The sequence below is a fragment of the Pseudomonas sp. SORGH_AS_0211 genome (assembly GCF_031453455.1).
Taxonomy (GTDB): Bacteria; Pseudomonadota; Gammaproteobacteria; order Pseudomonadales; family Pseudomonadaceae; genus Chryseomonas; species Chryseomonas aestiva.
Genome location: NZ_JAVIZV010000001.1, coordinates 680,525 through 736,291, shown reverse-complemented (window position 1 = coordinate 736,291; position 55,767 = coordinate 680,525). Strand labels below are relative to the sequence as shown.

Genomic DNA, 55,767 nt, shown 5'->3' with positions numbered 1-55,767 from the left:
ATCCTGCCGACCCTGCAGCGCTGCCTGGCGCCGGACGGCTGGCTGTCCCTGGCCTTCTACAACCGTGACGCCCTGATCTATCGCAATCTGCTCAAGGGGCATTTTCGCAAACTCAGGCAGGGTGACTACGCGGGCGCGGGCCAACGCGGCCTGACGCCGCAACAGCCCCTCGATCCGCGCGAGGTCGAGGCCTGGCTAGCGCCGGACTGGCGGATCCGAGCGCGCAGTGGCGTCCGGGTCTTTCACGACTACATGCCGCCGGAATTCCAGACCCGTGCCGACGGCGAAGCGCTGGTGGCCATGGAACTGGCCCACCGGCGGCACCCGGCTTTCGCGGGCCTGGGGCGCTATCTGCATTGGCTCTGCCAACCTGAGGCAGGATGACCCCGGGCGCGGTATGCTCTGGCCAGCATTCCTTCGAGGAACCGGTCATGCGTCGCCCCCTGTTCTGCCTGTCGCTCGCGCTGCTCGCCCTGGCCGGTTGCCAGACGCCCAATCCCTATGTCGCCAGCAGCCTGCCCGAAGCCTCGGTGCCGGTGCTGCCGCAGCAGGATCCGGCGGCCTATCCGCCCACCCCGCGTGACTGGAGTCGCTATCGCACCTGGAGCTGGGCACCGGGCGCCGCGGTGGTCAGCGGCGGCCTGGATGGCCAGACGGTGCAGCAGGCAGTGGCCGATGGCCTCGACCAGCGCGGCTTGCGACCGGCCATCGGCGGTGCCCGCGCCGATCTGCAGGTGCGAGCCCGCCTCACCCAGCAACAGCGCAGCGAGCAATACACCGACTACTACGACACCGGCTATGGCTACGGCGGCTACGGACCCTATGGCTACGGCCCCGGCTATGGCGCCAGCGTCGGTCAGGCGCGGACCCGCACCCGGACCTTCCTGGTCGACGTGCTGGAGGTGGAACTGCTCGATCCCGCCACCGGCCGGGTGCTCTGGCACTCGGCCGCCGAGCAGGCCAGCGGCGGCAACAGCGGCGAACGCGCGCGTACCCTGAGAGACACCACCCGCCGCCTGCTGGCCAACTATCCGCCGAGCTGAAGGGATAAGTGGCCCTTAAGCCAGTCCAAGCAGACTAGCGCGCTCACCTCAGAGGATCGCCCATGAAACGTTGCCTCCTGCTGCTCGCGGTCCTCCTGCTGGCGGCCTGCGCCGAGCGTGGCCCGCGCAATCTGGACTATGACGCCAGCCGCGACTTCGCCGCCTATCGCAGCTGGGGCTGGGCGGATCCCGCCATCGAGTACCGCCCCAACGATCCGCGGGTGCGCAGCGATCTGACCGAGCAGCGCCTGCGCGATTCGGTCAGCAGCGGCCTCGACCAGCGCGGGCTGCGCCCGGCGGTGGCAGGCACGCGCCCGGATCTGAAGATCAAGCTCTATGTGATCCTCGATCAGCGCCAGCAGAGCTACAGCTACGCCGACCCCTACTGGGGCCCGGGCTGGGGCGGTCCCTGGGGCTCCGCCTGGGGTCCTGGCCCCTGGGGGCCTAGCTATGTGCGCACCCAGACCGTCACCTACCCGGTGATGACGGTCCAGCTCGACATGCTCGATGGCCGTGACGGCAAGCTGGTCTGGCGCGCCAGCGAAGAGCGCCTGCTGGACGACCAGAACGCCACACCCGCCCAACGCAGCGCCGCCTTCAGCCGCCTGATCAACGAGCTGCTCGTCAGCTATCCACCGCGGCCTTGAGCGGTCGACCGTCCGGGCAGCTCAGCGCTGCCCCTGGTCAGACCGCGAGCAGACGGCTGGGGGGCGGTGGCGGATAATGGCCGCTGGCCAGGCACCCCTCGCGCCCTTCTTGGCCACCGCGTGGGAATCCTGACTGTCGTCCAGCACCGCCCAGGTTCGCCATGCCGTCCACGCCCATCGCCACCCGCCGCAGCCACAATCTGCTGCTGCGCCTCTTTCCGGTCATCTGCGCCCTGCCGATCCTGCTCGGCCTCGGCTGCTACCTGCTGATCAGGACCGCCACCAGCCAGGACGCCGACGTCCAGCAACGCGCCCGGACCTATATCGACCGCACCCTGGTGCAGGTCGAAAACGAGATCGGCCACAACATCATCAACTACGCCAAGTGGGGCGAGGCCTACAAGCACCTGCACCTGACGGTCGACCTCTTCTGGGCCAACGACGAGCGCAACGTCGGCGACATCCCCTATGAGCTCTATGGCTACAACGGGGTCTTCGTGCTGGATCCGCAGGATCGTACCGTCTATGCGGTGATCGATGGCCGGCCGACGGAGCGCGCGGCGGCGCAGTGGCTCGAAGGCGACCTGGCCGGCCTGCTGGCGGCCACCCGCCAGCGCCCTGGCGAGACCGAGAGTCTGGTACGGGTGCTGAGCGTGGGCGGTGTCCCGGCGCTGGTCGCCGCGGCCACCATCACGCCCGGCGCGAGCTACAGCGTGGCCCCGGGTCCCGGCGCGCCCTCGGTGATGCTGTTCGTCAACGTGCTCGATCCGGACACCCTGGCCCATCTCAGCGATACCTATGGCTTGCCGCGACTCGCAGCGTCGCGGGTGCCCCTGGTCGATCACGAATATCTGCGCTTGCTGGATTCACCGCTGTTGCTCAACTGGCAACCGCCGCAACCCGGCGCCCAGCTCCTGCGCCGCACCCTGCCGGTCTTCCTGGCCGGGGTGCTGCTGCTCGGGCTGGTGCTGGCCCTGCTGATCCGCCATGCGCTGAATTCGGCGCGGCAGCTCGACCAGCAGTTCGATGCCGTGGTCGCCAGCCAGGCCGAACTGAGCCGCAGCGAAAGGCGCTTTCGCGAACTCGCCGAGGCCGCCTCCGACTGGCTGTGGGAAAGCGATGCCGCGGGCCGCATCACCTATCTCTCCGAACGCTTCGCCCGCATCACCGGGCATGCACCCGGCAGTTGGCTCGGGCGGCCGCTGGCGGAGCTGTTCAGCAGCGAGACGACCCCGCTGGCTGCCTGGCTGCAGGGCAATGCTCGACACCTCGACGAGCGCCAGGTGCTGCGCTGCCATTATCGCGACCGCCTGGGTCACTCCCGGGTCTGCGAGATCACCGCCCGGCCGCTGCCCAAGGACGCGGGCTTTCGCGGCACCGCCAGTGACATCACCGCCGCGGTCAATGCCCAGGCGGAAATCGAACACCTGTCGCAACACGACAGCCTGACCGGCCTGGCCAATCGCCTGCAACTGCAGCACTACCTGGCGCGCAAGCTGACGCAAGCCAGGACCCCGCTGACGCTGCTCAGCCTGGATCTGGATCGTTTCAAGCCGGTCAACGACAGTCTCGGCCACGCCGCCGGCGATCGGGTGCTGCAGGAAATCGCCCGGCGTCTGCAGGCCAGTCTGAGACCCGGCGGCCTGGTGGCGCGCCTGGGCGGTGACGAATTCATCGTGGTGCTGCTCGGTCACCTGGATGGGGCGACCGTCGACCAGATCTGTGCGCGCCTGGTGAACGCCATCGGCCGCCCCATCCTGCTGGAGGAACAGTCGGTCAGCGTCGGGACCAGCATCGGCATCGCCCAGGCGCCGGAGCAGGCCAGCCAGGTCGAGGACCTGCTGCGCCTGGCGGATATCGCGCTGTATCAGGCCAAGGCCGCGGGCCGCAACGGCTGGTGCTTTCATGCTCCGGCGATGGACGCCCAGCTCAGCCAGCGGCGTGACCTGGAACAGGAGCTGCGCCAGGCGCTGGCGCTCGACCAGCTGCGCCTGGGTTACCTGCCCCGTCGGAGCGCCGCCGAGGGCAGGCTGAGCGGCATCGAGGTGCGGCTGCACTGGGCCCATCCGCAGCGCGGCCTGCTGCCGCCGGAGGCTTTCCTGCCCCTGGCCGAAGAAACCGGACTCAGCGTTCCCCTGGAATTCTGGTTGCTGGACAACGCCTGTCACGCTGCCGCGGCCTGGCCCGCGCCGCTGCAGCTGGTCGTCGGCCTGTCCGCTCGCCCGCGCGCGGATGGCGAGGCCCTGGTCGCGACGGTCGCCCGCGCCTTGCAGACGAGCGGCCTGGCAGCGGAACGCCTGGAGCTGCAGCTGCCCGAGGCGCTGTTGCAGGCAGACAGCGCTCTGGCGCCGCCGCTGCAGGCGCTCAAGGCCCTGGGCGTGCGCCTGGGCCTGGCCGACCTTGGCACCGGCTCAGGCGCCCTCGACTCGCTGCGCCACCCCGTGCTGGATGGCATCAGCCTGGATAGCCGTCTGGTCGCGCGCCTGGAGGATCAGCAGGTCGATGCCGCCATTGCCCAGGCTCTGATTGGCCTGGGACGAACCCTGGGCCTCAGGGTGACGGCGACGGGCGTGGAGACGCCTGGCCAGTTGGCCTGGCTCCAGGCACGGCACTGCGACGAGGTCCTGGGGGCCCTGTTCGGTCCCTCCCTGACGGGTCGCGAGCTGGCAGCGCTGCTGGCAACCGACCTGCAGGCAGGTTGACGACCTAGAGGCGCTCCAGCCAGCCCAGATCGCCCCCTCGGGCCGGAACCGGATAGCAGCCATAGGGGGCATACCCATGGGTACAGACCGGATCGGCGCGCAGGGTGAGTTCGCCCACCGGTTGCGCGCGCCACCCCTCCAGCAGGGCGATAGCGGCCAGGGCCGAGAGCAGAGCAATAAACAGCGCGGAGCGAATTGTTCTTGTCAGGCGCATGGTGACCTCCCGCGGGACGATTGCCAGGATCGGCAGACAGCGTCCCCGCTCCTTGAGTATCGACCCGACCAAGGGTTTTCGCCTGCCTTGACCGGCACCTATCGCGCAACGCTGCACTGCGGTGGGTGCAACAGTGACGATGGGGCGAATGGCGGGAAACCTGGACAAGGCTGCGCCGTTGTCCAGGCTACGCACGAAGCCCCGCCCCACTCCGTACCGCCCCCTCCCCCCCGGGAGAGGGCTGGGGTGAGGGAAGGCCGGACGCAAAGGCCTCAGGCGATCTCCACCCGTTCTCCATTCAGCCGCACCGCCCAGGTGGGCAAGGCCTGCTCGGGATACTCCAGGCAGCCGCCGTCCGCCAGGCGGAAGTGCTGCTTGTACAGCGGCGAGGCGATCACCAGATCCGGGCCCAGCTGGCCGACGATGCCACGGCCGATGACGTTGGCGCCGGACTTGGGATCGCGGTTGCCCACGGCAAAGACCTTCTGCTCGGTCTCCGGCAGGTAGAACAGCGCCACCTGCTCACCCTCGTGTAGGGCCACCACGCCGGACTGGGGCACCAGGTCGGCCAGGCTGCACAGGGGTTGCCAGCGGGGCTCCAGGGCGCGGGCGGTATTGGTCTGGGTCATGGTCAAGCCTCCTCGGTAACGGCGATGAGCTGAAGTTCGTGAAGACGCGCCGGCCGGCGCTGGCCGCGCTCCTTGACGAAGTGGATGTCCGGGTCGTTGCCGCGCTGGTTGACGAAGGTACGGAAGCGCTTGAGCTTGTCGGGATCGTTCAGGGCGTTGGCCCATTCGCATTCGTAGCGATCCACCACCAGCTGCATCTGGGCTTCCAGTTCGGCGCCCAGGCCCAGGCTGTCCTCGATGATCACCTGCTTGAGGTAGTCCAGCCCGCCCTCCAGCGACTCGCGCCACACCGAGGTGCGCTGCAGACGGTCGGCGGTGCGGATGTAGAACATCAGCAGCCGGTCGATGTAGCGGATCAGGGTTTCGTCATCCAGGTCGGTGGCGAACAGCTCGGCGTGGCGCGGGCGCATGCCGCCGTTGCCGCAGACATAGAGATTCCAGCCGTTCTCGGTGGCGATCACGCCGATGTCCTTGCTCTGCGCCTCGGCGCATTCGCGGGTGCAGCCGCTGACCGCGAACTTGAGCTTGTGCGGGGCGCGCAGGCCCTTGTAGCGGTGTTCGATGTCCAGCGCCATCTTGACGCTGTCCTGTACCCCGTAGCGGCACCAGGTACTGCCCACGCAGCTCTTCACCGTGCGGGTGGACTTGCCGTAGGCATGACCGGTCTCGAAGCCGGCGGCGATCAGCTCGCCCCAGATGTCCGGCAGCTCGTGCAACTGGGCACCGAAGAGGTCGATGCGCTGGCCGCCGGTGATCTTGGTGTAGAGATCGTATTTCTTCGCGACCTGGCCGATGGCGATCAGGCCTTCCGGGCTGATCTCGCCGCCCGGGATGCGCGGCACCACGGAATAGGTACCGTTCTTCTGCATGTTGGCCATGAAGGTGTCGTTGGTGTCCTGCAGCGGCACCAGGTGCGGATCGGTAATGGGGGCGTTCCAACAGGAGGCCAGGACGTTGGCCACCGCCGGCTTGCAGATGTCGCAACCATGCTGGCCGCGGCCGTGGCGCGCCAGGAGCTCGTCGAAACTCTGGATGCCTGCCACCCGCACCAGGTGATAGAGCTCCTGGCGGGTATGGGCGAAGTGTTCGCAGAGACTCTTGTCGACCTCGACGCCGCGGGCGATCAGCTCGTGCTCGAACACCTGCTTGACCAGTGCCGCGCAGCCGCCGCAACCGGTGGCGGCCTTGGTGCAGCTCTTGATGCCGGCCAGATCGGTGCAGCCGGCATCGATGGCGGCGCAAACCGCGCCCTTGGTGACGTTGTGGCAAGAGCAGAGGGTGGCGGTGGCCGGCAGGGCATCGGCGCCCAGGGTCGGGGCGCCCTCGCCCACCGGCATGATCAGGCTGGCCGGATCCTGGGGCAGCGGGATGCCGTTCTGGGCGTATTGCAGCAGGGTGTCGTAGTAGCTGTTGTCGCCCACCAGCACGGCGCCGAGGACGTGCTTGCCGTCGGCGGAGACCACCAGGCGGCGGTAGCTGGCGCTGGCCTCGTCGATGTAGCGATAGCTGCGCGCGCCGGGGGTGGCGCCGTGGGCATCGCCAATGGAGCCCACGTCCACGCCCAGCAGCTTGAGCTTGGTGGACATGTCGGCGCCGGTGAAGGGCGTAGCCTGGCCATGGCAGAGGGTGGCGGCCACCAGGCGCGCCATCTGGTAGCCCGGGGCGACCAGGCCGAAGATGCTGCCGTTCCAGGCGGCGCATTCGCCGATGGCATGGATGAAGGGATCGCTGGTCAGGCAGCCGTTGTCCACCGCCACCCCGCCGCGGGCGCCGAGTTCCAGGCCGCAGCTGCGGGCCAGGGCGTCCTGGGGCCGGATGCCGGCGGAAAACAGGATCAGGTCGGTCTCGAGGAAATCCTCGCCGGCGAAGTTCATGCGGTAGCGATAGTCGCTGCCGGCGGTGATGTTCTGGGTGGCCTTGGAAAGATGCACGCCCACGCCCAGGTCCTCGATGCGCTGCCTGAGCGCGGCGCCACCCAGGTCGTCCAGCTGCACCGGCATCAAGCGCGGGGCGAATTCCACCACATGGGCCTCCAGGCCCAGGGATTTCAGCGCATTGGCCGCCTCCAGGCCGAGCAGGCCGCCGCCCACCACCACGCCGCGGCGCGCCCTGGCGGCGGCCAGGCGGATGGTGTCCAGGTCGTCCAGGGTGCGATAGACCAGGCGCGAGTCGCCTTCGACGCCCTCGATGGGCGGTACGAAGGGATAGGAGCCGGTGGCCAGTACCAGGCGGTCGTAGCCAAAGGCGCCCTCAGGGGTCAGCACCTCGCGTTGTTCGCGGTCGATGGCGGTCACTGCGCAGCCCAGGTGCAGCACCAGGCCGGGCACGGCATAGAGGCCGGCTTCGCTCATGGCCAGGGATTCGGCATCGCGACCGGCGAAGTACTCGGAGAGGTGGACCCGATCATAGGCGCGCTGACGCTCTTCGCCGAAGACATGGATCTCGTAGTGGTCCAGGGCGCCAGCGGCCAGCAGCTGCTCGACGAGGTGATGACCGACCATGCCGTTGCCGACGACGATCAGACGTTCTTTGCGGGTCACGATGCTGTTCATGGAGGCTATCCCCCGGCCGAGGCCAATCAGGTTGAGTCGCGGCAAATAAAAAGGCGCCTGAAACCTTGCGGTCTCAGGCGCCTTTGCCTGTTCTGGTAGGGAGGAGCCCTGGGCTCTGCTCCATGCCCGTCGCCTGCGGTGGCTGTCGATCGCCGTTGATCGACCGGGCGACCCGAATGTGCGGGTCTGTCAGGGCTTTTGCATCGGCTGTGCCAGGTCCGCCTGATCGCCCGAAGATCCGCCGCTGGCGCGGGCTGCGGCCTGCCGAGTGCCTTGCCGACGGCTGTCCGGACGCCCGCCGAGCAGAACTACAACGGTGCAAGACTGAGCCGGCCTGCCCCGTCAGGGCGCATCGCGACCGCCATCGCCGCGACCTCGGCCGGCGCCACCGGCACGCCGCCAGACCAGTAGGAATGCGCTCCCCGCGCGCGCCGGGCCAAGCTGGCGCGGGCCTTGCTAAATCCCTGGCCTGGAGCGGTCAACGCCGATCGCTTCCTTTCACGACAAAGGCGCCGTGTTCGCCTCCCTCCGGGGAGCGCGACCGGCGCCTTTTCGCTTTCTGGTTTTCGAAGGATCCTTGCCATGGCCACTACCCACATCAAGAGCGTCTGCCCCTACTGCGGCGTCGGCTGCGGGATCGTCATGCAGGTGGAAGACGGCCGGATCACCAAGGTCAGCGGCGATCGCGACCATCCCGCCAATCGCGGCCGGCTGTGCACCAAGGGCAGCACCAGCCACCAGGCGCTGGTGGACAGCGGGCGCATGGAGCAGGCCTATGTCCGCCATGACCGCTCCCACGAACCGGTGCAGACCGGGCTGGACCAGGCCATCGCCGCCACCGCCGAACGCCTGCGCGCCATCCTCGACCGCGACGGACCCGACGCCATCGCCTTCTATGTGTCCGGCCAGATGTCGCTGGAGGCCCAATACCTGGCGAGCAAGCTGGCGCGGGGCTTCATCGGCACCAACCAGCTCGAATCCAATTCCCGCCTGTGCATGGCCAGCGCCGGCACCGGTTACAAGCTGTCCCTCGGCGCCGACGGCCCGCCCGGTTCCTATGACGACCTCGACCGAGCCGACCTCTTCCTGGTCAGCGGCGCCAACATGGCCGACTGTCATCCCATCCTCTTTCTGCGGCTGCTGGATCGGGTCAAGCGCGGCGCCAAGCTGATCGTGATAGATCCGCGGCGCACCGCCACCGCCGAGAAGGCCGATCTCTTCCTGCAACTGCGTCCGGGCACCGATCTGCTGCTGCTCAACGGCCTGCTGCACCTGCTGCACGCCGAGGGCCATATAGACGAAGCCTTTATCGCCGCCCATACCGAAGGTTGGGCGGCCATGCCCGATTTTCTCGCCGACTACACCCCGGCACGGGTGGCCGCGGGGACCGGGCTGACCGAGGCGGACATCCGCACCGCGGCGCGCTGGATCGGCGAAGCCGGCGAATGGACCAGCCTCTGGACCATGGGCCTGAACCAGAGCACCCACGGCACCTGGAGCACCAATGCCCTGTGCAACCTGCACCTGGCCACCGGCAAGATCTGCCGCCCCGGCAGCGGTCCCTTTTCCCTGACCGGCCAGCCCAATGCCATGGGCGGGCGCGAGATGGGCTACATGGGGCCCGGCCTGCCCGGCCAGCGCAGCCTGCTGTCCGCCGCCGACCGCGCCTTCGTCGAGCGCGCCTGGCGGATTCCGGAGGGCACCCTGCACACCCGCCTGGGCCAGGGCACCGTCGCCTTGTTCGAGGACCTGGCCGCCGGCACCGTCAAGGCCTGCTGGATCATCTGCACCAACCCGGTGGCCAGCGTGGCCAATCGCGAGACGGTCATCCGCGGGTTGCAGGCCGCCGAACTGGTGATCACCCAGGACGCCTTTCTCGATACCGAGACCAACAGCTACGCCGACATCCTCCTGCCCGCCGCGCTCTGGGCCGAGGCCGACGGGGTCATGATCAATTCCGAGCGCAACCTGACCCTGGCGCCCCAGGCCGTCACCCCGCCCGGCGAGGCCCGCGCCGACTGGCGGATCATCGCCGACGTGGCCTGTGCCCTGGGCTATGGCGAACACTTCAGCTACGCCTCGGCCGCCGAGGTGTTCGACGAGATCAAGCAATTCCACAACCCCCAGACCGGCTACGACCTCCGCGGCGCCAGCCATGCCCGGCTGCGCGAGACGCCGCTGCAATGGCCCTGCTCCAGCGCGGAGAGCGATCCGCGCCAGCCGATCCGCTATCGCAACGACGGCCGCAGCCAGACCCTGCGCCTGGACGAAACCGGCGAACCGACCGCGCTCAACTTCGCCACCCCCAGCGGCAAGGCGCACTTCTTCGCCCGTCCGCACCTGGACCCGGCCGAGCTGCCCGATGCCGACTACCCCTTCGTGCTCAACACCGGGCGTCTGCAGCACCAGTGGCATACGCTCACCAAGACCGGCAAGATCGCCGCCCTGAACCGCCTCAATCCGGCGCCCTTCGTGGAAGTGCATCCCCGGGATGCCGAGGCCCTGGGCCTGGCGGAGGGCGACCGCCTGGAGATCACCTCCCGCCGCGGCCGCGCGGTGCTGCCGGTGACCGTCAGCGACCGGGTCCAGCCCGGCAACTGCTTCGCGCCCTTTCACTGGGCCGACGTGCAGGGCAGCGACCTGGCCATCAACGCCGTCACCAGCGACGCCGTCGATCCGCTCTCGCTGCAACCGGAACTCAAGGTCTGCGCCGTGCGCCTGACCCGGGTCGCCACCATTCCCCATCGCCAGCTGCCGGCCGACGAGCCTGTCGCGGAGAGCATCCAGCTGCCCGCCCTGGCGCGGCTGGCCGAGCTCACCGGGGTCGCGACCGCGGTACGGCCCCAGCTCAGCGCGGCCGAACGCACCTACCTGGCCGGCTTCATGGACGGTCTGCGCGACGGTGGTGCCCAGGGCGTGCCCTGCCTGCCGGCCCAGGCGCCGCTGGCCGCCAACACCCGCCTCTGGCTCGACGGCCTGCTCGCCGGGTTGTTCAGCCGCCTGCCGGAAAGCCGGGCCGCCGGCCTGGCCATGCCCCCCACCGCGCCGGCCGATCTGGTGGTGCTCTGGGCCTCCCAGACCGGCAACGCCGAAGCCCTGGCCGAGCGCTGCGTCGCCCGCCTGTGCCAGGCCGGTCTCAGCTTGGAGCTGCACGACATGGCCGCCTATGCCGTGGAACGCCTGACCGGAGCCCGTCGCGTCCTGCTGGTGAGCAGCACCTTTGGCGATGGCGAGGCGCCGGACAATGGCCAGGCCTTCTGGCAGGGCCTCAATCGGCTCGACGCCTCCCTGGCCGAACTGGACTACGCCGTGCTGGCCCTGGGCGATTCCACCTACGAGCAATTCTGCGGCCATGGCCAGCGCCTCGACGCCCGCCTGGCTCAGCTTGGCGCCCGGCGCCTCTGCCCGCGCCTGGACTGCGACGCCGATGACCTCGACGGCGCCGACGCCTGGCTGGGCGCCCTGCAAGGGCAGCTGGCGCCCCAGGCCGAGCACGTGCCCGTCACCCTCCCGACCGCAACCAGCCGCCCGACGGCGGTGCCTGCGCGACTGGTCATCAACCAAAGACTCAACAGTGCCGGGTCCAACAAGGAGGTCCGGCTGTTCGGTTTCGAATCCGATCGGCCCCTGGCCTACCAGGCCGGCGACGCCTTGAGCGTGAGAGCGCGCAACTGCCCGGAGCTGGTCGAGGAAGTCCTCGCCCTCGCCGGACTGGACGGCGAACAGTCGGTCGCCGTGGCCAAGGTCGGCGAGCTGTCGCTGCGCCAGGCGCTGAGCGAACACTATGAGATCGCCCGCCCCAACCCCGAGACCCTGGCGCTGATCGCCGAGCGCAGCGGCAGTGCCGATTGCCGCGCCCTGCTGGCCGCTCGCGACGAACTCAAGACCTGGCTCTGGGGCCGGCAACTGGCCGATGTACTGGCCCGCTTTCCCGCCCGCCACGACGCCGGCGAATTGCTCGGCAGCCTCAAGCGCCTGCAGCCACGCCTCTACTCCATCGCCTCCAGCCCCCTGGCCCATGCCGGCCAGGTGCACCTCACCGTCTCGGCGGTGCGCTACGGTAAGCGCAAGGGCGTGGCCTCCAGCTTTCTCGCCGACCGCCTGGGCGAGGCCACCACCGAAGTGCATATCCAGCCTTCGCGCCATTTCCGCCTGCCGGACCAGGGCGACGTCCCGCTGATCATGATCGGCCCCGGCACCGGCATCGCGCCCTTCCGCGGCTTTCTCCACGAGCGTCGCGCCCGGGGCGACGGGGGCCGCAACTGGCTGTTCTTTGGCGAGCAGCACGCCGCCCATGACTTCTACTACCGCGACGAACTGGAAGCCTTCCAGCGCGATGGCCTGTTGAACGAACTGAGCCTGGCCTTCTCCCGCGACCAGGCCGAGAAGATCTATGTGCAGGATCGGCTGCGCGAACGCGGTGCCGACGTCTGGCGCTGGCTGCAGGACGGCGCCCGCGTCTATGTCTGCGGCGACGCCAGCCGCATGGCCAAGGACGTCGACCAGGCCCTGCGCCAGGTGGTGGCGACCCATGGCCATCTCAGCGACGAGGCCGCCAGCGAGTACCTGCGCGGGATGAGTGAACAGAAGCGCTATCTGAAGGACGTCTACTAGCGCCGCCGGCTACAGCACCGCGCGCACCAGGCGGGTGAAGGCCTCGATGGCCTCGCGCTCGCCCAGTGCCCCACGCACCACGGCCGCGGCCAGGGCCTCGCCGGCGCCGACCAGACCGATGCAGGACACCTGCAACTCCGCGGCGGGTCTTTGGCTGTGCGGCGTGAGCACCGCCGCCACCATCTGGGTGCCATGTTCCAGCAGTTCCTGGTACACCGCCGTCTTTTCCTCACTTCCCGCCAGGGCCGCCGCCAGCACGCCAACCTCACCCTGCATGTCGGTCACGCAGCGGATGTAACCCTCGGCCAGCGCCGTGGTGGCTTCTTCGGCGCTCTGCTGCCGCGCGGTCATGGCCTGGCGAAAGGCATCCATCTGCGCCAGATCGAGCCAGCGATAGAGCTCGATGAGCAGTCCCGAGCGGGTACCGAAATGCTCGTAGACGACCGGCTTGGAAACGCCCGCCTGCACGGCCAGATAGCCCAGGGTCAGGCGATCCGCGCCTTCTTCCCGAACGATGACCCGCGCCGTTTCCAGCAGTTGCCGACGCCGGGCTGCCTTTGAGAGACGCCGCCCGGCGACTTCGGAGAGCGGTTTTTCAGGGGTGGATCGTGCTGCCATTGGTCAACTCTTCTTGCAAACCTACTAAAGGTAGGTTAATCCTGAACCAGAACCTACTCCTGGTAGGTTAATGCGGAGAACAGCCCGTGGCAATTGGCTGTGCGGTCTCCGGAACCTCAGCACTGCAACGAAGAGGACAGCATCATGCCACTGCAACCCATACTCTTTGCCGGCGGTTCGGGCACGGTAGGCCGCCAGGCCGTCCACTGGTTCCGCCAGCGCCAGCCTGACTGGCCCCTGCTGGTGGGTGGCCGCAACCTCGCCGCTGCCGAGGACGTCGCCCAGGCCACCGAGCAGGCCCGGGCGGTGCGCCTGGACCTCGACCGGCCGGGGCTGGGACTCGATCCCACCCTCGTCCCGGCAGCCATGATCATGCTGGCACCGGATCAGGCCCTGCACGGCCTGCGCCTCGCCCAGCGGCTGGGCATCCCCTATCTCAATGCCAACACCGGCGTCACCGAACTGGGGCCGGAGGTCGCCCAGTTCATGCAGCGCCCCGGCGCCCATGCCCTGGTGCTGTCCAGCCACTGGGCTTCGGGCGCCGCCCTGGCGCTGGCACTCGATCTCGCCCGCCGCTTCACCCGGGTCGCGGCCATCGGGGTGGAGGTCTTGCTGGATGAGGCGGACCCGGCCGGCCCGCTGGCCTGGGAAGATATGGAGCGAGTGCACAGCGCCGCTCCCGCGGCCCTGGCGTTCCGCCATGGACGCCGCGCCTGGCTGAGCGGGGGCGACCTGCAGGGCAGCGTCACGGCGCTGGACGGTCGCACGCTGGCCGCCACGGCCTTCGGCTCCATCGATCTGCTCAGCCTCTGGGCCACCACCGCCGCGCCGGAGCTGCGCTTCGACATCGCCCTGGGCGAGTCTTCCAGCCGGCGGCGGGGCGCGGAAACGGCGGCCGAGATCGCGGTCAGGGTGACCGGTGAAAGAGACGGCCAGACCACCACCGCACGGTCCGTGCTGGAATTCAGCCAGGGGCAGGCCTCGCTGACCGCCCTCGGGCTGGTGCTGTCGCTGGAGCGGGTGCTGGGCCTGGCGGGCGGTGAACCCTTGCCGGCGGGTCTCTATATGCCCGAACAGCTCTGGGCAGCCGACTGGTTTCTGCAGGAGTTGCAACGGGAGGGCGCGGTGCTGCATCACCCGGTGGACGGGCACTGAGCTCAGGAAATGGCGGAAGGCAGTGGGAGTCGAACCCACCCGGGAACGGCTGCCGTCCCCAACCGGGTTTGAAGCCCGGCCACGCCACCGGGCGTGATTGCCTTCCTCTGTTGCGCTAGCCCTCGGCCGCGCGGGCCCAGGCGCTGTCCGGGCGGACCCGGCGCTCGTCGCCGAAGCGACGGGTGAAACCGATGCGATCCAGGCATTCGAGGATCTGGATGCTGCGCTTGCGACCGATGCCAAGGGCATCGCGAAAGGCCGCGGCGCGAATGATCCCTGCTTCGCGCTCCAGGCGCAATGCCTCGCCGGCCGCGGCTTCCAGACTCGCCTGGGGATAGAAGAGATCCCTGACCACCTGGGTCAGTTCCCCCAGCCGGGCCAGCTTGCGCAGCAGCAGCCGCACCTCGGCCTCGGGCTGATCCAGACTCCTGGCCAGATCGCGGGTCCAGGGCGGATCGAAACGCTGTGCCTCCAGCAGCGGCCAGAGGCGGGTCTTGAGCCCCTCCTCCGCCTCGGTGAGGCGAACCCGGTGATCGGGCATGTGCAGCCAGGGACCGCTGCTCTGCAATCGCCCCTCGGCCAGGGCCGTCTCCAGCAGCGCCAGATAGACTGCCCGCTCCAGCTCCGGCGCGGCGATGCGGCGGAGGCGATCCCGATCGGGACCCAGTTCGTCGGGTTGTTCCTGGTGAAAGGTCGCCAGCGCCGCGCCCAGGCGCTCGAGCGCCGCCTGCCACAAGGAGGCTGCAAACAGCCGCGGGCCAACCCGCGTGTCCACCCTCAGGGTGTCGGCGGGCACGTGCCAGTCGCCTTCGGGGCGGTTGAACTGACGCGCCAGCAGCCGTGGATCGAGACCGCCGCCGGCCTGGGCCAGGAGTTCAGGCAGCGCCTCCTCCAGACCGCCCCGACGCAGTGCCTGGAGTTGTGCCAGGCGCTGCGGCGTGCGGCGATGGCGCGCCGGGGCAAAGGGATCGAGCAGCCGGGCCCCGCCCAGGGTGCGCTGGGCGGACTGGTCACGTAGCACCAGGCGATCGCCATGCACCCCGTGCAGCGGCGCATGGAGCACCAGCTGTGCCAGGGTCATGGCGCCAGGGGCGAGGTTGTCGCCTTCCAGCAGCGCGACGCGACCGGTGAGATCCTGGGCGCCCAAGTGCACGTGCACCGGCGTCCAGTGCGCCAGGTTGCGCGCCTCGCCGGGCAGCAGTCGTAGCTCCACGTCGATCCGGGTGGTGGGCGCATGCAGCGCCTCGGCCACCAGCCAGTCACCGCGGGCGAGGCTGTCGGTGCTCAGCCGCTCGCCCGCAAGATTGAGCGACACCCGCTGACCGGCCTGGGCGGTTTCCGCCGCGCGGTTCTGGGCGTGCAGCCCCCGCACCCGCAGGCGCTGTCCGCGTGGGGTGAGCAGCAGTTCGTCGCCGACGGCCACCTGGCCGGCAAAGGCGGTGCCGGTGACCACCACCCCGGCCCCGGCGACACTGAACACCCGGTCCACCGCCAGGCGAAAGCCGCCGCGGGCGTTGCGCTGGCGCACCTGGTCCAGGGTCGCGAGCAAGGCGGCGCGTAAGGCGGGGATGCCCACGCCGCCGGGACTGGCCACCGGATACAGCGGCGCCCCGGCGAAGGGGCCGGCGGCCAGCAGCGTACTGACGTCCTGGCGCACCTGGGCCAATCGCTCGGCATCCACCCGATCGGCCTTGGTCAGGGCCACCAGCAGCCGGGGAATGCCGAGCAATTCGAGGATCGCCAGGTGCTCACGGGTCTGCGGCATGACGCCGTCGTCGGCCGCCACCACCAGCAGGGCCAGGTCCAGGCCGCTGGCGCCGGCCAGCATGTTGTGCACGAAGCGCTCATGGCCGGGCACGTCGATGAAGCCGGTGAGGCCGCCGTCGCCCAGATCGGCATAGACATAGCCCAGGTCGATGGTGATGCCGCGCGCCTGCTCTTCGCGGCGGCGGTCACCGGCGACCCCGGTGAGGGCCTGGATCAGCGCGGTCTTGCCATGGTCGATGTGGCCGGCGGTGCCGATGATCATGGGGACGGTACCAGGCGGATGAACAGGGACGTCATGGCGGCTCCAGGCGGCGGACTGGCGCTCAGGGTAGCGGCGCCCCGCGCGCTCGCCTAGCCGTGACGCTCGCGCAAGAAGGCCACGAAGGCGCGCAGGGGCGCGGGTGGCTGGCGGCGATCCGCATAGTAGAGCCGCGGACCGGGAAAGGACGTGGACCAGTCCGCCAGCACTTCCACCAGGCGACCGTCGGCCAGGGGCTGGGCCAGATAGTCGGCGAAGGAATAGATCAGACCGACGCCGTCGAGGGCGGCCTGCAATTCCAGGTCGAGCGCCGAGGCCAGCAGGCGACTGCCCGGCGCGACATTGATGACCTCGCTGCCGCGCTCGAAGCTCCACTGCGCCACCAGACCGCTGGCGAAGCGATGCCCGATGCAGGAATGCCGGACCAGGTCGGCGGGGTGTGCCGGTACGCCGTGCTGTTCCAGGTAGGCAGGGGTTCCGGCCACGGCGAATCTCTGGGTGACCGGGCCCAGCCGCACGCTGATCATGTCCGCCTCCAGGTGCTCGTCGTAGCGCACCCCGGCATCGAAACCCGCGGCGAGCACGTCGATCAGCCGGTCCTCGGCCACCACCTCCAGGCGAATGCCCGGATGCCGGGCGAGGAAGGGGCCGATCAATGGCGGCAGCAGCACGCGGGCGACGATGGTGGGCACATTGAGTCTCAGGCTCCCCACCGGACTCTCGCCCTCGGCATTGATGGCGTCCAGCGCGCCGCGCACCTCGCGCAGCGCGGGGGTGAGGCGCTCCAGCAGACGCTGGCCGGCCGCGGTGGGCGTCACGCTGCGGGTGGTGCGGTGCAGCAGCCGGACATCCAGTTCCCGCTCCAGCCGCCGCACGGCATCGCTCAGGGAAGAGGCCGCCACGCCGCGCACATAGGCGGCGCCACGAAAGCTGCGGGCCTCGGCCACGGCGGCGAAGGCCGCCAGGTCATCCAGATTCAAGGCGCCTCCATTGTACGGCTGAGCGAACAGGTCGTTGTGTCGAGACCGGATTATCGCACAGCGTCATCCTGGTTAGAGTGAAGCCTCATCCACCTGAAGAGGAATCCCTCATGCAACAGCGTCGCTTGGGCCGCCAGGGCCCCTTGGTATCGAGCCTTGGTCTGGGCTGCATGGGCATGTCCGACCTCTATGGCGCCGCCGACCGGGGCGAGGCCATCGCCACCGTCCAGGCCGCCCTCGAACGCGGCGTCACCCTGTTCGACACCGGTGACTTCTATGGCATGGGCCACAACGAACTGCTCCTGGGCGAAGCCCTGCGCGGTCGGCGCGACCAGGCACTGATCAGCGTCAAGTTCGGCGCCCTGCGCGGTCCGGGCGGCGAGTGGCTGGGCTACGACACCCGGCCGGCGGCGATCAAGAATTTCGTCGCCTACAGCCTCAAGCGCCTGGGTGTGGACCACATCGACATCTATCGCCCGGCACGGCTGGATCGCCAGGTGCCCATCGAGGACACCATGGGCGCCCTCGCCGAGCTGGTGCAGGCCGGCTACATCCGCCATATCGGCCTTTCGGAGGTGGGCGCACAGACCCTGCGGCGGGCGGCCGCGGTGCCTCCGGTCTGCGACCTGCAGATCGAGTATTCGCTGGTCTCGCGCGGCATCGAGGCGGAGATCCTACCAACCTGCCGCGACCTGGGCATCGGCATCACCGCCTATGGCGTGCTCTCCCGTGGCCTGCTCAGCGGTCACTGGCGCCAACCCTCGGGCAGCGGCGACTTCCGCGCCCATAGTCCGCGCTTCCAGCCGGGCAACGTGGAGAAAAACCTGGCGCTGGTGGAAGGCCTGAAGCAGTTCGCCGAACACCGGGGCACCACCCCGGCCCGGCTGGCGGTGGCCTGGGTCGCCGCCCAGGGCGACGATATCGTGCCGCTGGTCGGTGCCCGCCGCCGCGGTCAGCTCGACGAATCCCTCGGTGCGCTGGAGGTGGCCCTGAGCGCTGCGGATCGCGCCGAACTGGAACGGCTGCTGCCGCCGGACGCCGTGGCCGGTGATCGCTACGGCGAACACCAGCTCCGCGATCTCGACAGCGAACGCTGAGCCACGCTCGCCAGCAGCGGCCCGCCTTGCGCGGGCCGTTGGTATTTCAGCGCTCGGCCGGACGCTCCTGCATCAGCACCCAGGGCGCCACCACCACCGCCCACAGGGCCACCTCGGGCGCCTCCAGCCGGCGCCGCGCGCGGTCTTCGTCGACCTTGGCCAGTTGGCCCTGCTGCAGCCACAGACCCACCCGGGCGGCATCGTCCTGGGTCACGGCGATGGCCGCCTCGATTAGGTCCAGCTCGGGTGCCACTTCCAGCAGCACGCCCCGCGCAAAATGCGGTTGCAATTCTTCCCAGCCGATGGCGGCGGTCTGCCCGAGCAGGGTGGCGTAGCGCGTTGCGTGATCGGTCATGGTGCGGGCCTCGCGAAAAGGGCGGATTCTACCGTTGCCCTCCCCAATTGCCGAGCGGCCGGACGCACGGGCCACAGATCCGACAAGTTGTCGTCGCCAGCTTTCCAAGACGAACAGACGGTGATTAAACTGCGCGGCGCGTCATAAAGAACAAAATCGGCACATTTTCGCTTCCAACTGCCTCATTAATAAAAGCATTCCGAGTGGAGCACTCATGAAAAAGGCAACTCTGCGTTTCTCCCGCTTGGTCGCGGCCCTGGCCCTGGCCGGCATGGCCAGCCACACCCTGGCAGCCGACACCCTGAAGATCGGTCTGGCCGGCCCCAAGACCGGCCCGGTCGCCCAGTACGGTGACATGGAGTTCATTGGTGCCCAGATGGCCATCGAGCAGATCAACAAGGCCGGCGGCGTCAAGGGCAAGCAGCTCGAAGGCGTGATCTACGACGACGCCTGCGATCCCAAGCAAGCCGTGGCGGTTGCCAACAAGATCGTCAACGATGGCGTCAAGTTCGTCGTCGGCCACCTCTGCTCCAGCTCCACCCAGCCCGCCTCCGACATCTATGAGGACGAAGGCATCCTAATGGTGACCCCGGCGGCCACCAGCCCCGACATCACCAACCGTGGCTACAAGCTGATCTTCCGCACCATCGGCCTGGACAACATGCAGGGCCCGACCGCCGGCAAGTTCATCGTCGAGCACGTCAAGCCGAAGATCGTCGCGGTCATCCACGACAAGCAGCAGTACGGCGAAGGCATCGCCACCGCGGTCAAGCAGACCCTGGACAAGGCCGGCGTCAAGGTTGCCGTGTTCGAGGGCATCAACTCCGGCGACAAGGATTTCTCCTCGCTGATCGCCAAGCTCAAGCAGGCCAACGTCGACTTCGTCTACTACGGCGGCTACCACCCCGAGCTGGGCCTGATCCTGCGTCAGGCGGCCGAGAAGGGCCTGACCGCCAAGTTCATGGGTCCGGAAGGCGTGGGCAACAGCTCCATCTCCGCCATTGCCGGCAAGGCCTCCGAAGGCCTGCTGGTCACCCTGCCGCGCTCCTTCGACCAGGATCCCAAGAACCAGGCCCTGGTGCAGGCGTTCAAGGACAAGAAGCAGGATGCGAGCGGTCCCTTCGTGTTCCCCTCCTACGCCGCCGTGCAGGTCATCGCCGAAGGCATCGAGAAGGCGGGCGACGAGAAGCCCGAGGACGTGGCCAAGGCACTGCGCAGCAACACCTTCAACACCCCCACCGGTGAGTTGGCGTTCGACGAGAAAGGCGACCTGAAGAACTTCGAGTTCGTGGTCTACGAATGGCACGCCGACGGCACCAAGACTGAAGCCAAGTAAGCCCTAGAAGCTGTTCAGGACCTCGCGAGCTAGAGACAAACAAGGCGAACACACCTGAGGAAGCGGATCGGACTCGCGACCGAGTTTACAAGAGGTAAATGAGCACTCCGACGGGGCTGGCCCTCCAGGGTGTGTTCAACGCAGTTTGGCCGACGCGCAGTAGGTTCTGAACAGCTTCGAAGTCCGTAACACCGAAGCCCACCGCCACCGGCGGTGGGCTTCGTTTATCCGCCTCCATCCGAGGCCTGGGACCCGCACCAGAAGTGCACCAAGGTCCCCTGGAGACACCCATGCCCGAGTTCTACCACTACCTGCAACAGCTGGTGAACGGCCTCACGGTCGGCAGCACCTATGCGTTGATCGCCATCGGCTACACCATGGTCTACGGCATCATCGGCATGATCAACTTCGCCCATGGCGAGGTGTACATGATCGGCTCCTATGTGGCCTTCATCGCCATTGCCGGCCTGGCCATGCTGGGTATCCACAGCCTGCCCATCGTCATGCTCGCCGCCTTTGGCGCCAGCATCATCATCGCCAGTGCCTACGGCTACAGCATCGAACGCATCGCCTATCGCCCCTTGCGTGGCGGTAACCGGCTGATCCCGCTGATCTCGGCGATCGGCATGTCGATCTTCCTGCAGAACTGGGTGCTGCTGGCCCAGGATTCCAAGGACAAGTCGATCCCCAACCTGCTGCCGGGCAACTTCATCATCGGCACCGACGCCATGAACGGCGTGGTGATCTCCTATGTGCAGGTGCTGATCTTCATCGTCACCCTGCTCACCATGTTCGGCCTCACCTGGTTCATCTCCCGCTCCCGCCTGGGCCGCGCCTGCCGCGCCTGCGCCGAGGACATCAAGATGGCCAACCTGCTGGGCATCAACACCAACGGCATCATCGCCCTGACCTTCGTCATCGGCGCCACCCTGGCCGCCGTGGCCGCGGTGCTGCTGGGCATCCAGTACGGCGTGATCAACCCGAGCCTGGGCTTCCTGGCCGGCATCAAGGCCTTCACCGCCGCCGTGCTCGGCGGCATCGGCAGCATCCCCGGCGCCATGCTCGGCGGCCTGGTGCTGGGCGTGGCCGAGGCCTTTGGCGCCGACGTCTTCGGCGACCAGTACAAGGACGTGGTGGCCTTCAGCCTGCTGGTGCTGGTGCTGCTGTTCCGCCCCACCGGCATCCTCGGTCGCCCGGAGGTGGAAAAGGTATGAGTGCCCGTCTGCGAACCGCCTTCTTCAGCGCCCTGCTGGTGCTGGCCGTCGCCTATCCCATCCTCGGCCTCAAGCTGGAGACGGTGGGCGTCAACCTCGAAGTGCACGGCGCCACGCCGCGCACCCTCTGGATCGTGGCCCTGGCCGCGGTGCTGATGTTCGTCTGGCAACTGGTGCGTGACCCGCTCACCGCCGGCTGGCGCCGCGGTGGCGGCCTGCACCTGCCGGCCACCGGCCTGGGCACCAAGCTCACCGAACCCAGGACCCAGCGCTGGGTGATCCTGGGCCTGGTGCTGGTCGCCCTGGTGTGGCCCTTCTACGGCTCGCGCGGCGCGGTGGACATCGCCACCCTGATCCTCATCTACGTGATGCTCGGCCTCGGCCTGAACATCGTGGTGGGTCTGGCCGGTCTGCTCGACCTGGGCTACGTCGGCTTCTATGCCGTCGGCGCCTACACCTACGCCATGCTCTCCCACTACTACGGCCTGGGCTTCTGGGTCTGCCTGCCGCTGGCGGGACTTATGGCGGCGCTGTTCGGCTTCCTGCTCGGTTTCCCGGTGCTGCGCCTGCGCGGCGACTACCTGGCCATCGTCACCCTGGGCTTCGGCGAGATCATCCGCATCCTCTTGCGCAACCTCACCCAGTGGACCGGCGGCCCCAACGGCATCAGCGGCATCGAAAAACCGACCCTGTTCGGCCTGACCTTCGAACGCCGGGCCCCCGAGGGCATGACGCCCTTCCACGAGTATTTCGGCATCCCCTACAACTCCGAATACAAGGTGATCTTCCTCTACCTGATCGCCCTGTTGCTGGTGCTGCTGACCCTGTTCGTGATCAACCGCCTCTTGCGCATGCCCATCGGCCGCGCCTGGGAAGCCCTGCGCGAAGACGAGATCGCCTGCCGCGCCCTGGGCCTGAATCCCACGCTGATCAAGCTCTCGGCCTTTACCCTGGGCGCCTGCTTCGCCGGTTTCGCCGGCAGCTTCTTCGCCGCTCGCCAGGGCCTGGTGTCGCCGGAATCCTTCACCTTCATCGAATCGGCCATCATCCTGGCCATCGTGGTGCTGGGCGGCATGGGCTCCCAGCTCGGCGTGATCCTCGCGGCCATCGTGATGATCCTGCTGCCGGAGCTGATGCGCGAATTCAGCGAATACCGCATGTTGATGTTCGGCCTGCTGATGGTCGTGATGATGATCTGGCGTCCGCAAGGCCTGCTCCCGATGCAACGCCCGCACCTGGAGTTGCGCAAATGAGCCAAGCCCTTCTCGATGTCTCCGGCCTGTCCATGAGGTTCGGCGGCCTGCTGGCCGTCAACGGCGTCAACATCCGCGTGGAACAGGGCCAGGTGGTCTCGCTGATCGGTCCCAACGGCGCCGGCAAGACCACGGTGTTCAACTGCCTGACCGGCTTCTACCGACCCAGCGGCGGCGAGATCCTGCTCAATGGCGAAGCCATCCAGGGGCTGCCCGGCCACAAGATCGCCCGCAAGGGCGTGGTGCGCACCTTCCAGAACGTTCGCCTGTTCAAGGAAATGACCGCGGTGGAGAACCTGCTGGTGGCCCAGCACCGCCACCTCAACACCGGCTTCCTGGCCGGGCTGTTCAAGACCCCGGCCTTTCGCAAGAGCGAGGCCGAGGCCATGGACTATGCGCGCTTCTGGCTGGAGCAGGTCAACCTCACCGAATTCGCCAACCGTAACGCCGGCAACCTCGCCTACGGCCAGCAGCGCCGCCTGGAAATCGCTCGCTGCATGATGACCCGCCCGCAGATCCTCATGCTCGACGAGCCGGCCGCCGGTCTCAACCCGCGCGAGACCGAGGACCTCAAGGCGCTCATCGCCCTGCTGCGCGCCGAGCACGGCGTAACCGTGCTCCTGATCGAGCACGACATGCACCTGGTGATGAGCATTTCCGACCACATCGTGGTGATCAACCAGGGCACCCCCCTGGCCGACGGGACGCCGGAGCAGATCCGCAACAACCCCGACGTGATCAAGGCCTACCTGGGCGAATCCTGATGGAGACCACCATGCTGCAGTTCGACAACGTCTCCACCTTCTACGGCAAGATCCAGGCACTGCATGGCGTCAGCGTGCAGGTGAACCGGGGCGAGATCGTCACCCTGATCGGTGCCAACGGCGCCGGCAAGTCCACCCTGCTGATGACCCTCTGCGGTACCCCGCGGGCCCACGGCGGCAGCATCCGCTATGAAGACGAGGAGCTGGTCGGCCAGGAAACCGCGCAGATCATGCGCAAGGGCATCGCCGTGGTGCCGGAAGGCCGCCGGGTGTTCGCCCGCCTGACCGTGGAAGAGAACCTGGCCATGGGCGGCTTCTTCACCGACAAGCAGGCCTACGACCGCCAGCTGGAGAAGGTCCTCGGCCTCTTTCCACGCCTCAAGGAGCGCTATGCCCAGCGCGCCGGCACCATGTCCGGTGGCGAACAGCAGATGCTCGCCATCGGCCGGGCGATGATGAGCGAGCCGCGCCTGCTGCTGCTCGACGAGCCGTCGCTGGGACTTGCGCCCATCATCATCCAGCAGATCTTCGAGATCATCGAACAGCTGCGCCAGGATGGGGTGACGGTGTTCCTGGTCGAGCAGAACGCCAACCAGGCGCTCAAGCTGGCCGACCGCGGCTACGTGCTGGAGAACGGCCGCATCGTCATGCAGGACAGTGGCGCCGAACTGCTGGCCAACCCGGACGTGCGCAAGGCCTATCTGGGCGGTTGAGTTGTGTGTTCGATCGCGGCCATGACCGCGATCGCGCGTAGGTTGGGTTGAGACGGCTCCATCGTCGAAGCCCAACGATACCTGCTCGAATTCCGGCGCTGTTGGGCTTCGTTGCGCTCAACCCACCCTACGACGAATCAACTGTAGGTTGGGTTGAGACGGCCCCATCGTCGAAGCCCAACGATACCTGCTCGAATTCCGGCGCTGTTGGGCTTCGCTGCGCTCAACCCAACCTACGGCGGATCGACCCTAGGTTGGGTCGAGACGGCTCCATCGTCGAGGCCCAACGGTACCTGCTCGAATTCCGGCGCTGTTGGGCTTCGCTGCGCTCAACCCAACCTACGGCGGATCGATCGCAGGTTGGGTTGAGACGGCCCCATCGTCAAAGCCCAACAGTGCCGTAGCGTGGAAAACGGCGCAGCCTTTTCCACTGGGGCTTCCCGGCGAAGGGTGCCCCCACCCCAGCCCTCTCCCGCAGCGAGAAGGGACTGTCCCCGCAGGCCTCCAGCTCCATCGGCCCCGCTACCCCAACGCCTCCAGGCGCTGCCGACTGCGCTCGAACCAGTCGCTCAGGGCTTCCGCCACCACCCTTGTCCGCTTCGGCAACCCACCCTGGTAGGGATGCACCAGAAACAGCGGCTGGCTGGGCGTGCGCCATTCCCGGAGCAGCCAGACCAGGGCACCACTGGCCAGCTCCTCGTGCACCATGAATGAGGGCAGCCGGGCGATGCCCTGCCCGGCCAGGGCGGCCTGCTTGAGCAGGCTGTAGTGATTGCAGGCCAGGCTGGGGGTTACCTGCACGCGGTCGAGTCGGTGCTCGCGGTGATAGAGCCAGACCTCGCCCTCGGCATAGTGGCTGTTGACCAGGCAGCGGTGGCTGAGCAGCGCCTCGGGTGCCTGCGGGACCTCGTGCCCGGCCAGATAGGCGGGTGCCGCGCAGGTCACCTCCTGCATGGCGAACAGCGGTCGCGCGACCAGGCGCTCGTCCGGCTCCAGTCGGGCGCGAATCGCCAGGTCGAACCCCTCGGCGACCAGGTCGCGATAGCCGTTGTCCAGCACCAGGTCCAGCTGGATGGCGGGGTGGGTGGCGCGACAGGCCAGCAGTACCTCGAAAAAGGTGTAGCCCAGGGATACCGGAACGGTCAGGCGCACCGGCCCGGCTGCCTCCTCCTGCAGGCGGGTCACGCTCTGCAGGGCCCGCTCACGCTGGCGCACCAGGGCCTGGGCCTCGGGCAGCAGGGTGCGCCCGGCGGCGGTGGGAGCGAGACGGCGGGTGGTGCGGTGCAGCAGGCGGGTCTCCAGTCGCACCTCCAGCGCCCGGATGCGCTTCGACAGTTGCCCCTTGCTGCAGCCCAGGCGCTCGGCTGCACGGGTGAAGCTGCCGCTTTCACAGAGGATGGCGAAGGCCGCAAGATCAGCGAAATCGTCCTGCATCGTTTCCTCCAAGAAACACTGGATTGCCATTCAGGTGATTTATCAGGGCAATGCGCCATTCTAGGCTGGAGACTCCCTTCCCTTCACGGAGTCGCATCATGAAAATCATCCTCGTCGGTGCCAGCGGTACCCTGGGCAGCGCCATCGCCGAACGCCTGGGCAGCCGCCACGAGCTGGTCCGCGTCGGCCGCCAATCCGGCGACCTGCAGGTCGACATCACCCAACCGGAGTCCATCCGTGCCCTGTTCGCCCAGGTGGGTCGTTTCGATGCCCTGGTCAGCGCGGTGGGTTCGGTGACCTTCGCCCCCTTCACCGAGATGACGCCCGAAGCCTACGGGAAAGGCCTGCAGGACAAGCTGATGGGCCAGGTCAACCTGGTGCTGCTGGGCCAGGCGCAGGCCGCCGAGGGCGCCTCCTTTACCCTCACCACCGGCATCCTCAGCGAACAGCCCATCGCGCAGGGCAGCTCGGCGGCCATGGTCAACGCGGCGCTGGAAGGCTTCGTCCGCGGCGCGGCCATCGAGTTGCCACGGGGTCAGCGGCTCAACGCGGTGAGTCCGACGGTGCTGGAGGAATCGCTGGGGCACTACGGCGATTTCTTCCGCGGCTTCAAGGCGGTATCGGGTGCCGAGGCGGCCCTGGCCTACGAACGCAGCGTGGAAGGGCGGGAAACCGGCAAGACTTATCGCGTCTGGTAAGTCCTTGAGCTCGCGGCGCTGTCTGAGTAACGTGTGCCCACCTCAGTCGGAGTCCTGCGATGCCAGCGCCGCGTGCCATCTTTCCCCTTGCCCTGCTCGGCCTCCTCGGCGGCTGCAGCCTGTTCCAGAGCGACGACACCCCGCGTGCACCGGGCGGCGAGCGCCTGCAGGGCGATCTGCGCTGGAGCGGTGACCAGCTGCTGTTCCGCCCCTGCCAGGAACAGCGTTTCTTCGACGTCACCGACGCCAACAACACCGCCATCCTGCGCGATGCCCACGAACTGGCCGCCGACAGCGGTGCCGCTTCGCTATTCGCCGATCTGCGCGGCAAGCTCAAGTCCGGTGGCCGCGATGGCGCCCAGGGCGTATTCGCCGTCACCGACGTCTACCGCGTGCAGTACAGCGGTCCGGGTTGCAGCGATCCGAACTTCAAGCGTACCGCCATGAATGCCGGTGGCCATGGACCGGACTGGAGCGTCCAGGTCAGCAACCAGGGCATGCTGGTCAGTACCGCCGGCCAACAGCGCCGCGCCCTGCCCTTCGTGCAGGAGGAATTGCCCGGCGGCATGCGCGCCCTGTCCACCGAGGCCAATGGCGAGAAGGTCGAGTTGTGGATCAATCCCCGGCGCTGCGTGGATGGCCGGACCGGTACCGTGCAGTCGCTGCAGGCCGAACTGCGCATCAATGGCCAGACCTGGCAGGGCTGCGCCTTCTACGGTGGTGCCGGCAACCCCACCTAACGCGGGCGTTCGCGCGATGCTTAGCGCGATCCCCTTGGCATCTTCCGCTTTACGTTTAGCGTCGCGCGCCCCCAGGGGCTAGTCTAGCGACGGCAAGGCTTCATCCGCTTCGCTTGGCCACCTCCGGGTCGCGCCGGGCGAAGCCACAGGAACGCTCATCCAGCCAGGGTCCAGGCATGCCAACATCTCCCGCGTCCCGCAGCGCCTTACCGCGTCGGCGGGGCCATACCGTCCTCCTGCGGCTGTTCCCGGCGCTCTGCGTGCTGCTCCTCGGCCTTATCGGCCTGGGTTGCTATCTGCTGGTCGACAATGCCGTGCGCCAGGATGCCACCGTCGCCCAGCACACCGAGCGCGCCATCGGTCGCACCTTTACCCGCCTCGACGAAGAGGTCGCCCGCAACCTGATCGACTACAGCAAATGGGACGAGGCCTATCGCCGCCTCCATCAGGAACTGGACTCCGACTGGGCCTACGACCAGGGCAACCTCGGCGAATCGCTGTACCGCGTCTATGGCTACGAAGGGGTGCTGGTATTCGACGGCCAGGACCGCCCCCGCTATCGCCTGCTCGATGGCCAGCGGGCCGATCCCGCTACGCCCTGGCTGCAGGGCGACATCGCCGGCCTGCTGGCCGCGGCACGCAGCGCCGACGCCCGCGCCGGCAGCGTGTCCGGTGTGCTGACCGTGGCCGGGATGCCGGCGCTGGTGGCCGCCGCCGCCATCACCCCGGGCGATCATGCCGGCGTCCGTCCCCAGGAGGCGCCTGCCTCGGTACTGGTCTTCGTCAATGTGCTGAGTCCCGCCCGACTGGCCGCCCTGAGCGAAGCCAACAACCTGCCGCCGCTGAGCATCACCACCGACCCGGCCGGCAGCCGCGCCAGCTGGCAACTGCCGGGCTCCGGCTATCAGCTGACCTGGCGCCCGCCGCGACCGGGATTGTGGCTGATGCAGCAGACCCTGCCGCTGTTCGGCGGTGGGGTGCTGATCCTGCTGCTGGGGCTGATCTGGCTGTTTCGCCAGGCGCTGCTGTCGATGCGCCAGCTGGATGCCCAGTACGATGACCTGCTGGCCAGTCGCAGCGAACTGGCCATCGGCGAGCGACGCTTCCGCGACATCGCCGAGGCCACCTCGGACTGGCTGTGGGAGGTCGACGCCACCCTGCGCCTGGTCTATGTCTCGGATCGCTTCGCCGAAGTCACCGGGGAAGCCACCAACCGCTGGCTGGGGCGGCCGCTCAACGAACTCCTGACGCCCCATGCCGACACCCTGGCGCACTGGCTCGCCGGCCAGGCGCACGACCACAAGCCGCGACCGCCGCTGGTCTGTCACTACCTGGACGGCAACGGCCGCGAACGCACCTGCCGGGTCGCCGCCCGGGCCATTCCCGAGGGTGGCTATCGCGGTACCGTCACCGATCTCACCGACGAGATCGAGGCCCTGGCCCAGGTCCAGCACCTGTCCTGGCACGACCCCCTGACCGGCCTGCCCAACCGCCATCGCCTGCACCAGTTCCTCGCCACCCACCTGGAAGGCCCGGAGCCGCGGCCCCTGGCGCTGATCAGCCTGGACCTGGATAGATTCAAGACGGTCAACGATGCCCTCGGCCATGCTGCCGGCGATCAGGTCCTGCAGGAAGCGGCGCAGCGTCTGCGGCAGAACGTGACCGCCACCGACCTGGTGGCGCGCCTGGGCGGCGATGAATTTTGCGTGGTGCTAAGTGGCGACCGCGACCCGGGCGCCATCGCCGACCTCTGCCGACGGCTGGTGGAGCAGCTGCGCCAACCCTTCCGCCTCGGCGAGCAGCGGGTCTTCATCGGCAGCAGCCTGGGCGTGGCCCTGGCACCGCGGGATACCGGCATCCCGGCGGAACTGCTGCGCCTGGCCGATATCGCCCTCTACCAGGCCAAGGCCGCTGGCCGCGGCACCTGGCGCTTTCACGAGCCGGCCATGAACGAACAGGTGCTGCTGCGCCGGCAGCTGGAGCAGGACCTGCGCCAGGCCCTGCGCGATGACCGTCTCAGCCTCTACTACCAGCCGCGCCGTTGCCTGGCCGATGGCAGCCTGCGTGGCTTCGAGGCGCTGGTGCGCTGGGAGCACCCGACCCAGGGGCTGCTGGAGCCGCTGGACTTCCTGACCCTGGCCGAGGACGCCGGCCTCGGCCAGCGCCTGGGGCGCTGGGTGCTGGAGACCGCCTGCCACGATGCCCAGGGCTGGCCGGAACGACTCTCGGTGTCGGTCAATCTGTCGCCGCAGCAATTCCACGCCAACGAAGACCCGGTGCAGACCGTGGCCGAGGCCCTCTACCAGAGCGGCCTGGCGGCGTCGCGGCTGGAGCTGGAGCTCACCGAACGCACCCTGCTGGACCCGGCCGCCGACGTGGCCAACACCCTGGGCGCGCTCAAGGGCCTGGGCGTACGCCTGTGCCTGGACGACTTCGGTTCCGGCCTCTGCTCCCTGGCCTATCTGCGCCGCTATCCGCTGGACGGCATCCGCCTGGATCGCAGCCTCATCGCCCGACACCATCAGGCGCCGGAAGACAGCGCCCTGGTGCGGGCCATGATCGATCTCGGCCGCTCGCTGGGGCTGACGGTAACCCTCAAGGGGGTGGAAGACGCCGAGCACCTGCGCCAGCTGCAGCACCTGCCGGCGGACGAGATCCAGGGCTTCCATTGCGGCGCGCCCCTGCCGGCCGACCAGCTGGGCGCCTGGCTGGACGAGCTGGCGACCGAGTCGCTGAGCTGAATCGGCAGGGCCTCGGCGCCTAGCGCTCGGCCACCATGCTGCCCTCGCCCGCCGCACCCCGCCGCTGGTTGCGGTCGTCGCGGGGGGTGACGCCGAAGAAGTTGCGATAGGCGCTGGAGAAGTGCGGCCCCGACGAGAAGCCGCAGGACAGGCCGATCTGGATGATGGACTTGCTGGTCTGGGTGAGCATCTTGCGCGCCCGGTTCAGCCGCAGTTCCAGGTAGTACTGGCTAGGCACCCGCGCCAGGTATTGCTTGAAGATCCGCTCCAGCTGCCGGCGGGAAACGCAGACGTGCTGGGCGATCTCGTCGGTGGTGAGGGGCTCTTCGATGTTGGCTTCCATCAGCATCACCGCCTGGGTCAACTTGGGATGACTCGACCCCAGCCGATTCTTCAGTGGAATGCGCTGCCGCTCGCTGCCTTCGCGCAGGCGCTCGACGATCAGCTCCTCGGCAATGGTGCCGGCCTGCTCGGCGTCGCGGTCGCGGCCGATCATGGCCAGCAGCAGATCGAGGATGGCCAGGCCGCCACAGGCGGTCAGGCGATCGCGGTCCCACTCGTAGAGGTGGTGGGTGGCGATGACCTTGGGGAATTGCTCGCTGAATTCCTCCAGCCAGCGCCAGTGCACGGCGGCGCGATGACCGTCGAGCAGACCGAGCTGGGCGAGGATGTGCACCCCGGCGGAAAAGCCTCCCATCACCACGCCGGCCCGGGCGGTCTGGCGCAGGGCCGCGACCAGCGGCGGCGGCAGCGTCGGCGAGGGTTCGTCGGCCAGCACGAAGAGCCGATCCAGGCGTTCCAGCTGCCCTTCCCAATGGCCACCCGGCAGTCGCGGCTGCAACTCGCTGCCGGCCTGCAGAAAGCGCACCTCGTAGGGCGTATCGCTCGAATGGCGAGAGGCGAGTTCCAGCGCTTCCTCGACCAGGCCCACGGTCAGCGGACGAACGTCGGGCCACAGCAGAAAGGCGATGCGGATGGTCATCTAACGTCTGGCTTCCTGTCGAGAGCGGCGGGGGCGACCGATCCGGGGCCCGCGCGCCATGAAACCCTTGTGGGGTGGCACGCATGGTACGCCGGAGCGCTGCCCCTGTCCCGGCCTTTGCCCGGGTAGCGGACCGGAGTGCCGTGCGGCCCGCCGGCTGGCGCGATTCTAGCGCCAGCGCAACGGCGGCGGCTTTTAGCCTGGCGACACGTCCTTACAGGACCGCCAAAAAGAAACCGCCCGCTACCTGGACGATAGCGGGCGGTCGATGAGGGCGCTGGATCAGGCGACGGCCTGGCTCATCTGCTGGTGGGTCCCGACCAGATGCTGCACCACGCCCGGATCGGCCAGGGTGGAGATGTCACCGAGCGAGTCGTATTCACCCACGGCGATCTTGCGCAGGATGCGCCGCATGATCTTGCCGGAGCGGGTCTTGGGCAGACCCGGCGCCCACTGGATGACGTCGGGGGTGGCGATGGGGCCGATCTCCTTGCGCACCCACTGCTTGAGCTCCTGGCGCAGGGCTTCGTTGCCCTCCTCGCCCTGGTTGAGGGTGACGTAGACATAGATGCCCTGGCCCTTGAGGTCGTGGGGCATGCCCACCACCGCGGCCTCGGCCACCTTGGGATGGGCCACCAGGGCGCTCTCGATCTCGGCGGTGCCCATGCGGTGGCCGGAGACGTTGAGCACGTCGTCGACGCGACCGGTGATCCAGTAGTAGCCATCCTCGTCGCGGCGGGCGCCGTCACCGGTGAAGTACATGCCCTTGAAGGTCTTGAAGTAGGTGTCGACGAAGCGATCGTGATCGCCATAGATGGAGCGCGACTGGCCCGGCCAGGAATCGAGGATCACCAGGTTGCCTTCCACGGCGCCGTCGAGCAGGTTGCCTTCGTTATCCACCAGCGCCGGCTGGATGCCGAAGAAGGGACGGGTCGCCGAACCGGGCTTCTGGCCGATGGCGCCCGGCAGCGGGCTGATGAGGATGCCGCCGGTCTCGGTCTGCCACCAGGTGTCGACGATGGGGCAGCGCTCCTGGCCCACAGTCTTGTAGTACCAGTGCCAGGCCTCGGGGTTGATCGGCTCGCCCACCGAACCGAGCAGGCGCAGGCTGCTGCCGTCGACACCGCGCATGGCCGCCTCGCCCTGGGCCATCATGGCGCGGATGGCGGTGGGGGCGGTGTAGAGGACGTTGACCTGGTGCTTGTCCACCACCTGGCCCATGCGGGTGACGTCCGGGTAGTTGGGCACGCCCTCGAACAGCAGGGTGGTGGCGCCATTGGCCAGGGGACCGTAGACGATGTAGCTGTGGCCGGTGATCCAGCCGACGTCGGCGGTGCACCAGTAGACCTCGCCGGGGCGATAGTCGAAGACCCGCTCGTGGGTCAGGGCGGCATAGGTCAGGTAGCCGCCGGTGGTGTGCAGGATGCCCTTGGGCTTGCCGGTGGAGCCGGAGGTATAGAGGATGAACAGCGGTGCCTCGGCGGACATCTCCTTGGGCTCGCAATGTTCCGGAGCCACCGAGGTGATGTCTTCGTACCAGACGTCGCGGTGGCGGTGCCAGGCGATGTCGGCGCCGGTGCGCTTGCAGACGATCACCTTGTGCACCGAATGGGTGGCCGGATTGGTCAGCGCTTCGTCGACGTTGGCCTTGAGCGGGATCTTGCGCCCGCCGCGCACGCCTTCGTCGGCGGTGATGACCAGCTTGGACTGGCAGTCGCTGATGCGGCCGGCCAGGGATTCGGGGGAGAAGCCGCCGAATACCACCGAGTGCACCGCGCCGATGCGGGCACAGGCCAGCATGGCCACCACGGCCTCGGGGATCATCGGCATGTAGATGGTCACCACGTCGCCGCGGTGGATGTCCTGGCCGCGCAGGGCGTTGGCCAGCTGGCAGACCTCGCGATGCAGTTCGCGGTAGGTGATGTGGCGGCTGTCGGCCGGATCGTCGCCTTCCCAGATGATGGCGGTCTGGTCGCCGCGGGTTTCCAGGTGGCGATCCAGGCAGTTGTAGGAGGCGTTCAGGGTGCCATCGGCGAACCACTGGATGTCGACGCGATGATCGTCGAAGGAGGTCTGCTTGACCCGGCTGAAGGGCTTGATCCAGTCCAGGCGCTGGGCCTGCTCGCGCCAGAAGCCATCGGGGTTGAGGATGGACTGCTGGTACAGCCGGCGATAGGTAACTTCATCGGTCAGGGTCCGGGAAGCGACTTCCGCGCGGACCGGGTAAAAGGCGGCACTCATGGGATGATCTCCTCGGCGGGAAACTGTTGTTCTTGTTGCCTTCCGTTGTACGGCGCGCACCGGTTTCGGACCATTCGACCATGGTCGGACGGGGCGCCGGGAGCTGACCGCGGGTCTGTTACCCTTGCCCTTTCGTGACTGTCTTTCCCCAAGGAGCGCCCCATGGCCGATCTCGCCCACTCCCATTGCGTCCCCTGCCGCTCCAGCGAGCCGGCCCTGAGCGCGGCCGCCAGCAGCGAATTGCTCAAGGCCGTCCCCGGCTGGACACTGGTGGAACGCGAGGGGATTGCGCGGCTGGAACGCCGCTATGCCTTCGGCAACTTCCTCGAGGCCCTGGACTTCACCAACCGCGTCGGCCGCGAGGCCCAGGACGAGGACCATCACCCGGCCCTGCTCACCGAATGGGGCGCGGTGACGGTGAGCTGGTGGACGCACAACATCGGCGGCCTGCACCGCAACGACTTCATCATGGCCGCCCGCACCGATGCGGTCGCCCTGGCGGCCAACGTCTGAGCGCCGGACCGCCGGACCGCCGGAACACGCGCTAGTCGCAGGCGGCGGCCAGGCCCTCGGCGTGGACGAAGCACAGCTTGTTGCCTTCCGGATCCCGGCAATAGGCGGCATAAAAGTCCGGTCCGTAGCCCGGTCGTATGCCCGGCGCACCCTCGTCGCTGCCGCCCAGTTGCAGGGCGCGATGCCAGGCCGCCTCCACGGCCGCGGGGCTAGGCGCGGCAAAGCTCACCTGGACGCCATTGCCCCAGGAGGCCGGCAGGCCGTTGAAGGGCAGCTGCACATAGAATTGCGGCCACGCCCGCCCCGGGCGCTGCCAGCCACAGCCGGGCGGGCCGCCGTCGTCTTCCGCCGGCATGCGCACCAGCCCGAGTTCGTGCAAGACGCTGTCGTAGAATTCGGTCAGGCGCTCCAGGTCGCGCGCGCCTAGCTGTACATGGCTGAACATGGATTCTCTCCCGCTGGCAGGGCCATCAGGCCACGTTAGACCAGTCCGCCACGCCTGCCTATCGGCTCGACAAGCCCGGCGCGGACGGTTAGCGTGGCGGCCTTCGCCTCTGACGACATGCCCATGAATCTGCGCAACCTCCCCCGCCTGACCAAGATCGGCCTGGTCTTCTTTATCCTTGGCCTGCTGGGCGTGGCCTTCGCCCTCTACGGCCTCTACCAGGGTCCGCGGCCCACCGAACCCGGTACCATGCGCAGCCTGCTGTTCGCGGCCGGATTGCAGCTGACCGGCTACGTGCTGCTCAACCGCAACCGCTTCCGCATGCTGTCCGGCCGGCGCAAGGACTGACCATGACCATCCAGTGGAGCTGCCGTGCCGCGCCAGCGCTGACCACCGCCGAGCTCTATGCCGCCCTGGTGCTGCGCGCCCGGGTGTTCGTGGTGGAGCAGCAGTGCATCTATCCCGACGCCGATGGCCTGGATCTGGCAGCGGATGTCTGGCACCTGTTCGGCTGGCGTGACGACCAGTTGCATGCCTACCTGCGCCTGCTCGGGGCGGTACGCGAGGACGTGGTGATCGGCCGGGTGATCGTCGCCCCCGAGGGCCGCGGCAGCGGCCTGGGGCATCTGCTGCTGGCGGAAGCCCTGCGCGTCTGCGCCGAGCGCTGGCCCGGGCGCCCGCTGTTCCTCTCCGCCCAGGCCCATCTGCAGGCCTACTATGGCCGCTATGGCTTCACGCCCTGCTCAGCGGTGTACGACGAGGACGGGATTCCCCATATCGACATGCGCCGCCTGGCGGACTAGCGCCGGCGGCGCAGCGGATCGAGCAGCGGCTTGAGGCCGTTGTGGTCGATCTCCTGCATCAGCGCCAGCAACCGGCCCAGCTCGCCAGGTGGAAAGCCGCTGCGGGCGAACCAGTTGAGGTAGTGGCCCGGCAGGTCGGCCAGCAGGCGGCCGGCGTACTTGCCATAGGGCATGGTCCAGGTCACCAGGGCGTCCAGATCCGCGGGTTGCATCGCTTGTCTCCTCTACACGGCCTGGCGATTATGCCATGCCGTCAGGGGTCAACCGTCGGCCGCGGGGAGCACCAGCCCTCCGCGACGATCCCAGCTACACCAGGTCTGCAGAGGATTTCAGCATGAGCAATGTTACCCGGCCACTGGCCGCCGTTACCGGTGCCTCCAGCGGCATCGGCTTCGAACTGGCCAAGCAGCTGGCCCGCCATGGCCATGATCTGCTGCTGGTTTCCCGCGGCGACGGCCTTGACGCCGCCGAGCGCGAATTGCGCGCCCTGGGGGTCAAGGTCTGGAGTCATGCCGCCGACCTGCGCACCGCCGTGGGCGTGGAAGAGACCTATAGATTCCTGCGCCGCCAAGGGCGGCCGCTGAACGTCGTGGTACTCAACGCCGGAGTCGGCCTGGGCGGCGCCTTTGTCGGCCAGACGCGGCTGGAAGACGAGATGGCGCTGATCCAGCTCAATGTCATGTCCACCGTGCACCTGGCCAAGCTGGTGTTGCCGGAGATGGTCGCCGCCGGCCGTGGCCGGGTGCTCTTCACGTCGTCCATCTCGGCCACGGCGCCGATTCCCTTCGAGGCCGTCTACGGTGCCTCCAAGGCCTTCATCAACTCCTTCGCCTTCGCCCTGCGCAATGAACTCAAGGACAGTGGCGTGACCTTCACGGTGCTCATGCCCGGCCAGACCGACACCAACTTCTTCCACCGCGCCGGCGAGGACGACACCAGCGTCGGCGCCGGGCCCAAGAACGATCCGGTGCAGGTGGCCGCGCAAGGCTACGCCGCGCTGATGGAGGGACTGGACCATGTCTATGGTGGCGGCCCGGAGGTTCAGCACGAGGGCGAGGTGCTCAATCGGGTGGAAAGCGAAGCCCAGAAGGCCGAGCGTCATCGCGCCTGGTCGGAGCCGGGGTCGGCGGAAAAGGACTAGCGGCCCTTGCGCCGGGGCGCTGGCAGGCGCAGGTGGCGACGTCAGGCGAGGCGTCTTGACCAGGACCCTGCCTGACGTCCGGCTGGCCGCCTCTAGTTGACCGGCGTGGCCCCGGGCGTACCGCACTTGGCGAACTTGCCCTTGGCATCCTTGCATTGCGCGGCCTTGGTCTTGGCCGTGTCGCATTTGACGAACTTGCCGTGGGCATCCCGGCAGGGTGCCGCCTGGACGCTGGCGGATGCGAAGAGGGTCAGGGCTACCGCGGCGAACAGAGCTTTGAGCATGGCGAGCACCTCCAAGGGCCGGGAGTGGCCTTTGGCAAGCATAGCGGAGGCCAGCGCAGCCGCCACCCGTTACGCCAGCGCCCTGATCGGCTCCACTGTATCCCTCGATCCGCTCGTGACTGCCTCTCTCCAGGCCAGCGCCGGCCAGGCAAGCTAGGCCTTTGCAATCAAGGGGGAGACACTCCATGCGCACCCTGGGCCTGCTGGGCGGCATGAGCTGGGAAAGCTCGGCTCACTACTATCGCATCCTCAACGAAGAGGTCCGGTGCCGGCTGGGCGGCAGTCATTCGGCAGCCTGCCTGCTGCTGTCGGTGGATTTCGCCGAGATCGCCGCGCTGCAGCATGCCGGCGACTGGACGGCGCTGGGTCGGCGTCTGCAAGACCATGCGCGGCAACTGGCCGCCGGTGGTGCCGAGGCGCTGGTCCTCTGTACCAACACCATGCACCGCCTGGCGGCGGAGATCGAGGCGGCCACGACCTTGCCGCTGCTGCACATCGCCGACCCCACGGGTGCGGCGATCCGCGCCCGGGGCCTGCGGACCGTCGGCCTGCTGGGCACCGCCTTCACCATGGAGCAGGCCTTCTATCGCGAGCGGCTGAACGACCGCTTCGGCCTGGAAGTGGTGGTGCCCGACGCAGCCGCGCGCCAGATCGTGCACCGCATCATCTATGACGAGCTGGTACGTGGCGAGGTGCGCCCCGAGTCGCGGGCAGCCTATCGCGCGATCATCGCCGAGCTGGTCGCCCAGGGCGCCGAGGGCATCGTGCTCGGCTGCACCGAGATCATGCTGCTGGTGGACCAGGGCGACAGCGCGGTGCCGCTGTTCGACACCACGCGACTGCATGCCCTGGCCGCCGTGGACTGGGCGCTGGACGAAGCTCAGGGCTAGCCCTGCAGCCGTTGCGCCACCTCGGCCAGCAGCGGGCGCGCATCGAGCGCGGGCTGCCGGCACTGCGCGGCCAGGGCCGCCAGGGCCGGATCCACGGGCTCGCTGCAACGCGTCAGCCATTCTTCCAGCAGGATGCCGAAGGCGCGACTTTCGAAGCGTTGCAGCCGCGCGGCCTGGGCCCGGTCCTCGGGCAGCAGCGAGGCGCCGCCGAAGTCGCCCAGCAGGCAGCGCGCGCCCCCGTCCCAGAGGATGTTGTGGGCATAGAAGTCGCCGTGGACCAGGCCATGCCCGTGCAGGTGCGCCAGGGCGCTGGCCATGCCGCCCGCCATGGTGCGCACGGCGCTGGCGGTGAAGCGGGTGTCCTCGGGATAGACGTCGCGACTGCAGGTGCTGAAGCTCGGCGGACCGGCCAGGTTGCCGAAGGCCGGCTCCACCAGCTCCAAGACCAGGCCACTGCGCTGCTCCGGATGCTCGGCCAGATCGCCGAGGGCGCCGATCAGCCAGGGATGGGTGCCGGCGCTGAGGCTGGCGGCGCTTTCGCTTTCCGGGGTGCCATCGCTGGTCATGCTGCCCTTGAACAGCTTGACGGCGACCTCGCGCGGCCCCGTGGGCGACTGCCAGCGCGCCTGGTGGATGATGCCGGAGGCGCCCTCCCCCAGCCGCTCGCCCAGCACCAGGTCGCTCCAGGCGATGCGTTGTTGCCGCGCCGCCTGGGTGCGCACCGCACGCTCGCGCTCGGCCCCCAGGGGATTGTCGCCATAGGCCAGCCAGGTCAGCCGCGGCAGCTCGAGGACGGCCGGGGGCAGCGCCGCGAAGCGATTCGCCGACAGCCGCAGCAGCTCCAGCTGGTGCAGGTCGGCCATGGACGCCGGCAGGCTCTGCAGATGGTTGCCGGCCAGCATCAGCTTTTGCAGGGCGGGCCGCTCGCCAAGGGCGGCAGGCAATTCGGCGATGCGGTTGTCGGTGAGGATCAGCCAGCGCAGGTGCGGCGGCAGGGCCGCAGCGCTCACCCGCTCCAGCTGGCAGGCCTTGAAGCCGATCATTTCCAGCCTGGGTAGCGTGCCGAGCACCTCGGGCAATTCGGTGAAGGGATTGCCCGAGCAGAAGAGGATGCGCAGCTGGTGCAAGCGGCCCAGGTCGGCGGGCAGGCGGGTCAGCCGATTGCCCGACAGGTCGAGGATTTCCAGGCTGTCGGCCAGGCCAAAGATCTCTTCGGGGAATTCGGTCAGGTCGGCACGCAGGGTCAGGCGCGTGGCCCCGGCCAGTTCGCCGGCGCGCAGCCGGGCAAGGGTATCCGTCATGGGAAAGCGACTCTCACTGTCTTGAAAACCCGGCACCCGCCGGTGATGGCGCGGACGTTAGCACGCCGGGCCGCTGGCTGCGGCCCTCGTGCGCCAGAATGCGCGCCACTGCCTCTTGCAGCGTGCCGGCGGTCACCGCGGGCGGCGCCAGGGGATTGGCCACCTGCTCGGCCTGCCGCTGCAGCAGGGCACCCTTGAAGCCGGCCGCCTGGGCGCCGGCGATGTCCCAGGCATGGACGGCGACCAGCCACAACTGTTCGGCCGGCTGATCAAGGCTGGCGGCGGCCTGGCGATAGGCCGCCGTGGCGGGTTTGCTGGCACCGGCGTCTTCGGCCGAGAGGATGCCGGCGAAGGCGTCGCTCAGGCCGGCGTACGCCAGCTGCGCCTGGGTAGCGGCGCGCGCGTTGTTGGAAAAGGCGATGCAGCGCACCCCTTGCGCCCGGGCGAAATCGAGCCCGGCTCGGACATCGGCATGGGCGGGCAGCTCCTGCAGGGCCTTGGCCACACGCTGTCTGCCAGCGGTCGTCAGCGTCCGTCCGAGTCGTGCGCCGATCATCTCCAGCGCCGCCTGGCCCTGGGCCTCGAAGGGCGCGTGCCGGCCACAGAGTTCCGCAGTCATGGCGTTCTGCAGGGTCTGGGCGAACCACAGCGTGCGGCTCTGGGGGTCACCGAACAGCTCGGTGAACAGGCCGTCCAGCGCGGACAGGTCGAGCACGGTTTCGTTGATGTCGAACAGGCAGGTCAGGGTCATGGTCGCTACTCGGCAGGGATACCTTTCGACCAGGGCTCGCACCCGACGTGCAGCCGCGCTAAGGTTCCAGACTGGCAGGCGAGACGAAACGGCTAAAGTATTACGATTTCTTGCCGATACCTCCACAGACCTGCCTCTCGTTTGCTGCGCCCGCCTGGCTCGGGTGGCGGCAGTTCTTCCACGATGTGCTTGTTGCTCGCACAAGGCTCATCGATATTCCCGAGATAGCCTGATGGCCGATTCACTGAAGTACGAAGATGACCGCCTCAACGCCCTGCACGCCCTGGAGTTGCTCGATTCGGCGCCGGCGGAGGAATTTGATCGACTCTGCGCGCTGGTCGCCAGCAGCTTCAATGTGCCGACCGCGCTGATCAGCCTGGTGGACCGTGACCGCCAGTGGTTCAAGGCCCGCGTTGGCTTCGACCTGGCGCAGATGCCCATCGAGGATGCCTTCTGCGCCCACACCATCCAGGCCGAGAATGGCCGGATGGAGATCAACGATGCCTGCTGCGATACCCGTTTCAGCCATAACCCCCTGGTGGTCCGCGCACCCCATGTGCGCTTCTATGCCGGCGCGACCCTGGTCACCGAGGGCGGCTATGCCATCGGCAGTCTGTGCATCCTCGACAGCCAGCCGCGCGAACTGACGGCGGAGGAGCGCAAGCGCCTGGACGATTTCGCCGCCCAGGTGATGAGGCTCATCGCCCTGCGCCAGCACCTGCGCCGCCGCGATCCGGTCAGCGGCCTGCCCAATCGTCAGCAGTTCCAGGCCGATGTCGCTCAGTTGGCTGGACTCCAGCCCGACGAGGGGCGCCTGCTGGTGCTGGTGGATCCGCTGGAGACCCACTGGAAGGAGCAGCTGATCCTGGCCCAGGGCATGTGGCCCTTCGAGACCTTCTTGCGCAGCCTGGCCCTGCGCCTGTGCGACGCCCTGAACGGCCGGGCCAAGGTCTATCACGTGGACACCAAGAGATTCGCCTTCCTGCTCCCGGAGGACTGCGATTATCCGCCGCTGCTCGACGCGCTCATCGCCCAGTTGCGGATGCCGGTCCAGGCCGACCGCATCCCCATCGATCCGCCGGTCAAGGCCGGTGTGGTGCCCTTCCTGCTCGACCTGGGCGAAGTCCGTGACCTGCTGCGCAAGGCCATGGTGGCGGTCGATCAGGCGACGCTGAGCAGTCGTCACTGGGTCGTCTACGAGCGTCCGCAGGACGAGGCCTTCCAGCGCATCTTCCAGCTGGTCCGGCAGATTCCCGAGTCCCTGGAGCGCGGTGACTTCAGCCTGGCCTTCCAGCCACGCCTGGCCCTGCCCGGGCGCCGACTGTGCAGTGCCGAAGCCCTGTTACGCTGGACCCATCCGCAACTCGGCCCCATCGCTCCCGGCGACTTCATTCCGGCGATCGAGAAGACCGCACTGATCCACAGCGTCACCCGCTGGGTGATCCGTACCGCCGTCAGCCAGCTGGCGCACTGGGACAATCGCTATCAGGAGCGACTGTCGCTCAACCTGTCGCCACGCGATTTCGACGAGGGCGACCTGGTCGACCTGCTGCGCGAGACCTGCCGGCGCGAGGGCGTCGATCCCCGCCGGCTGGAGGTGGAGATCACCGAAGGCGAATGGCTGAGACGCAATCCGGAGGCCATCGCCCAGCTGCATGCCCTGCGCGAGCTGGGTGTAGAGATCGCCATCGACGACTTCGGCAGCGGCTACAGCAACTTCGCCTATCTCTATGAATTGCCGGTCACCAGCGTCAAGCTCGACCGCTCGCTGATCCACGACCTGCCCCAGGATCCGCGCAAGCAGGAGGTGGTCAGGGCACTGCTGGCGTTGATCGGCAAACTCGGCTATCGCAGCGTCGCCGAGGGGATAGAGACGCCAGAGGTACTGGCCTTCCTGCAGGAAGCCGGCTGCGACGAGGTCCAGGGCTATCTGCTGGCCCGCCCCATGGCCCTGCCCGCCTTCGAGGCCTGTTACGCCGAACAGGGTTAAGCCGAACGGATGAGGTCATTTGACTGACAAATTCATTCCAGGCTCTACACTGGTTCAGGTCGTAGTTTCCCGGGAGTGAGGACATGAGGGAATCAGGTACCGATTTGCTGGACGTGGTTGGCCTGGATACCGGCAACCTGAGCAGCCAGGGCTGTATCGACAAGGTGCTGCACGCGCTGCGCACCCATCTGAACATGGATGTGGCCTTCCTGGCCGAATTTCGCCAGCAGGACCGGGTCTTTCGCAATGTCGATGCCGTACCCGATGCACCGATCAAGGCCGGCGACGCCCTGCCGCTCAGCCAGGGCTATTGTCAGCAGGTGGTCACCGGCCACCTGCCCGAACTTATCCCCGATACCCGCGCCGTCGGCCCCGCGCGACTGATCCCGGAAACCCGCAGCGTGCCCATCGGCGCGCACCTGAGCGTGCCCGTGCGGCTCAGCGATGGCGAACTCTATGGCACCTTCTGCTGCTTCAAGTACCAGCCCGACCCGACCCTGAGTCCCCGTGACCTGGAGCTGGTGCGGACCTTTGCCGAGCTGGTGGCCGATCGCCTCAGCCTGGACGTCTCCAGTCGCCGCGGTCAGGTGGAGATGCGCCAGCGCATCCAGGGCGCGGTGGCCGCCCACCAGCCCAGCATCGTCTACCAGCCGATCTATCATCTCGCCGATCTGCGCATTGCTGGCTGGGAATCCCTGTCGCGCTTCCACTGCCCGCCGCAGCGCAGCCCCGACCTGTGGTTTTCCGAGGCCAGCGCGGTCGGCCTGGGCGACGAACTCGAAGAAAGCGCCATGCGCTATGCACTGCAAGGTTTGCAGAGCCTGCCGGACGATACCTACCTGACCATGAACTGTTCGCCGCAGACCATCCTGGCCGGCCGCCTGCCCGCGCTGCTGGCTGGCAATCCGCCGGGCCGGCTGGTGCTGGAGATCACCGAGCACGCCGAGGTCGACGACTACGACGCCCTCCATGCCCAGCTGCAACCGCTACGGGCCCAGGGCGTGCGCCTGGCCATCGACGATGCCGGCGCCGGCTATTCGAGCCTGAGGCACATCCTCAGGCTGCGGCCGGACATGATCAAGCTGGACATGAGTCTGGTCCGTGACATCGACAGCGACGCCGAACGCCGGGCGCTGGCCTCGGCGATCATTGCCTTCGCCCGCGAGACACGCAAGGAAGTGATTGCCGAAGGCGTGGAAACCCTTGCCGAACTGGCGACGCTCAAGGCGCTGCAGGTGGACAAGGTACAGGGCAACCTGCTGAGCCGTCCGCTGCCGCGCGACGATGCCCTGCGCCTGCCCCGGCAGCGCCGGCTGGAAGGCCTGCCGGACAGCTGAAACGCCAAGGATCGGCGACCATTCAAGTCGCCGATCCTTTGGCCGATACGCCTAGGCGAATGATCGCTTCATCTGACGCCAGACCCGCTCTCGGCCGATCCTTGTCCTGCAGGAGTTACCGGTGCGCTCCATCCTGGTCATCGAAGACAGCCCCATGGTCCTCAAGATTCTGGCGCACCTCTTTCGTCAGCAGCGCGATTTCGAGCCGGTATTCTGTGCCACCCTGGCCGAAGCCGAGCTGATGCTGGAAACCTCGGCCAACCTGTTCTTTGCCGCCCTGGTGGATCTCAACCTGCCCGATGCGCCCAATGGCGAAAGCGTCGACCTGGTGCTGCGCTATCGCCTGCCCTGCATCGTCCTGAGCGGTTCCTACGACGAACGCCGGCGCGACGACCTGCTGACCAAGGGCGTGGTCGACTATGTACTCAAGGAAAGCCAGTACTCCTACGAATTCGCCTTCCGGCTGCTGCGCCGGCTGGACAGCAATACCGCGGTGAAGATCCTCATCGCCGAGGACTCCGACGCCACCCGCAACTACATCCGCCACGTGCTGACGCCCCACCGCTACCAGTTGCTGGACGCCTGCGACGGCAACGAGGCGCTGCGCCTGCTGCAGGAGCAGCCGGACATCGACCTGCTGGTGGTGGACCACAGCATGCCCGGTCTCAGTGGCTTCGAGCTGGTGCAGTTGCTGCGGCAGAAGCTGCGCCGCCACGATCTCAGCATCATTGGCCTGTCGGCCGACGAAAAGGGCTCGCTCAGCGCCAAGTTCATCAAGCAGGGCGCCGACGACTTCCTGCGCAAGCCCTTCTGCCCCGAGGAGCTCAATTGCCGGGTGGTCTCGACCCTGGAGCGGCGGGATCTGCTGCGCGCCCTCACCCACGCCGCCCAGTACGATTCCCTCACCGGGCTGCGCAATCGCCGCGCCTTCCAGGACCAGGCCCAGGAACTGTTCCGCCAGGCCGAGCGCGAGGGCCACTCGCTGAGCGTGGCCATGCTCGACCTGGATCATTTCAAGCGCATCAACGACGAACACGGCCACGCCAGCGGTGACAGCGCCCTGGTGGTCTTCGCCCAGGCGCTGGCGCGCACCCTGCCCCAGGACCTCACCGGCCGCCTGGGCGGCGAGGAATTCGCCCTGGTCAGCCGCCTGCCGCCGGAGCAGCTGCTGCAGGCGCTGGACCTGTTGCGGCGCTACTGCCACGCCCAGACCTACGCCCCCGGCGCGCCGCCGCTGTCGTTCAGCGCGGGCGTCTTCAGTGGGCTCGCCAATGACCTCGAAGGCTTCCTGCACGAAGCCGACCGGCGTCTCTATCAGGCCAAGCGCCAGGGCCGTGGCCGTACCTGCCTGGTGCTGGACGCCGAGTAGCGCCGATCCCGGGTTGGCGCGCTGCGCCACAAGACATATGATGTCTGACGATTGATCTGCTGCCGCAGGTCGATCCGCATAGCCTCGTCTGAACAATAACAATCAAGGACCTGCACCATGCATGACTCTTCCCCGGGACTCGCCCGGCCGTTGTCGCGTCGTCGTCTGCTTCAGGGCGGCCTGGTCTGCAGCGCGGCCCTCGCGCTGCCCACCCCTCGCCCGCGCCGCCGAACCCCTGAGCCAACGCTATCCCGATCCGCTGATCGAGATCCTCGACGACCGCTTCCTGGAATTGCGCCTGTTCAATGCCAGCGTCGAGCGCCTGGCCACCGGTCTGCGCTGGGCCGAAGGGCCGGTCTGGATCGGCGACGGCAACTACCTGCTGATGAGCGACATCCCCAACAACCGCATCGTGCGCTGGGATGAGGTCAGTGGCCGGCTGGACACCTATCGCGCCCAGTCGAATTTCGCCAACGGCCTGACCCGCGACCGTCAGGGCCGGTTGATCGCCTGTGAAGGCTCCACCACCCACGGCCTCGGCCGGCGGGTCACCCGCACCGAGCACGACGGGCGCCTCACGGTGCTGGCCGATAACTTCGAAGGCAAACCGTTCAACTCGCCCAACGACGTGGTGGTCAAGAGTGACGGCTCCATCTGGTTCAGCGATCCGCCGTTCCAGGCCAACAGCGACTACGAGGGCCACAGGGTCAAGACCGAGCAGCCCGACGGGGTCTATCGCATCGACGGCGAGAGCCTGGCGGTGACCCGGGTGATCGGCGATCTCAACGGTCCCAATGGCCTGGCCTTCTCGCCGGACGAGAAGCTGCTCTATGTGGTCGAGGGCCGCGCCAAGCCCAATCGCCTGGTGTGGGCCTATACGGTCAAGGACGACGGCAGCCTGGGCGAGCGCCGCAAGCACATCGAGGCGCTGGAATTCGGCGCCCTGGATGGCATCAAGTGCGACGTGGCGGGCAATCTCTGGTGCGGCTGGGGTAGCAGTGGCGCCCCGGCGGCCAAGCCCGAGGTGCTCGATGGCGTGCGGGTGTTCGATCCCAGCGGCAAGGCGCTGGGCCACATCCACCTGCCGGAACGCTGCCCCAACCTGTGCTTTGGCGGCCCGGAAGGCAACCGGCTGTTCATGGCCGGCTCCCACTCGCTCTATAGCCTCTACGTCAACATCCGCGGTGCCGGACTCTAGCGGCTAGCGGGACTCGGGCGGCGACTGCTCGACCAGGACGGTCAGGGAGTCAAGCACGCTGTCCAGGGCATAGGCCGCTTCGAAGCGCGCCAGGTTCTGGGTGAGATCGGCCAGGCTGGTGGTGATCCCCAGCCAGTTGCCCAGGCCGATCTGGCGCGCCGCTTCCGGCAGCGAGCAGCCGCCATCGCGGCGCTCCAGCCAGGCCAGCACCAGTTCCGGCGGGGTATCGGCTTCGAGGCCCAGGGTGCGCAGCAGGCGCAGGGCCTTGGCCTGTTCGCGGGGCGGCAGCCGATGGCGGGCCGTGGGGGTGGGCTGGTCGACGATCAGCGTCAACCGGGAGCCGGGGATATCGGTCATCTGGACCTCTAGGGACTACACCAGAACCGCACGGCGCGAGGCCGCTTCATCTCCCCATGGTAGGCGAATAGTCTGGCCAATTGCCATCCCCGGGCCCGACCCTCGTCACCTGGAAAACGCCGTTCGGCTCCCTGCCCGCTCAGCGCGAGGCACGGCCCCGGCAGCGCTGCCAACGTTCCTCCACCCGCTGGGCGAACCAGGCGGTGGTGAGGGTCCGGGTGATCTTGGGGCTTTCCAGGGTGATGCCCGGCAGCATGGCGCGTGGCAGGCTGCGACCTACCTTGCGCTCGGCCAGGGCATAGACCTTGGCATAGAGATCGGTCCTGGCGAAGTCCTCGGATTCGCCCGCCTCCAGGTCATGGCGGATGGCGATGTCGCTCATGCCCAGGGCCGGCCCCAGACGATTGACCGCGCGCTCGGTCTCGCCCTGGGTGCGCGAGCCGGGCACCACCAGATCGCCATCCAGCGCCAGCTTCATCCCCGTAGCCCGGCTCACCGCGCTCTGGAAGGCGGCGTTGCGACTGGCGTACCAGCCGGCGTTGAAATCGGCGAAGCGATACAGCGGCGTGGAATAGTCCGCCGGATAGCCGAGCAGGTGCGCGGTACCGAAATAGAGACCGCCCCGTCGGCTGAACACCTCGTGGCGGATGGACCCGTCGCGGTCATAGGGATAGCCGCGGGCATGGGCCTCGGCGAAGTCGATGCTGACCTGCATGGGTCCGCCGGTGCGGACCGGATTGAAGCGCCCGAACAGCTGGCCACCCAGGGGCACCATGGCGATGAAGTCCTCGAAGATCAGACTCAGCTCGCGCTCGGTACGGGCACTGTCCAGGCGCTGGGCGTAGGTCTTGCCGGTGGGCGACGTGAGGTTGAGCGCGGTGCGCACCAGCAACTGGGGTACAAAGGCCCGCGCCGCGCGTCTGTCGATCTCCTCCCGGGCGATCCGCCCCAGCCCCGGCACCGGCGGATCGACCTGGTAGGTGGATTCCTGTTCCGCCACCGCCAGCACGGCGCAGAGGTTGTCCGTCGAGGGCTCGAGACTCTGGGCGCTGAAGGCGGTCTGGATGTCGCTCGCCCAGCCCTGCCGATCCGCCACGCTGGCGGGCAGCAGCCGCAAGAGTTCGGCCCGCACCTCGGCCGGCGAGCGCGTGGGCCCCGTGGAGGTAGGCGTCAGGCTGCAACCGGCCAGTACCAGTGCAGCGACAAGGGCAGTCCAGCCGCGCAGCCGCGACAGGGTGGGCAAAGCGGAAGCGGACAGGACGACAGCAGCGGACACGGCGACTCCGGGAGATTCCTTTGGCCGCTTTGACCACATCGCTGAGCAAATGGCTGTGCTGCGCGATCGATAACTTCTGGTTATATCGATGTAACCTTTTCATTCAACCAGCAGTGGAAGTCCGCTGGGATTCCCAGACAAGTCCCACTAAAATAGTCGGACTTTAGTTCGAAGCTACCGGAACCATGATGCAGCAGACCTCTACACTCTCCTCTTCCCGCCTGCCCTGGGCGGCCCTGTGGGCGACCTGCCTGCTGGTCGTGGGCATGGTCTTTCTCAACCAGGCCGTGGGCGGTCGTCAGGCCTTGCTGCTGCTGCTCGGCGGCGCCCTGGGCCTGACCCTCTACCACGCCGCCTTCGGCTTCACCTCGGCCTGGCGGGTGTTCATTCTCGACCGTCGCGGCGCCGGCCTGCGCGCCCAGATGGTGATGCTGGCCCTGGCGGTGCTGCTGTTCTTTCCCGCCCTCGGCGCCGGCAGTCTGTTCGGCGAGGCGGTACGCGGCAATGTCTCGCCGCTGTCCACCTCGGTGGTGATCGGCGCCTTCCTGTTCGGCATCGGCATGCAACTGGGCGGTGGCTGCGCCTCCGGCACCCTGTTCACCGCCGGCGGCGGCAATGCGCGGATGCTGGTGACCCTGCTGTTCTTCGTCATCGGCTCGCTGATCGCCACCCAGTACCTGGGCTGGTGGTTCGCCCTGCCCAGCCTGCCACCCACCTCGCTGGTGACCAGCCTGGGCGTGCTGCCCGGCATCCTGGTCAGCCTGGCGGCCTTCGCCCTGATAGCCTGGCTCTCGGTGGTGCTGGAGCGCCGTCGCCACGGCAGACTGGAAGCCACGGTGCCCGGCGAACACCAGGGCGCGGCGCGCCTGCTGCGCGGCAACTGGCCGCTGGTCTGGGGCGCCATCGCCCTGGCGATACTGAACTTCGTCACCCTGGCCCTGGCCGGTCGCCCCTGGGGCGTCACCTCGGCCTTCGCCCTCTGGGGCGCCAAGGGTGCCGGTCTGCTCGGGCTGGACGTCTCCGGCTGGGCCTTCTGGCAGCAACCCGCCAATGCGCGGGCGCTGGCCGAGCCCTTCTGGTTCGACGTCACCAGCGTGATGAACCTTGGCATCATGCTGGGCGCCCTGGCCGCCGCGGGCCTCGCCGGACGCTTCGCCCCCAGCCTGCGCATCCCCGCGCGGTCGCTGGTGGCGGCGGTGCTTGGCGGCCTGCTGCTGGGCTACGGCGCGCGGCTGGCCTATGGCTGCAACATCGGCGCCTACTTCAGCGGCATCGCCTCGGGCAGCCTGCACGGCTGGCTATGGCTGGTAGCCGCCTTTTTCGGCAACAGCCTGGGCGTGCGCCTGCGCCCCTTCTTCTTTCCCGGCGAACGCCGCGTCGAACGCCTGACCGGCTGCTAGACCGGCAAGACCTGGCGACCGGGCGGCAGCGCCCCCGGTCGCTCCGGCAGGCTCACCACCCCGTACTGGGGCGCGCCGTGGTAGGTCTTCAGCGCCTGCATGACAAAGAGCAGGGCCGCGGTGCCCTGGTATTCGAACAGTCCTTGCAGCGGCCAGATGGTCATAAAGGCAAGAAACACCGCCAGGGTGAATTCCAGGTCGCGGCTCAGCTTGCGCGCCACCAGGTAGTGGACCGCCAGGCCGATGGGAATCACCAGGATCGACAGGAAGCCGAAGCGGAACACGGTGCCGAAGATGCCGACGTCGGAGAGGAAGAAATAGTCGCCGAAGATCGGCTTGAAGCCATCGTTCCACATCAGGCTGAGGCTGCCGCTGGGCAGGCCGTTGTACAGCTGCAGGTGGTTGATGATCTGAGAAATGGTGTTTTCCCGGACGTTGTCGGTGGGGCCTTCCTGCACCGAGCGCGCATAGAAATCCAGGTTGAAGCCGAGGGTTTCCAGGAGGTGCGGATAGAGGATCAGCGGCGCGATGATGATGGCGCCGAACAGTGCCGGTCCGATCAGGCGCGCGCGCAGGGCGAGGATGGTGAACACCAGGCAGACCACGATCAGCTGGCGGGTCTGCAACACCACCACGATGGTCGCCAGAAAGAACAGTGCCAGCAGGCCGTGACGCAGCTTGGGCCGCAACTGGCCGTCGATGAAGGAACGCCCGCGACCGGCGAAGTAGATGCAGATGAAGTAGCCGAAGAAGATGGCGCCCGCCCCCGTGGAGGCCCGTCCGGGGCGGCTGAGGTCCTTCACCTCGTCGCGCAGGTCCGGCAGCATCTTGAAGTAGGACAGCCAGCACAGCAGCGCCGAGAGCAGCCCGACCAGGATGATCAGATTCTCGAACTGCACGGCATTCAGGCGCTTGGCCAGGTACAGGACCAGGAAGGCGCTGAAGCAGTAGAGCACCCGCCGCTCCTCGATGAGGCCGTAGACCAGCGGCTGGCCCCAGAACAGCTGGGCGAACACCGCCGGCAGGCCGACGAACATCGCCGTGGAAAACAGGCAGAAGCCCATCAGCAGCCGGTAGTCGCGCTGCGGCCGATGCCAGGTGCTCAGGGTGAAGAGCGCGAAGAAACCCAGGCAGATCGCCAGGTACAGCTCGCCCACGTAGCGGATGCCCACCGGGTTGGTCGGGCTCTGTTCGAAGACGCCGAACTGCAGGACCATCAGGCCACCCAGGGCCAGAAAACTCAGTCGATTGATCAGCGTACCCGGCATGCCCGGTTTCCTCGCAGCGTGTTCATGGATAAGGCGTTCATTGCAGGCGCCAGTCACCCTCGACCTTGGCGTAGGTCAGCTGGCGGCCGTCCGCCAGACTCAGGCGGGCGCGGGTGTATTCCGGCAGGTCGACGCGGAAATCCCGGCCTTCCAGATAGAGCCCGCCACAGGCCCCCGGCTCGCCGTGGTAGTCCAGCGGCTGGCGCTGCAATTCGTGGATGCTGCGGTGGAACAGCAGGTTGGCGTAGCCGCGCACCGTCATGTCGGTGGAGATGAGGGTGCAGTCCAGCGCGACCTGGCTTTTCACCAGCCCCACCAGCGCCTGGTTCTGCCGGTCGATGGCGTCCCAGCCGGCATAGCCGGCGAGGTCCTGGCGATAGGTCTGGCCGTTCTGCAGGGCCGCGGCCACCAGCACCACGGCGAGTACGGCGCGTCCCGGGGTCTTCAGGGCCAGGAAGGCCAGGCCGAGCAGCAGCGCGGCGGGAAAGATGAACTTGAGGCGATCGAAGGAAAACTGGGTGGCATGCTGCAGCAGCAGCAGATTTTCCAGCAGCGGTACGCTGGCGGCGACCAGCAGCAACGCGGTGCTGCGCGGCCAGTTCAGAGACTTCCGCTTCCAGAGCAGTACCCCCAGGGCGATGGCCACCGCGGCCAGGAACAGGCCGAAGGACAGTCCGTAGCCAGTGAAGAAATCGGCCAGGTGGGCATTGTTCGGGCTGCGGGCGAGAAAGCGCCGGGCAAAGGCCTTGAGCGTCGGCAACAGGCCCGCCGCCAGGCTGTAGTGCAGCACCACCAGCAGGCCGGCCAGCGCCGTGGCGAAGGCCAGGCGCCAGGCCATCCGCCGGCCTTCCGGCAGGTGCCGGTGCTGCAGCCAGAACAGCGCGACCAGCCCGCCGCCAAAGACATAGCCGGTCCATTCGGTCAGGGCGCCGAAGCAGACCAGGCCGGCCAGCAGCCAGCCCAGGCGGTTGCGCTGGCCAGCCGGCGCCCGCAGGTAGTGGAAGAAGGTCAGCAGACTGGCCAGCAGCAGCACCTGGTAGAAGCTCTGCACCCAGTAGAGCAGGCCCTGGGAGAGCAGCGCCTCGCGGCTGAAGATCGCGATCAGACAGCCCAGCACCGCGCTCGTGGCGGCCAGGGCGCGGCTGGCGCCATGGCTGCGCAGTACCAGATAGAGCAGGCGAAACAGCAGCAGCGCGGTCAGGGCGCCAAGGGCGGCGTTGAACAGCGCGAGGCTGTGCAGCGAAGGCGAGAGGCCCGCGGCCTTGAGACCGAAATAGGGCGCGAGGAAGCCGTAGCTGCTGAAGCTGGTGTAGACATAGTCGCCGCTGTGGGTGGGAATGGTCGCGCCCCAGGACACCTGCTTGTCGTGACTGCCACCCAGGGTCACCGTGGGCAACCACCAGTGCCGGGCCACGCCGGACTCGTCCAGGGCATTGATACTGAGCAGGACGTGATAGCTGGCTTCGAGATTCTGCGCCCCGGTGCCGTCGCGGAAATCCGGCAGGCGCCACAGCAAGCCCAGCAGCAACAGCAGGCCGACCGCCAGACCGCCCAGCCAGAAAGGCCACCGTCCCACCCGGACCCCGGGATGGGTAACGTCAGATACCACGCTCATTGTCCTGTCTCCTGACAGCCATGCAGTCGAGAACGCCGTCCAGGGCAGTGAAGAACCAGGCGCCATCTTCCGCAGGCCTGGTACAGCCGGTGCAAGACCGCCCACGCAGGCCAAGCGGCGCGTGGGCGGGTAACCGGGCTTCAACCGCTGACTACATTCAAGAAGCCATCAGGAACACGCCGTTGCCGGGAGGCAGCGGCGTTCGCATCTGATACCTGGGTACGCCCGCCAGCATCGGCAGGGCACCAGCGATTCCGGAAAACCAGGCGCGAGCCAGGGTTGTCGTCCGGAGACACGACAGGTCGCGAAGAAGACTGCCTTAGCACCTTGAGACTGCCAAGCGGGCATCTGTCACGTTCTGCATGGAGTGTCACATTTTTGGCTTTTGCTTTCGCTTAGAGTCGACGCAGCACTCCAGCCGACAAGGTGCGGATCCCTGATCCAGCGCCTGGCGTTTCCAGCTGTGCCCTGCCTGGCGTGACGATTTCGACCCCGGTTCGCCGCGCGTTGTCTCCTCGACAGCGCACGGCCGCGACGGCTGTCCTCCTCCGTACCTGCCCAAGGCCCGCTCCTGCATGGACAAGTCGCATCACGCTCTACCCGCTGCCACCCAGGTGGCGGACATCGGCTTCGCCCGCTACTGCGCTGCCCTCTGGCGCCATCGCCGCAGCCTGCTCGTCTGCATCGCCTTCTGCACCCTCCTGGGCGTGGCCTATACCCAGCTGGCCGCGCCGCGCTATCAGGCGGTGGCGACGGTGCAGATCGAATACCAGCGCGGCATCGTGCGCCTGGACGAAGCCGACAATGGCCGGCCCATGCCACCGCCGGAAGCCATCACCGAAATGCAGCTGCTCACCTCGCGGCGGGTGGTCGGCGAGGTCGTGGACGCCGAGGGCCTGGACCTGAGCGTCACCCCGCGGCGCCTGCCGCTGCTGGGCGACTGGCTGGCCCGGCGTCACGAAAGAACCGGTGAGGCCGTCGCCCCGCCGCTGTTCGGCCTCAAGCAGTTCGGCTGGGGCGGCGAGCAGCTGACCATCGCCCACCTGAGCGTGCCCGACGCCCTCTATGGCCAGCCGCTCACCCTCACCGCCGAGGCCCCGGATCGCTTCCTGCTGAGCGATGCGCAGGGCAAGCGCCTGCTGGAGGGTCGGCTGGGCGAGCCGGCCAGCGCCGGCGAGCTGCGCCTGGACATCGCCCAGCTGCACGCCTATCCGGGCACCGAATTCATCCTGGTCAAGCAGCGTCGTGGCGTGACCATCCAGGCGCTGCAGGAAAGGCTCATGGTCAGCGAGCGCGGCAAGCGCTCGGGCATCCTCTCGATCCAGCTGCAGGACACCGCTCCGCTCAGGGCGCAACGCATCCTGCGCGGCATCACCGAGGCCTATGTGCGCCAGGACGTGACCCGCAACGCCGATGAATCCACCCAGCAGCTGGCCTTCCTGCGCCAGGAACTGCCGCGGGTGAACCAGCGCCTGACTGCAGGTCGCCAGGCCCTGGACCGCTACCAGCGGCAACGGGGTTCCATCGCCATCGGCGCGGAGGGACGCAGCCTGCTGAGCCAGGCGGTGGAGCTCGACGGCCAGCTATCGGCCCTGGAAATGGAGCGCCTGGGCCTGGCCTTGCGCTTCACGCCCACCCATCCGCTCTACCAGAGCCTGCTGGCGCGGCGCCAGGTGCTCAGCGGCGAGCGTCAGGCCCTGCAGCAGCGCCTGGCCAAGTTGCCCCAGACCCAGCAGGAGGTGCTGCGCCTGCAGCGCGAAGTGGAGGCGGCGGACAAGGTCTATGCGCTGATCAGCAAGCGCATCCAGGAATTGTCGGTGGTGCGCGCCGGCACGGTGAGCGACGTGCGCATCATCGACAGCGCCTACACCCAGATCGCCCCGGTCTATCCCAAGAAGCCCCTGCTGATCCTCAGCGCCCTGCTCTTTGGCTGCCTGGCCGGCGCCGCCTGGGTCTATCTGCGCGCCAGCCTCGAGCGCGGTATCGAAGACGCCGAGGGCCTGGAAGACCTCGGCCTGCCGGTGCTGGCGCAACTGCCGCTGGCACCGAATCGCCAGGTCGGCGGGCCCCTGCAGACCTCGCTGGACAGTGGCTACCAGGAAGCCCTGCGGATCCTGCGCACCAGCCTGGCCTTCGCCCGTACCGAGGCGCGCAACGACCTGCTGCTGATCACCAGTGCCAGCCCCGCCGCCGGCAAGTCGTCGGTGGCTGTGCAACTGGCGCGGGTATTGGCCGAAGGCGGAACTCGGGTGCTGCTGGTGGATGCCGACCTGCGGCGCGGGCGCCTGCACCGGCGCCTGCAGCTGGCCCGTCGCCCGGGCCTCGCCGAGGTGCTGGCGGGGCTGGCGACGCCCGAGCAGGCGATCCAGCCCTCGGCGATACCCGGCCTGGACTGCCTGGTAGGAGGCATCCGTCCGCCGAATCCGGCCGAATTGCTGATGAGTGCGCGCTGTACCGAACTGCTGCGCGGTCTGCAGCAGGACTACGAATTGATCATCCTCGACACCCCGCCGGTGCTGGCGGTGACCGATGCCGTGCTGCTGGCCGCCCAGGCCGGCACCTGCCTGCTGGTGTCGCGCTACGGTTGCAACACCGCCAAGGAAATCGAGGCGACCCAGCGCCAGTTCGCTCACAGCGGTCTGCTGCTGCAGGGTGCGGTGCTCAACGCCGTGCCACCCCCGCCGTTCACCCGTGCCGCCCTGGGCATCCTGACCGGCTGACGCAGTCCCCCTGCCCAGACGCCACCCCGTGCTGGCGCCTGGCCATCCTCTGTCATCAAAGCTCAATACGGAGCCCCTAGGCTGCATCGACCTCCCGAGAACGGATTCGTATCGATGTCGTCCGCTCCCCTGTCCTCCTCGCGTACCTCCTCCCGTCCCAGCCAAGGCTGCGCCCTCGACCTCTGCACCCAGTGGCCCGCGGTCGAGGCCGAGCACACCAACGCCAGGGTCATGGACCTGTTCAACGAACGCCGCGAGATCACCAGTCTCGCGGTGATCGAGCACGACCGTCCGATCGGGCTGATCAACCGCGACATCTTTCTCTCGCAGATGAGCAAGCCGTATCACCGCGAAGTCTACGATCGCAAGAGCTGCATCGCCTTCATGGACAAGGAGCCGCTGGTGGTGGACGCCGCCCTGTCCATCGAGGAGCTGACCCGGCGCACCGTCGAGGTGGGCGAAAAGGCCCTGGCCGACGGGTTCATCGTCACCCGCGAGGGTCGCTTCGTCGGACTCGGCCTGGGCGTGCAACTGATGCGCATGGTCGCGGACCTGCAGGCCGAGAAGAATCGCCAGATCATGCACAGCATCGAATACGCCAGCGTCATCCAGCGCGCCATGCTGCGCAGCTCGCGCGAGGCCCTGGCGGTGATGGAGCAGGACGCCACCCTGGTCTGGCAGCCGCGCGACGTCGTCGGCGGCGACTTCTATCACTTCGCCCAGCACGAGGACGGCTGGTTCGGCGCCATCGCCGACTGCACCGGCCACGGCGTGCCCGGCGCCTTCATGACCCTGATCGCCTCGGCGTCCCTGACCCAGGCCCTGCAACAGCTGGGGCCGCGCGATCCCTCGGCGCTGCTGGCGGCGATCAACGGCAGCGTCAAGGCGATGCTGGGGCAGTCCGGCGGCATCTCCGAATCCAACGACGGCCTGGACCTGGCCTGTTTCTGGGTGGACAGACACAGCCACAGCCTGACCTACGCCGGCGCCCGCATGCCCCTCCACCTCCTGGCGCCCGACGCCGCGGAGGTCCTGACCCTGGCGCCGCTGCGCCTGGGCATCGGCTACGCCGACAGCCCGCTCGACCAGTGCTGGCCGGCCACCACCCTGCCGCTGCAACCGGGCAGCCTGCTGTTCGCCACCACCGATGGCCTGATCGACCAGATCGGCGGTCCGCGGCGCACCTCCTTCGGCAAGCGCCGCGCCCTGGCCCGGCTGAGCGAGTCGCGCATGGCACCCACCGCGGCCTTCTGCGAACAGCTCAGCGCGGACCTCGCGCGCTGGCAGGGCGACGAACTGCGTCGCGACGACCTCACCTTTCTCTGCATCCGCGTGGCCTGACCGACATGACCGCTTCCTTTCCCGCGAACGGCGCCTTTCTCGAAATCGCCCAGCAGCAGCACGTGATCTTCTATCACCGTGGCTATTTCTCCCATGGCATCGTCGCCGCCATGGCCGAGGTGGTGAAGCTGCAACTGGCATTCGAGGGGATCAGCAGCGCCACCCGGCGCAAGCTGTTTTCCTCCTTCATCGAACTGTCACAGAACGTCCTGCACTATTCCGCCGATGCCCTGCCCCCGGACGCCCTGGCGGACGCCAAGCTGGGTCAGGGTTCGGTCTGTATCACCCGCCAGGACGGCAACTACCAGATGCTCTGTGCCAACCCCATCGTCAGCGACAAGGTGGACGCCCTGCGCGCGCGGCTCGAGCCGCTGTGCAGCATGTCCCTGGAGCAGATCAAGCAGGCCTATCGCGAATCCCTGCGCGCCGAGACCCCGGCCGACAGCAAGGGCGCCGGCCTCGGCTTCCTGACCATGGCGCGCGATGCCAGCGCACCCCTGGAATTCGCCTTCCATCCCTCCACGCAGACGCCGGGCACCACCCTGTTCTGCCTGAAAGCCATCATCTGACAGGGACTCCGACCTCGTATGGACACCGTGTTCATCGCGCCCACCGCCACCTCTCCGGAGGTGGACTTCCGTTTCGCCGAGGACGAACTCTGGCTCAAGGGCGAATCCTTTCCGGAAAACGCCGCGGCCTTCTACCTGCCGGTGATCGAGTCGCTGCGGGCCTATCTCGACCAGCGCCAGGACGCCAACATCCGAGTGCACGTGGCCCTGGCCTACTTCAACAGTTCCAGCACCAAGATGCTGTTCACCCTGTTCGACGCCCTGGACCAGGCGGCCCAAGGCGGCAACCAGGTGGAGCTGCACTGGTACTACGATGCCGAGGACGAGACCATCCAGGAATTCGGCGAAGAGCTGCGCCTGGACTTCCAGGCGCTGACGTTCGTCGAGCATCCCGAGCTGCCGGCATGACCGCCAGCGTCAGGCGCTGCAGCCCGGTTGAAGCGGGCCCCGA

Annotated in this window: 49 protein-coding genes and 1 tRNA gene (2 of these 50 only partly in view); 30 read left to right on the top strand and 20 right to left on the bottom strand. The window is 68.0% G+C overall.

The genetic code is table 11. From position 1 onward, the window contains the following. The 4 genes from QE393_RS03325 to QE393_RS03310 all read left to right on the top strand — a co-directional run. Positions 1 to 384: the 3' portion of a methyltransferase domain-containing protein gene (locus QE393_RS03325; RefSeq protein WP_310042102.1), read on the top strand. The gene continues 372 nt to the left of window position 1, outside the view; 384 of the gene's 756 nt are visible here — the last part of the coding sequence; its start codon lies beyond the left edge, outside the window; its stop codon occupies positions 382 to 384. Positions 385 to 431: 47 nt separating this feature from the next. Continuing rightward, positions 432 to 1,043, top strand: coding sequence for a DUF4136 domain-containing protein (locus QE393_RS03320; protein ID WP_310042100.1), 612 nt, complete (start codon positions 432 to 434; stop codon positions 1,041 to 1,043). A gap of 62 nt (positions 1,044 to 1,105) precedes the next feature. Beyond that, positions 1,106 to 1,690, top strand: coding sequence for a DUF4136 domain-containing protein (locus QE393_RS03315; RefSeq protein WP_310042099.1), 585 nt, complete (start codon positions 1,106 to 1,108; stop codon positions 1,688 to 1,690). A gap of 161 nt (positions 1,691 to 1,851) precedes the next feature. Further along, the gene (locus tag QE393_RS03310; RefSeq protein ID WP_310042098.1) at positions 1,852 to 4,392 is read left to right on the top strand and encodes an EAL domain-containing protein; all 2,541 of its coding nucleotides are present in this window, start codon (positions 1,852 to 1,854) and stop codon (positions 4,390 to 4,392) included. Between the two features lie 4 nt (positions 4,393 to 4,396). Here the strand turns inward: QE393_RS03310 and QE393_RS03305 are convergent, their stop codons facing one another. From QE393_RS03305 to nirB, 3 genes are all read right to left on the bottom strand, one after another. Further along, a complete protein-coding gene (locus QE393_RS03305) occupies positions 4,397 to 4,606 on the bottom strand; it encodes a hypothetical protein (RefSeq protein ID WP_133859878.1) in 210 nt (69 codons plus the stop codon). A gap of 272 nt (positions 4,607 to 4,878) precedes the next feature. After that, positions 4,879 to 5,235 (bottom strand): nitrite reductase small subunit NirD, encoded by a 357-nt coding sequence (gene nirD, locus QE393_RS03300; protein ID WP_310042094.1) that lies wholly within the window; start codon positions 5,233 to 5,235, stop codon positions 4,879 to 4,881. A 2-nt stretch (positions 5,236 to 5,237) separates the two neighbouring features. Beyond that, a complete protein-coding gene (nirB, locus tag QE393_RS03295) occupies positions 5,238 to 7,787 on the bottom strand; it encodes a nitrite reductase large subunit NirB (RefSeq protein ID WP_310042093.1) in 2,550 nt (849 codons plus the stop codon). A 582-nt stretch (positions 7,788 to 8,369) separates the two neighbouring features. Between nirB and QE393_RS03290 the strand changes: the two genes are divergently transcribed. Then, positions 8,370 to 12,401 (top strand): bifunctional nitrate reductase/sulfite reductase flavoprotein subunit alpha, encoded by a 4,032-nt coding sequence (locus QE393_RS03290; protein ID WP_310042092.1) that lies wholly within the window; start codon positions 8,370 to 8,372, stop codon positions 12,399 to 12,401. Between the two features lie 9 nt (positions 12,402 to 12,410). On the opposite strand, the gene QE393_RS03285 is transcribed toward QE393_RS03290, so the two are convergent. Beyond that, positions 12,411 to 13,019: a TetR/AcrR family transcriptional regulator gene (locus tag QE393_RS03285; RefSeq protein WP_273808685.1), complete on the bottom strand. Its 609-nt coding sequence runs from the start codon at positions 13,017 to 13,019 to the stop codon at positions 12,411 to 12,413. A gap of 144 nt (positions 13,020 to 13,163) precedes the next feature. Here QE393_RS03285 and QE393_RS03280 point away from each other — a divergent pair, with 144 nt between their 5' ends. After that, entirely contained in the window at positions 13,164 to 14,174 is a 1,011-nt protein-coding gene (locus QE393_RS03280) for a hypothetical protein (protein ID WP_310042090.1), read from the top strand. Positions 14,175 to 14,184: 10 nt separating this feature from the next. On the opposite strand, the gene QE393_RS03275 is transcribed toward QE393_RS03280, so the two are convergent. From QE393_RS03275 to QE393_RS03265, 3 genes are all read right to left on the bottom strand, one after another. After that, positions 14,185 to 14,280, bottom strand: a tRNA-Sec gene (locus QE393_RS03275). Positions 14,281 to 14,289: 9 nt separating this feature from the next. Then, positions 14,290 to 16,203, bottom strand: a complete 1,914-nt coding sequence (gene selB / locus QE393_RS03270) for a selenocysteine-specific translation elongation factor (RefSeq protein ID WP_310042089.1) — start codon at positions 16,201 to 16,203, stop codon at positions 14,290 to 14,292. Positions 16,204 to 16,292: 89 nt separating this feature from the next. Next, positions 16,293 to 17,180, bottom strand: a complete 888-nt coding sequence (locus QE393_RS03265) for a LysR substrate-binding domain-containing protein (protein ID WP_310042088.1) — start codon at positions 17,178 to 17,180, stop codon at positions 16,293 to 16,295. A 110-nt stretch (positions 17,181 to 17,290) separates the two neighbouring features. On the opposite strand from QE393_RS03265, the gene QE393_RS03260 reads away from it, so the two are divergent. Continuing rightward, complete coding sequence (locus QE393_RS03260) at positions 17,291 to 18,277, top strand: aldo/keto reductase (protein ID WP_310042087.1); 987 nt, start codon at positions 17,291 to 17,293, stop codon at positions 18,275 to 18,277. Between the two features lie 46 nt (positions 18,278 to 18,323). Here QE393_RS03260 and QE393_RS03255 read toward each other — a convergent pair whose 3' ends face one another. Beyond that, entirely contained in the window at positions 18,324 to 18,632 is a 309-nt protein-coding gene (locus tag QE393_RS03255; RefSeq protein ID WP_133859887.1) for a DUF2288 domain-containing protein, read from the bottom strand. A 214-nt stretch (positions 18,633 to 18,846) separates the two neighbouring features. Here QE393_RS03255 and QE393_RS03250 point away from each other — a divergent pair, with 214 nt between their 5' ends. The 5 genes from QE393_RS03250 to QE393_RS03230 all read left to right on the top strand — a co-directional run bounded on the left by QE393_RS03250 (position 18,847) and on the right by QE393_RS03230 (position 23,912). Beyond that, a complete protein-coding gene (locus QE393_RS03250; RefSeq protein WP_133859888.1) occupies positions 18,847 to 19,968 on the top strand; it encodes a branched-chain amino acid ABC transporter substrate-binding protein in 1,122 nt (373 codons plus the stop codon). A 290-nt stretch (positions 19,969 to 20,258) separates the two neighbouring features. After that, positions 20,259 to 21,182, top strand: a complete 924-nt coding sequence (livH, locus tag QE393_RS03245; protein WP_007159571.1) for a high-affinity branched-chain amino acid ABC transporter permease LivH — start codon at positions 20,259 to 20,261, stop codon at positions 21,180 to 21,182. After that, a complete protein-coding gene (locus QE393_RS03240) occupies positions 21,179 to 22,435 on the top strand; it encodes a high-affinity branched-chain amino acid ABC transporter permease LivM (RefSeq protein ID WP_273808679.1) in 1,257 nt (418 codons plus the stop codon). Before livH ends, QE393_RS03240 begins: the two co-directional genes overlap by 4 nt. Further along, on the top strand, positions 22,432 to 23,199 hold the full coding sequence (livG, locus tag QE393_RS03235; RefSeq protein WP_133859890.1) for a high-affinity branched-chain amino acid ABC transporter ATP-binding protein LivG: 768 nt from the start codon (positions 22,432 to 22,434) through the stop codon (positions 23,197 to 23,199). The genes QE393_RS03240 and livG overlap by 4 nt, the downstream gene beginning before the upstream one ends. A gap of 11 nt (positions 23,200 to 23,210) precedes the next feature. Beyond that, the gene (locus QE393_RS03230) at positions 23,211 to 23,912 is read left to right on the top strand and encodes an ATP-binding cassette domain-containing protein (protein ID WP_310042084.1); all 702 of its coding nucleotides are present in this window, start codon (positions 23,211 to 23,213) and stop codon (positions 23,910 to 23,912) included. 522 nt (positions 23,913 to 24,434) lie between these two features. On the opposite strand, the gene QE393_RS03225 is transcribed toward QE393_RS03230, so the two are convergent. Further along, the gene (locus QE393_RS03225) at positions 24,435 to 25,346 is read right to left on the bottom strand and encodes a LysR family transcriptional regulator (protein WP_310042083.1); all 912 of its coding nucleotides are present in this window, start codon (positions 25,344 to 25,346) and stop codon (positions 24,435 to 24,437) included. A gap of 98 nt (positions 25,347 to 25,444) precedes the next feature. Here QE393_RS03225 and QE393_RS03220 point away from each other — a divergent pair, with 98 nt between their 5' ends. The 3 genes from QE393_RS03220 to QE393_RS03210 all read left to right on the top strand — a co-directional run bounded on the left by QE393_RS03220 (position 25,445) and on the right by QE393_RS03210 (position 29,525). Then, on the top strand, positions 25,445 to 26,044 hold the full coding sequence (locus tag QE393_RS03220; RefSeq protein WP_310042082.1) for a short chain dehydrogenase: 600 nt from the start codon (positions 25,445 to 25,447) through the stop codon (positions 26,042 to 26,044). A 59-nt stretch (positions 26,045 to 26,103) separates the two neighbouring features. Continuing rightward, positions 26,104 to 26,784 (top strand): lipoprotein, encoded by a 681-nt coding sequence (locus QE393_RS03215; RefSeq protein WP_007159577.1) that lies wholly within the window; start codon positions 26,104 to 26,106, stop codon positions 26,782 to 26,784. Positions 26,785 to 26,960: 176 nt separating this feature from the next. Then, positions 26,961 to 29,525, top strand: a complete 2,565-nt coding sequence (locus QE393_RS03210; RefSeq protein WP_310042080.1) for an EAL domain-containing protein — start codon at positions 26,961 to 26,963, stop codon at positions 29,523 to 29,525. A 19-nt stretch (positions 29,526 to 29,544) separates the two neighbouring features. Here QE393_RS03210 and QE393_RS03205 read toward each other — a convergent pair whose 3' ends face one another. Together QE393_RS03205 and acs are read right to left on the bottom strand one after the other, a co-directional pair. Next, positions 29,545 to 30,507: a GlxA family transcriptional regulator gene (locus tag QE393_RS03205; RefSeq protein WP_310042079.1), complete on the bottom strand. Its 963-nt coding sequence runs from the start codon at positions 30,505 to 30,507 to the stop codon at positions 29,545 to 29,547. Between the two features lie 282 nt (positions 30,508 to 30,789). Then, positions 30,790 to 32,748 (bottom strand): acetate--CoA ligase, encoded by a 1,959-nt coding sequence (gene acs / locus QE393_RS03200; protein ID WP_273808672.1) that lies wholly within the window; start codon positions 32,746 to 32,748, stop codon positions 30,790 to 30,792. 162 nt (positions 32,749 to 32,910) lie between these two features. On the opposite strand from acs, the gene QE393_RS03195 reads away from it, so the two are divergent. Then, positions 32,911 to 33,261, top strand: coding sequence for a 4a-hydroxytetrahydrobiopterin dehydratase (locus tag QE393_RS03195; protein ID WP_187978649.1), 351 nt, complete (start codon positions 32,911 to 32,913; stop codon positions 33,259 to 33,261). A gap of 31 nt (positions 33,262 to 33,292) precedes the next feature. On the opposite strand, the gene QE393_RS03190 is transcribed toward QE393_RS03195, so the two are convergent. Beyond that, positions 33,293 to 33,706 (bottom strand): VOC family protein, encoded by a 414-nt coding sequence (locus QE393_RS03190; protein WP_273808671.1) that lies wholly within the window; start codon positions 33,704 to 33,706, stop codon positions 33,293 to 33,295. Between the two features lie 123 nt (positions 33,707 to 33,829). Between QE393_RS03190 and QE393_RS03185 the strand changes: the two genes are divergently transcribed. Both QE393_RS03185 and QE393_RS03180 read left to right on the top strand, forming a co-directional pair. Further along, on the top strand, positions 33,830 to 34,054 hold the full coding sequence (locus tag QE393_RS03185) for a hypothetical protein (protein WP_273808670.1): 225 nt from the start codon (positions 33,830 to 33,832) through the stop codon (positions 34,052 to 34,054). A gap of 2 nt (positions 34,055 to 34,056) precedes the next feature. Next, positions 34,057 to 34,509: a GNAT family N-acetyltransferase gene (locus QE393_RS03180; protein ID WP_310042073.1), complete on the top strand. Its 453-nt coding sequence runs from the start codon at positions 34,057 to 34,059 to the stop codon at positions 34,507 to 34,509. On the opposite strand, the gene QE393_RS03175 is transcribed toward QE393_RS03180, so the two are convergent. Continuing rightward, the gene (locus QE393_RS03175; RefSeq protein ID WP_158892131.1) at positions 34,506 to 34,721 is read right to left on the bottom strand and encodes a DUF3820 family protein; all 216 of its coding nucleotides are present in this window, start codon (positions 34,719 to 34,721) and stop codon (positions 34,506 to 34,508) included. The two genes, QE393_RS03180 and QE393_RS03175, sit on opposite strands and share 4 nt — an antisense overlap. A 122-nt stretch (positions 34,722 to 34,843) precedes the next feature. Here QE393_RS03175 and QE393_RS03170 point away from each other — a divergent pair, with 122 nt between their 5' ends. Beyond that, entirely contained in the window at positions 34,844 to 35,650 is an 807-nt protein-coding gene (locus QE393_RS03170) for an SDR family NAD(P)-dependent oxidoreductase (RefSeq protein WP_310042070.1), read from the top strand. A 92-nt stretch (positions 35,651 to 35,742) separates the two neighbouring features. On the opposite strand, the gene QE393_RS03165 is transcribed toward QE393_RS03170, so the two are convergent. Next, positions 35,743 to 35,934: a hypothetical protein gene (locus tag QE393_RS03165; RefSeq protein WP_273808667.1), complete on the bottom strand. Its 192-nt coding sequence runs from the start codon at positions 35,932 to 35,934 to the stop codon at positions 35,743 to 35,745. Between the two features lie 185 nt (positions 35,935 to 36,119). Here QE393_RS03165 and QE393_RS03160 point away from each other — a divergent pair, with 185 nt between their 5' ends. Beyond that, positions 36,120 to 36,824, top strand: coding sequence for an aspartate/glutamate racemase family protein (locus QE393_RS03160; RefSeq protein WP_273808666.1), 705 nt, complete (start codon positions 36,120 to 36,122; stop codon positions 36,822 to 36,824). Here QE393_RS03160 and QE393_RS03155 read toward each other — a convergent pair. Beyond that, a complete protein-coding gene (locus tag QE393_RS03155; protein ID WP_273808665.1) occupies positions 36,821 to 38,125 on the bottom strand; it encodes a leucine-rich repeat-containing protein kinase family protein in 1,305 nt (434 codons plus the stop codon). The genes QE393_RS03160 and QE393_RS03155 overlap by 4 nt on opposite strands. A gap of 13 nt (positions 38,126 to 38,138) precedes the next feature. Beyond that, positions 38,139 to 38,876 carry a haloacid dehalogenase type II gene (locus QE393_RS03150; protein WP_310042066.1) on the bottom strand — a complete coding sequence of 246 codons (738 nt, stop codon included), beginning with the start codon at positions 38,874 to 38,876 and terminating at the stop codon, positions 38,139 to 38,141. A gap of 232 nt (positions 38,877 to 39,108) precedes the next feature. On the opposite strand from QE393_RS03150, the gene QE393_RS03145 reads away from it, so the two are divergent. The 4 genes from QE393_RS03145 to QE393_RS03130 all read left to right on the top strand — a co-directional run bounded on the left by QE393_RS03145 (position 39,109) and on the right by QE393_RS03130 (position 44,770). Then, positions 39,109 to 40,866 (top strand): sensor domain-containing phosphodiesterase, encoded by a 1,758-nt coding sequence (locus QE393_RS03145; RefSeq protein WP_310042064.1) that lies wholly within the window; start codon positions 39,109 to 39,111, stop codon positions 40,864 to 40,866. Between the two features lie 83 nt (positions 40,867 to 40,949). Continuing rightward, the gene (locus QE393_RS03140; protein ID WP_310042062.1) at positions 40,950 to 42,203 is read left to right on the top strand and encodes an EAL domain-containing protein; all 1,254 of its coding nucleotides are present in this window, start codon (positions 40,950 to 40,952) and stop codon (positions 42,201 to 42,203) included. 121 nt (positions 42,204 to 42,324) lie between these two features. Then, on the top strand, positions 42,325 to 43,572 hold the full coding sequence (locus QE393_RS03135) for a diguanylate cyclase domain-containing protein (RefSeq protein WP_310042060.1): 1,248 nt from the start codon (positions 42,325 to 42,327) through the stop codon (positions 43,570 to 43,572). A 121-nt stretch (positions 43,573 to 43,693) separates the two neighbouring features. Beyond that, a complete protein-coding gene (locus tag QE393_RS03130) occupies positions 43,694 to 44,770 on the top strand; it encodes an SMP-30/gluconolactonase/LRE family protein (protein WP_405046225.1) in 1,077 nt (358 codons plus the stop codon). A gap of 3 nt (positions 44,771 to 44,773) precedes the next feature. On the opposite strand, the gene QE393_RS03125 is transcribed toward QE393_RS03130, so the two are convergent. Beyond that, positions 44,774 to 45,127: a hypothetical protein gene (locus tag QE393_RS03125; RefSeq protein ID WP_273808656.1), complete on the bottom strand. Its 354-nt coding sequence runs from the start codon at positions 45,125 to 45,127 to the stop codon at positions 44,774 to 44,776. A gap of 139 nt (positions 45,128 to 45,266) precedes the next feature. Next, the gene (locus QE393_RS03120) at positions 45,267 to 46,370 is read right to left on the bottom strand and encodes a DUF1615 domain-containing protein (RefSeq protein ID WP_310045611.1); all 1,104 of its coding nucleotides are present in this window, start codon (positions 46,368 to 46,370) and stop codon (positions 45,267 to 45,269) included. Positions 46,371 to 46,591: 221 nt separating this feature from the next. Between QE393_RS03120 and QE393_RS03115 the strand changes: the two genes are divergently transcribed. Continuing rightward, positions 46,592 to 47,803, top strand: a complete 1,212-nt coding sequence (locus QE393_RS03115; RefSeq protein WP_405046224.1) for a YeeE/YedE family protein — start codon at positions 46,592 to 46,594, stop codon at positions 47,801 to 47,803. On the opposite strand, the gene QE393_RS03110 is transcribed toward QE393_RS03115, so the two are convergent. Continuing rightward, positions 47,800 to 49,071: a hypothetical protein gene (locus tag QE393_RS03110; RefSeq protein WP_273808655.1), complete on the bottom strand. Its 1,272-nt coding sequence runs from the start codon at positions 49,069 to 49,071 to the stop codon at positions 47,800 to 47,802. The two genes, QE393_RS03115 and QE393_RS03110, sit on opposite strands and share 4 nt — an antisense overlap. Positions 49,072 to 49,108: 37 nt before the next feature. Then, the gene (locus tag QE393_RS03105) at positions 49,109 to 50,686 is read right to left on the bottom strand and encodes a hypothetical protein (protein ID WP_310042056.1); all 1,578 of its coding nucleotides are present in this window, start codon (positions 50,684 to 50,686) and stop codon (positions 49,109 to 49,111) included. A gap of 575 nt (positions 50,687 to 51,261) precedes the next feature. On the opposite strand from QE393_RS03105, the gene QE393_RS03100 reads away from it, so the two are divergent. From QE393_RS03100 to QE393_RS03080, 5 genes are all read left to right on the top strand, one after another. Beyond that, the gene (locus tag QE393_RS03100) at positions 51,262 to 53,406 is read left to right on the top strand and encodes a polysaccharide biosynthesis tyrosine autokinase (protein WP_310042054.1); all 2,145 of its coding nucleotides are present in this window, start codon (positions 51,262 to 51,264) and stop codon (positions 53,404 to 53,406) included. 114 nt (positions 53,407 to 53,520) lie between these two features. Next, complete coding sequence (locus QE393_RS03095) at positions 53,521 to 54,747, top strand: SpoIIE family protein phosphatase (RefSeq protein WP_273808652.1); 1,227 nt, start codon at positions 53,521 to 53,523, stop codon at positions 54,745 to 54,747. Between the two features lie 5 nt (positions 54,748 to 54,752). After that, positions 54,753 to 55,316: a SiaB family protein kinase gene (locus QE393_RS03090; RefSeq protein WP_273808651.1), complete on the top strand. Its 564-nt coding sequence runs from the start codon at positions 54,753 to 54,755 to the stop codon at positions 55,314 to 55,316. 18 nt (positions 55,317 to 55,334) lie between these two features. Then, the gene (locus tag QE393_RS03085; RefSeq protein ID WP_273808649.1) at positions 55,335 to 55,724 is read left to right on the top strand and encodes a DUF1987 domain-containing protein; all 390 of its coding nucleotides are present in this window, start codon (positions 55,335 to 55,337) and stop codon (positions 55,722 to 55,724) included. Continuing rightward, positions 55,721 to 55,767: the start of a GGDEF domain-containing protein gene (locus QE393_RS03080; RefSeq protein ID WP_273808647.1), read on the top strand. 688 nt of this gene lie beyond the right edge of the window; the window shows 47 of its 735 coding nt (coding positions 1-47); the start codon lies at positions 55,721 to 55,723; its stop codon lies beyond the right edge, outside the window. Before QE393_RS03085 ends, QE393_RS03080 begins: the two co-directional genes overlap by 4 nt.

Excerpts from the sequence above, each read along its gene's own strand:
- QE393_RS03320 (WP_310042100.1), top strand. The coding sequence starts at position 432 with ATGCGTCGCCCCCTGTTCTGCCTGTCGCTCGCGCTGCTCGCCCTGGCC.
- QE393_RS03315 (WP_310042099.1), top strand. The coding sequence starts at position 1,106 with ATGAAACGTTGCCTCCTGCTGCTCGCGGTCCTCCTGCTGGCGGCCTGC.
- QE393_RS03310 (WP_310042098.1), top strand. The coding sequence starts at position 1,852 with ATGCCGTCCACGCCCATCGCCACCCGCCGCAGCCACAATCTGCTGCTG.
- QE393_RS03305 (WP_133859878.1), bottom strand. The coding sequence starts at position 4,606 with ATGCGCCTGACAAGAACAATTCGCTCCGCGCTGTTTATTGCTCTGCTC.
- nirD (WP_310042094.1), bottom strand. The coding sequence starts at position 5,235 with ATGACCCAGACCAATACCGCCCGCGCCCTGGAGCCCCGCTGGCAACCC.
- nirB (WP_310042093.1), bottom strand. The coding sequence starts at position 7,787 with ATGAACAGCATCGTGACCCGCAAAGAACGTCTGATCGTCGTCGGCAAC.
- QE393_RS03290 (WP_310042092.1), top strand. The coding sequence starts at position 8,370 with ATGGCCACTACCCACATCAAGAGCGTCTGCCCCTACTGCGGCGTCGGC.
- QE393_RS03285 (WP_273808685.1), bottom strand. The coding sequence starts at position 13,019 with ATGGCAGCACGATCCACCCCTGAAAAACCGCTCTCCGAAGTCGCCGGG.
- QE393_RS03280 (WP_310042090.1), top strand. The coding sequence starts at position 13,164 with ATGCCACTGCAACCCATACTCTTTGCCGGCGGTTCGGGCACGGTAGGC.
- selB (WP_310042089.1), bottom strand. The coding sequence starts at position 16,203 with ATGATCATCGGCACCGCCGGCCACATCGACCATGGCAAGACCGCGCTG.
- QE393_RS03260 (WP_310042087.1), top strand. The coding sequence starts at position 17,291 with ATGCAACAGCGTCGCTTGGGCCGCCAGGGCCCCTTGGTATCGAGCCTT.
- QE393_RS03255 (WP_133859887.1), bottom strand. The coding sequence starts at position 18,632 with ATGACCGATCACGCAACGCGCTACGCCACCCTGCTCGGGCAGACCGCC.
- QE393_RS03250 (WP_133859888.1), top strand. The coding sequence starts at position 18,847 with ATGAAAAAGGCAACTCTGCGTTTCTCCCGCTTGGTCGCGGCCCTGGCC.
- livH (WP_007159571.1), top strand. The coding sequence starts at position 20,259 with ATGCCCGAGTTCTACCACTACCTGCAACAGCTGGTGAACGGCCTCACG.
- QE393_RS03240 (WP_273808679.1), top strand. The coding sequence starts at position 21,179 with ATGAGTGCCCGTCTGCGAACCGCCTTCTTCAGCGCCCTGCTGGTGCTG.
- livG (WP_133859890.1), top strand. The coding sequence starts at position 22,432 with ATGAGCCAAGCCCTTCTCGATGTCTCCGGCCTGTCCATGAGGTTCGGC.
- QE393_RS03230 (WP_310042084.1), top strand. The coding sequence starts at position 23,211 with ATGCTGCAGTTCGACAACGTCTCCACCTTCTACGGCAAGATCCAGGCA.
- QE393_RS03225 (WP_310042083.1), bottom strand. The coding sequence starts at position 25,346 with ATGCAGGACGATTTCGCTGATCTTGCGGCCTTCGCCATCCTCTGTGAA.
- QE393_RS03220 (WP_310042082.1), top strand. The coding sequence starts at position 25,445 with ATGAAAATCATCCTCGTCGGTGCCAGCGGTACCCTGGGCAGCGCCATC.
- QE393_RS03215 (WP_007159577.1), top strand. The coding sequence starts at position 26,104 with ATGCCAGCGCCGCGTGCCATCTTTCCCCTTGCCCTGCTCGGCCTCCTC.
- QE393_RS03210 (WP_310042080.1), top strand. The coding sequence starts at position 26,961 with ATGCCAACATCTCCCGCGTCCCGCAGCGCCTTACCGCGTCGGCGGGGC.
- QE393_RS03205 (WP_310042079.1), bottom strand. The coding sequence starts at position 30,507 with ATGACCATCCGCATCGCCTTTCTGCTGTGGCCCGACGTTCGTCCGCTG.
- acs (WP_273808672.1), bottom strand. The coding sequence starts at position 32,748 with ATGAGTGCCGCCTTTTACCCGGTCCGCGCGGAAGTCGCTTCCCGGACC.
- QE393_RS03195 (WP_187978649.1), top strand. The coding sequence starts at position 32,911 with ATGGCCGATCTCGCCCACTCCCATTGCGTCCCCTGCCGCTCCAGCGAG.
- QE393_RS03190 (WP_273808671.1), bottom strand. The coding sequence starts at position 33,706 with ATGTTCAGCCATGTACAGCTAGGCGCGCGCGACCTGGAGCGCCTGACC.
- QE393_RS03185 (WP_273808670.1), top strand. The coding sequence starts at position 33,830 with ATGAATCTGCGCAACCTCCCCCGCCTGACCAAGATCGGCCTGGTCTTC.
- QE393_RS03180 (WP_310042073.1), top strand. The coding sequence starts at position 34,057 with ATGACCATCCAGTGGAGCTGCCGTGCCGCGCCAGCGCTGACCACCGCC.
- QE393_RS03175 (WP_158892131.1), bottom strand. The coding sequence starts at position 34,721 with ATGCAACCCGCGGATCTGGACGCCCTGGTGACCTGGACCATGCCCTAT.
- QE393_RS03170 (WP_310042070.1), top strand. The coding sequence starts at position 34,844 with ATGAGCAATGTTACCCGGCCACTGGCCGCCGTTACCGGTGCCTCCAGC.
- QE393_RS03165 (WP_273808667.1), bottom strand. The coding sequence starts at position 35,934 with ATGCTCAAAGCTCTGTTCGCCGCGGTAGCCCTGACCCTCTTCGCATCC.
- QE393_RS03160 (WP_273808666.1), top strand. The coding sequence starts at position 36,120 with ATGCGCACCCTGGGCCTGCTGGGCGGCATGAGCTGGGAAAGCTCGGCT.
- QE393_RS03155 (WP_273808665.1), bottom strand. The coding sequence starts at position 38,125 with ATGACGGATACCCTTGCCCGGCTGCGCGCCGGCGAACTGGCCGGGGCC.
- QE393_RS03150 (WP_310042066.1), bottom strand. The coding sequence starts at position 38,876 with ATGACCCTGACCTGCCTGTTCGACATCAACGAAACCGTGCTCGACCTG.
- QE393_RS03145 (WP_310042064.1), top strand. The coding sequence starts at position 39,109 with ATGGCCGATTCACTGAAGTACGAAGATGACCGCCTCAACGCCCTGCAC.
- QE393_RS03140 (WP_310042062.1), top strand. The coding sequence starts at position 40,950 with ATGAGGGAATCAGGTACCGATTTGCTGGACGTGGTTGGCCTGGATACC.
- QE393_RS03130 (WP_405046225.1), top strand. The coding sequence starts at position 43,694 with ATGACTCTTCCCCGGGACTCGCCCGGCCGTTGTCGCGTCGTCGTCTGC.
- QE393_RS03125 (WP_273808656.1), bottom strand. The coding sequence starts at position 45,127 with ATGACCGATATCCCCGGCTCCCGGTTGACGCTGATCGTCGACCAGCCC.
- QE393_RS03115 (WP_405046224.1), top strand. The coding sequence starts at position 46,592 with ATGCAGCAGACCTCTACACTCTCCTCTTCCCGCCTGCCCTGGGCGGCC.
- QE393_RS03110 (WP_273808655.1), bottom strand. The coding sequence starts at position 49,071 with ATGCCGGGTACGCTGATCAATCGACTGAGTTTTCTGGCCCTGGGTGGC.
- QE393_RS03105 (WP_310042056.1), bottom strand. The coding sequence starts at position 50,686 with ATGAGCGTGGTATCTGACGTTACCCATCCCGGGGTCCGGGTGGGACGG.
- QE393_RS03100 (WP_310042054.1), top strand. The coding sequence starts at position 51,262 with ATGGACAAGTCGCATCACGCTCTACCCGCTGCCACCCAGGTGGCGGAC.
- QE393_RS03095 (WP_273808652.1), top strand. The coding sequence starts at position 53,521 with ATGTCGTCCGCTCCCCTGTCCTCCTCGCGTACCTCCTCCCGTCCCAGC.
- QE393_RS03090 (WP_273808651.1), top strand. The coding sequence starts at position 54,753 with ATGACCGCTTCCTTTCCCGCGAACGGCGCCTTTCTCGAAATCGCCCAG.
- QE393_RS03085 (WP_273808649.1), top strand. The coding sequence starts at position 55,335 with ATGGACACCGTGTTCATCGCGCCCACCGCCACCTCTCCGGAGGTGGAC.